Annotated in this window: 55 protein-coding genes (2 of these 55 only partly in view); 21 read left to right on the forward strand and 34 right to left on the reverse strand. The window is 33.8% G+C overall.

All coding sequences use genetic code 11. The annotated features are described in order from the left end of the window. The 3 genes from IRZ78_RS10185 to IRZ78_RS10195 form a co-directional block, all read right to left on the reverse strand. On the reverse strand, window positions 1–824 hold the 5' portion of the coding sequence (locus IRZ78_RS10185; protein ID WP_194616432.1) for an alpha/beta hydrolase. 1 nt of this gene lie to the left of the window's left edge; only the first 824 of its 825 coding nucleotides appear in the window; its start codon is at window positions 822–824; only part of the stop codon is in view: it crosses the left edge, with 2 bases visible at window positions 1–2. Between the two features lie 149 nt (window positions 825–973). Beyond that, complete coding sequence (locus IRZ78_RS10190; protein ID WP_017495419.1) at window positions 974–1342, reverse strand: PUR family DNA/RNA-binding protein; 369 nt, start codon at window positions 1340–1342, stop codon at window positions 974–976. Between the two features lie 68 nt (window positions 1343–1410). Continuing rightward, window positions 1411–3189, reverse strand: coding sequence for an ABC transporter ATP-binding protein (locus tag IRZ78_RS10195; protein ID WP_194616433.1), 1779 nt, complete (start codon window positions 3187–3189; stop codon window positions 1411–1413). A gap of 204 nt (window positions 3190–3393) precedes the next feature. On the opposite strand from IRZ78_RS10195, the gene IRZ78_RS10200 reads away from it, so the two are divergent. The 3 genes from IRZ78_RS10200 to yajC all read left to right on the forward strand — a co-directional run bounded on the left by IRZ78_RS10200 (window position 3394) and on the right by yajC (window position 6061). Then, a complete protein-coding gene (locus IRZ78_RS10200; protein WP_305038385.1) occupies window positions 3394–4503 on the forward strand; it encodes a Glu/Leu/Phe/Val dehydrogenase in 1110 nt (369 codons plus the stop codon). 271 nt (window positions 4504–4774) lie between these two features. Then, window positions 4775–5686 carry a transcription antitermination factor NusB gene (gene nusB / locus IRZ78_RS10205; RefSeq protein ID WP_194616434.1) on the forward strand — a complete coding sequence of 304 codons (912 nt, stop codon included), beginning with the start codon at window positions 4775–4777 and terminating at the stop codon, window positions 5684–5686. 99 nt (window positions 5687–5785) lie between these two features. Then, entirely contained in the window at window positions 5786–6061 is a 276-nt protein-coding gene (gene yajC / locus IRZ78_RS10210; RefSeq protein ID WP_055098477.1) for a preprotein translocase subunit YajC, read from the forward strand. A 437-nt stretch (window positions 6062–6498) separates the two neighbouring features. On the opposite strand, the gene pepT is transcribed toward yajC, so the two are convergent. The 3 genes from pepT to IRZ78_RS10225 form a co-directional block, all read right to left on the reverse strand. After that, window positions 6499–7776, reverse strand: coding sequence for a peptidase T (gene pepT, locus IRZ78_RS10215; RefSeq protein WP_194616435.1), 1278 nt, complete (start codon window positions 7774–7776; stop codon window positions 6499–6501). 231 nt (window positions 7777–8007) lie between these two features. After that, complete coding sequence (locus tag IRZ78_RS10220) at window positions 8008–9141, reverse strand: formylglycine-generating enzyme family protein (protein WP_194616436.1); 1134 nt, start codon at window positions 9139–9141, stop codon at window positions 8008–8010. A 671-nt stretch (window positions 9142–9812) separates the two neighbouring features. After that, window positions 9813–9953, reverse strand: a complete 141-nt coding sequence (locus IRZ78_RS10225) for a hypothetical protein (RefSeq protein ID WP_194616437.1) — start codon at window positions 9951–9953, stop codon at window positions 9813–9815. Window positions 9954–10312: 359 nt separating this feature from the next. Between IRZ78_RS10225 and IRZ78_RS10230 the strand changes: the two genes are divergently transcribed. Next, on the forward strand, window positions 10313–11347 hold the full coding sequence (locus IRZ78_RS10230; RefSeq protein WP_194616438.1) for a quinone-dependent dihydroorotate dehydrogenase: 1035 nt from the start codon (window positions 10313–10315) through the stop codon (window positions 11345–11347). Here IRZ78_RS10230 and IRZ78_RS10235 read toward each other — a convergent pair. Both IRZ78_RS10235 and IRZ78_RS10240 read right to left on the reverse strand, forming a co-directional pair. After that, window positions 11333–12049: a DUF3307 domain-containing protein gene (locus IRZ78_RS10235; RefSeq protein ID WP_194616439.1), complete on the reverse strand. Its 717-nt coding sequence runs from the start codon at window positions 12047–12049 to the stop codon at window positions 11333–11335. The genes IRZ78_RS10230 and IRZ78_RS10235 overlap by 15 nt on opposite strands. Then, window positions 12046–12660, reverse strand: coding sequence for a SatD family protein (locus tag IRZ78_RS10240; protein WP_194616440.1), 615 nt, complete (start codon window positions 12658–12660; stop codon window positions 12046–12048). Before IRZ78_RS10240 ends, IRZ78_RS10235 begins: the two co-directional genes overlap by 4 nt. Before the next feature lie 265 nt (window positions 12661–12925). Between IRZ78_RS10240 and IRZ78_RS10245 the strand changes: the two genes are divergently transcribed. From IRZ78_RS10245 to IRZ78_RS10265, 5 genes are all read left to right on the forward strand, one after another. Continuing rightward, a complete protein-coding gene (locus tag IRZ78_RS10245; protein WP_194616441.1) occupies window positions 12926–13792 on the forward strand; it encodes a hydroxymethylglutaryl-CoA lyase in 867 nt (288 codons plus the stop codon). 81 nt (window positions 13793–13873) lie between these two features. Continuing rightward, window positions 13874–14425, forward strand: coding sequence for a hypothetical protein (locus IRZ78_RS10250; protein WP_194616442.1), 552 nt, complete (start codon window positions 13874–13876; stop codon window positions 14423–14425). Further along, window positions 14422–15822: a DUF5723 family protein gene (locus tag IRZ78_RS10255; RefSeq protein WP_194616443.1), complete on the forward strand. Its 1401-nt coding sequence runs from the start codon at window positions 14422–14424 to the stop codon at window positions 15820–15822. Before IRZ78_RS10250 ends, IRZ78_RS10255 begins: the two co-directional genes overlap by 4 nt. Window positions 15823–16088: 266 nt before the next feature. Next, entirely contained in the window at window positions 16089–17561 is a 1473-nt protein-coding gene (gene guaB, locus IRZ78_RS10260; RefSeq protein WP_072956599.1) for an IMP dehydrogenase, read from the forward strand. 6 nt (window positions 17562–17567) lie between these two features. Next, window positions 17568–17960: a hypothetical protein gene (locus IRZ78_RS10265; protein ID WP_194616444.1), complete on the forward strand. Its 393-nt coding sequence runs from the start codon at window positions 17568–17570 to the stop codon at window positions 17958–17960. A gap of 355 nt (window positions 17961–18315) precedes the next feature. On the opposite strand, the gene IRZ78_RS10270 is transcribed toward IRZ78_RS10265, so the two are convergent. The 21 genes from IRZ78_RS10270 to IRZ78_RS10365 form a co-directional block, all read right to left on the reverse strand. Beyond that, the gene (locus tag IRZ78_RS10270) at window positions 18316–19461 is read right to left on the reverse strand and encodes an NAD(P)/FAD-dependent oxidoreductase (protein ID WP_194616445.1); all 1146 of its coding nucleotides are present in this window, start codon (window positions 19459–19461) and stop codon (window positions 18316–18318) included. A 109-nt stretch (window positions 19462–19570) separates the two neighbouring features. Beyond that, the gene (locus tag IRZ78_RS10275) at window positions 19571–20161 is read right to left on the reverse strand and encodes a TetR/AcrR family transcriptional regulator (protein ID WP_194616446.1); all 591 of its coding nucleotides are present in this window, start codon (window positions 20159–20161) and stop codon (window positions 19571–19573) included. 363 nt (window positions 20162–20524) lie between these two features. After that, window positions 20525–21406, reverse strand: coding sequence for a L,D-transpeptidase (locus IRZ78_RS10280; RefSeq protein ID WP_194616447.1), 882 nt, complete (start codon window positions 21404–21406; stop codon window positions 20525–20527). Between the two features lie 83 nt (window positions 21407–21489). Continuing rightward, window positions 21490–22431 carry an alpha/beta hydrolase gene (locus IRZ78_RS10285; RefSeq protein ID WP_194616448.1) on the reverse strand — a complete coding sequence of 314 codons (942 nt, stop codon included), beginning with the start codon at window positions 22429–22431 and terminating at the stop codon, window positions 21490–21492. Between the two features lies 1 nt (window position 22432). Continuing rightward, complete coding sequence (locus tag IRZ78_RS26135) at window positions 22433–22963, reverse strand: S41 family peptidase (protein WP_347349824.1); 531 nt, start codon at window positions 22961–22963, stop codon at window positions 22433–22435. Between the two features lie 30 nt (window positions 22964–22993). Further along, the gene (locus IRZ78_RS26140; RefSeq protein ID WP_228520430.1) at window positions 22994–23920 is read right to left on the reverse strand and encodes a hypothetical protein; all 927 of its coding nucleotides are present in this window, start codon (window positions 23918–23920) and stop codon (window positions 22994–22996) included. 39 nt (window positions 23921–23959) lie between these two features. Beyond that, a complete protein-coding gene (locus IRZ78_RS10295) occupies window positions 23960–24541 on the reverse strand; it encodes an NUDIX domain-containing protein (protein WP_194616449.1) in 582 nt (193 codons plus the stop codon). Window positions 24542–24597: 56 nt separating this feature from the next. Next, window positions 24598–25869, reverse strand: a complete 1272-nt coding sequence (locus tag IRZ78_RS10300) for an adenylosuccinate synthase (protein WP_194616450.1) — start codon at window positions 25867–25869, stop codon at window positions 24598–24600. 96 nt (window positions 25870–25965) lie between these two features. Next, window positions 25966–26424: a transcriptional repressor gene (locus tag IRZ78_RS10305; RefSeq protein WP_026981862.1), complete on the reverse strand. Its 459-nt coding sequence runs from the start codon at window positions 26422–26424 to the stop codon at window positions 25966–25968. 90 nt (window positions 26425–26514) lie between these two features. After that, window positions 26515–28737 carry a RelA/SpoT family protein gene (locus IRZ78_RS10310; protein ID WP_194616451.1) on the reverse strand — a complete coding sequence of 741 codons (2223 nt, stop codon included), beginning with the start codon at window positions 28735–28737 and terminating at the stop codon, window positions 26515–26517. Window positions 28738–28981: 244 nt separating this feature from the next. Next, window positions 28982–30520 (reverse strand): serine hydrolase, encoded by a 1539-nt coding sequence (locus IRZ78_RS10315; protein ID WP_194616452.1) that lies wholly within the window; start codon window positions 30518–30520, stop codon window positions 28982–28984. 16 nt (window positions 30521–30536) lie between these two features. Further along, on the reverse strand, window positions 30537–31328 hold the full coding sequence (locus IRZ78_RS10320; RefSeq protein ID WP_194616453.1) for an RNA methyltransferase: 792 nt from the start codon (window positions 31326–31328) through the stop codon (window positions 30537–30539). 283 nt (window positions 31329–31611) lie between these two features. Continuing rightward, a complete protein-coding gene (locus tag IRZ78_RS10325) occupies window positions 31612–32541 on the reverse strand; it encodes a DUF2167 domain-containing protein (protein ID WP_194616454.1) in 930 nt (309 codons plus the stop codon). A gap of 44 nt (window positions 32542–32585) precedes the next feature. Next, a complete protein-coding gene (locus IRZ78_RS10330) occupies window positions 32586–33671 on the reverse strand; it encodes a phosphoglyceromutase (RefSeq protein ID WP_194616455.1) in 1086 nt (361 codons plus the stop codon). Window positions 33672–33805: 134 nt separating this feature from the next. Continuing rightward, window positions 33806–35092, reverse strand: a complete 1287-nt coding sequence (locus IRZ78_RS10335; RefSeq protein WP_194616522.1) for a DUF58 domain-containing protein — start codon at window positions 35090–35092, stop codon at window positions 33806–33808. 76 nt (window positions 35093–35168) lie between these two features. Next, the gene (locus IRZ78_RS10340) at window positions 35169–35783 is read right to left on the reverse strand and encodes a hypothetical protein (RefSeq protein WP_194616456.1); all 615 of its coding nucleotides are present in this window, start codon (window positions 35781–35783) and stop codon (window positions 35169–35171) included. Between the two features lie 56 nt (window positions 35784–35839). Next, entirely contained in the window at window positions 35840–36853 is a 1014-nt protein-coding gene (locus IRZ78_RS10345) for a MoxR family ATPase (protein WP_194616523.1), read from the reverse strand. A 125-nt stretch (window positions 36854–36978) separates the two neighbouring features. Beyond that, window positions 36979–38181, reverse strand: coding sequence for a DUF4350 domain-containing protein (locus IRZ78_RS10350; protein ID WP_194616457.1), 1203 nt, complete (start codon window positions 38179–38181; stop codon window positions 36979–36981). After that, window positions 38174–38947 (reverse strand): DUF4129 domain-containing protein, encoded by a 774-nt coding sequence (locus IRZ78_RS10355; protein ID WP_194616458.1) that lies wholly within the window; start codon window positions 38945–38947, stop codon window positions 38174–38176. Before IRZ78_RS10355 ends, IRZ78_RS10350 begins: the two co-directional genes overlap by 8 nt. Continuing rightward, complete coding sequence (locus IRZ78_RS10360) at window positions 38940–39773, reverse strand: hypothetical protein (protein WP_228520431.1); 834 nt, start codon at window positions 39771–39773, stop codon at window positions 38940–38942. The genes IRZ78_RS10355 and IRZ78_RS10360 overlap by 8 nt, the downstream gene beginning before the upstream one ends. Before the next feature lie 113 nt (window positions 39774–39886). Then, a complete protein-coding gene (locus IRZ78_RS10365; RefSeq protein ID WP_194616460.1) occupies window positions 39887–40852 on the reverse strand; it encodes a stage II sporulation protein M in 966 nt (321 codons plus the stop codon). 20 nt (window positions 40853–40872) lie between these two features. Here IRZ78_RS10365 and IRZ78_RS10370 point away from each other — a divergent pair, with 20 nt between their 5' ends. Further along, window positions 40873–41616: an RDD family protein gene (locus tag IRZ78_RS10370; protein WP_194616461.1), complete on the forward strand. Its 744-nt coding sequence runs from the start codon at window positions 40873–40875 to the stop codon at window positions 41614–41616. Here the strand turns inward: IRZ78_RS10370 and IRZ78_RS10375 are convergent. Further along, a complete protein-coding gene (locus tag IRZ78_RS10375) occupies window positions 41598–41870 on the reverse strand; it encodes a hypothetical protein (protein WP_194616462.1) in 273 nt (90 codons plus the stop codon). The genes IRZ78_RS10370 and IRZ78_RS10375 overlap by 19 nt on opposite strands. A gap of 98 nt (window positions 41871–41968) precedes the next feature. Here IRZ78_RS10375 and IRZ78_RS10380 point away from each other — a divergent pair, with 98 nt between their 5' ends. From IRZ78_RS10380 to IRZ78_RS10405, 6 genes are all read left to right on the forward strand, one after another. Further along, a complete protein-coding gene (locus IRZ78_RS10380; protein WP_194616463.1) occupies window positions 41969–42811 on the forward strand; it encodes a hypothetical protein in 843 nt (280 codons plus the stop codon). Between the two features lie 7 nt (window positions 42812–42818). Further along, window positions 42819–43247 carry a PH domain-containing protein gene (locus IRZ78_RS10385; protein ID WP_194616464.1) on the forward strand — a complete coding sequence of 143 codons (429 nt, stop codon included), beginning with the start codon at window positions 42819–42821 and terminating at the stop codon, window positions 43245–43247. A 66-nt stretch (window positions 43248–43313) separates the two neighbouring features. Next, a complete protein-coding gene (locus IRZ78_RS10390; protein ID WP_194616465.1) occupies window positions 43314–43916 on the forward strand; it encodes a trimeric intracellular cation channel family protein in 603 nt (200 codons plus the stop codon). A gap of 130 nt (window positions 43917–44046) precedes the next feature. Continuing rightward, complete coding sequence (locus IRZ78_RS10395) at window positions 44047–44997, forward strand: FemAB family protein (RefSeq protein WP_194616466.1); 951 nt, start codon at window positions 44047–44049, stop codon at window positions 44995–44997. Beyond that, the gene (locus IRZ78_RS10400) at window positions 44994–46145 is read left to right on the forward strand and encodes a DegT/DnrJ/EryC1/StrS family aminotransferase (protein ID WP_194616467.1); all 1152 of its coding nucleotides are present in this window, start codon (window positions 44994–44996) and stop codon (window positions 46143–46145) included. The genes IRZ78_RS10395 and IRZ78_RS10400 overlap by 4 nt, the downstream gene beginning before the upstream one ends. 1 nt (window position 46146) lies before the next feature. Continuing rightward, window positions 46147–47421, forward strand: coding sequence for an O-antigen translocase (locus tag IRZ78_RS10405; protein WP_228520432.1), 1275 nt, complete (start codon window positions 46147–46149; stop codon window positions 47419–47421). 17 nt (window positions 47422–47438) lie between these two features. On the opposite strand, the gene IRZ78_RS10410 is transcribed toward IRZ78_RS10405, so the two are convergent. Continuing rightward, the gene (locus tag IRZ78_RS10410; protein ID WP_194616468.1) at window positions 47439–48323 is read right to left on the reverse strand and encodes a glycosyltransferase; all 885 of its coding nucleotides are present in this window, start codon (window positions 48321–48323) and stop codon (window positions 47439–47441) included. Window positions 48324–48475: 152 nt separating this feature from the next. Here IRZ78_RS10410 and IRZ78_RS10415 point away from each other — a divergent pair, with 152 nt between their 5' ends. Both IRZ78_RS10415 and IRZ78_RS10420 read left to right on the forward strand, forming a co-directional pair. Next, window positions 48476–49324, forward strand: a complete 849-nt coding sequence (locus tag IRZ78_RS10415) for a glycosyltransferase family A protein (protein ID WP_194616469.1) — start codon at window positions 48476–48478, stop codon at window positions 49322–49324. Continuing rightward, window positions 49308–49730: an FdtA/QdtA family cupin domain-containing protein gene (locus IRZ78_RS10420; RefSeq protein WP_194616470.1), complete on the forward strand. Its 423-nt coding sequence runs from the start codon at window positions 49308–49310 to the stop codon at window positions 49728–49730. Before IRZ78_RS10415 ends, IRZ78_RS10420 begins: the two co-directional genes overlap by 17 nt. Here IRZ78_RS10420 and IRZ78_RS10425 read toward each other — a convergent pair. Genes IRZ78_RS10425 through IRZ78_RS10435 form a run of 3 tightly spaced genes read right to left on the reverse strand, consistent with a single transcriptional unit; the run spans window position 49708 to window position 52220 of the window. After that, window positions 49708–50643 (reverse strand): glycosyltransferase family 2 protein, encoded by a 936-nt coding sequence (locus IRZ78_RS10425; RefSeq protein ID WP_194616471.1) that lies wholly within the window; start codon window positions 50641–50643, stop codon window positions 49708–49710. The two genes, IRZ78_RS10420 and IRZ78_RS10425, sit on opposite strands and share 23 nt — an antisense overlap. A gap of 6 nt (window positions 50644–50649) precedes the next feature. Further along, entirely contained in the window at window positions 50650–51537 is an 888-nt protein-coding gene (locus IRZ78_RS10430) for a glycosyltransferase (RefSeq protein WP_194616472.1), read from the reverse strand. Then, a complete protein-coding gene (locus tag IRZ78_RS10435; RefSeq protein ID WP_194616473.1) occupies window positions 51537–52220 on the reverse strand; it encodes an ATP-binding cassette domain-containing protein in 684 nt (227 codons plus the stop codon). The genes IRZ78_RS10430 and IRZ78_RS10435 overlap by 1 nt, the downstream gene beginning before the upstream one ends. A gap of 362 nt (window positions 52221–52582) precedes the next feature. On the opposite strand from IRZ78_RS10435, the gene IRZ78_RS10440 reads away from it, so the two are divergent. The 3 genes from IRZ78_RS10440 to IRZ78_RS10450 all read left to right on the forward strand — a co-directional run. After that, window positions 52583–55597, forward strand: a complete 3015-nt coding sequence (locus IRZ78_RS10440; RefSeq protein WP_194616474.1) for a tetratricopeptide repeat protein — start codon at window positions 52583–52585, stop codon at window positions 55595–55597. 100 nt (window positions 55598–55697) lie between these two features. Further along, a complete protein-coding gene (locus IRZ78_RS10445; protein ID WP_194616475.1) occupies window positions 55698–56561 on the forward strand; it encodes a PhzF family phenazine biosynthesis protein in 864 nt (287 codons plus the stop codon). Window positions 56562–56729: 168 nt separating this feature from the next. Next, window positions 56730–57671, forward strand: partial view of a TonB-dependent receptor gene (locus tag IRZ78_RS10450; RefSeq protein WP_194616476.1) — the 5' portion only. It continues 813 nt past the right edge of the window; 942 of the gene's 1755 nt are visible here — the first part of the coding sequence; it begins with the start codon at window positions 56730–56732; its stop codon lies beyond the right edge, outside the window.

The raw sequence follows: 57671 nt of genomic DNA on the forward strand, positions 1-57671 counted from the left end.
TATTTTTTCTTTTCTTTTACAATTCGGTTGATTTCATTTACAAGTAATGGAAATGCCGGTTCCGTCATTCCGTGGCCGTAACCGTCTAGTTCGTAAATTTTGGTTTGTTTATGACCAACCAGTTTCATCATTCTTGCCATATAAGCGTTTTCTTCATATCGCCCCAGCATTTCTAATTCGCGATCTCCGGTGATTAGTAAAAGTGGCGGAGCATCAGCGCGAACATAAAACAAAGGTGCAAAAGCATCTATAGTGGGAGTTGTTTCCGGAATTCCGTTTTCTCTTCTAATTTCAAAATGAGTAATACATTGCCCGCTAAACGGAATTAATCCTGCAATTTTATTGGCATCGATTCCTTCTTTCTTTAAGTATTCTTTATTTAAACCAATCATTGAAGCTAAATAACCTCCTGCCGAATGTCCGGAAACGAAAATTAAAGAAGTATCTCCCCCGTAATTGGCAATATTGTTAAATGCCCAGGCAACTGCCGCGGCTGCATCGTCGATTGCTTTTGCTGCTTTTGCTTTTGGCGATAATCTATAATTTACACCAATAATGGCAAAACCTTTATTTTTTAAAGCTTCCGGAATTTCTTTGCTTCCGCCTGTTAATCCTCCTCCGTGAAACCAGACAATCGTTGCGAAATTTTTAGTGTTCTTAGGATAATAAATATCCAAAACACATCTTTCATTAATATAACTGTCGGACTTATTGGTTGCTGCGTTGTGATATTGAATATTTGATTTGGTTTCGTATTCTAATTTCTGTGAGAAAGAAGTCGTATAGATAAAGAAGAAAGTAAGTAAAAGGATTAATTTTTTCATTTTAAAGATATTGAATTGTTGTTGAGTTGTAGTGAATTTAAGAAGTCTAAAATCTAAAAAACTAAACTCTAAAATAATAAATTAATATATAAAAAAAGTCCAAAATGCAGAACATGTTGGACTTGTACTTTTTAAAAAGTTATTTTCGACTAAATATCGTCAAAATCAATATCGGTAAAACTGGTTCTTTGCCCCTCAGGTTTATCAGAACCATATTCTTTCTTAAAATCTTTTTGGTGTCTCTCAGAAATTACTTCTTCGCCTTTGTGGTTCAAGACATACGAAGTCATTTCTTCTAGTATTTCGGCGAAAGCACTAAAATCTTCTTTGTACAAGTAGATTTTGTGTTTTTTAAAATGAAAAGAACCGTCTTCTTCGGTAAATTTTTTGCTTTCGGTAATAGTGATATAATAATCATCAGCTTTAGTAGCTCTCACATCAAAGAAATAAGTTCTTCTTCCTGCTCGTAATACTTTAGAAAAAATCTCTTCTTTTTCTAACATGTCATTTTCTCTCATAATACGTTCTATCATTTTTGGAATTAATAGTACTCAAAAATCATAAAAAATTATCTATTACGCAACATTTAAAGTAATTCTTTTTCCGAAAGTTGTTTTAAATATAACGATGCATAATATCCTTCCTGATTTATTAATTGATTATGAGAGCCTTGTTGAATGATCCTTCCGTCTTCTAAAATGATTATGTTGTCTGCATTCTTTGCTGAGGATACTCTGTGGCTTACAATTATTGTAGTTTTATCTTTACAGATTTCGAATAAATTATTCAAAATTGTTTCTTCTGTCTCGGTGTCTACTGCCGATAAACAATCATCAAAAAGCAGTATGGCCGGGTTTTTTATAATGGCACGCGCAATAGATACACGCTGCTTTTGTCCGCCCGAAAGTGTGATACCTCTTTCTCCTAAAATAGTATCATATTGTTTGTTGAAAGCTGCAATATTATCGTGAACTACAGCATTTTTGGCCGCTTCGATTACTTGCTCGTCTGTAGCGTTTTGATTACCAAATTTTATATTGTTTTTAATAGTGTCTGAGAATAGAAAAGCATCTTGAGGTACAATTCCGATATTATTTCTCAGATCATTTAAGTTCAAAGTGCTGATTTCGTTTCCGTCAATGGTGATTCTTCCTTCAGTAACATCATACAAACGGGAAATCAGAGATAAAATAGTCGATTTTCCAGACCCTGTTTTTCCTAAAATAGCCAGTGTTTCTCCTTTTTTTACTGTAAAAGTTACATTTTTCAACGCTTCGATATTTGTATCTTCATAAGTGTAGCTCACATTTTCGAAAGCAATCGAACCTTGAATATCGGATGAATTCTCATTTTTATTTTTAATTTCCGGCTCCAGTTTTAAAAACTCATTCAAACGTTTCTGAGAAGCTTCTGCTTCCTGTACCATAGAGGAAACCCATCCTAATGAAGCAACAGGCCAGGTAAGCATATTTACATATAAAATAAACTCAGCAATCGTACCAATATTGGGAATTGTCCCGTTGATGTACATAACACCTCCAAAATAAATCACTACTAAATTACTGATTCCGATTAAGGCAATCATTAAAGGACCAAATAGCGATTGCACTTTGGCTAAATCTAAACTTTTCTTTTTGCTTTCATCAGCAAGAGCCACCATATTATTCTGATGTTGGTTTTCTAACGAATTTGCTTTGATTACTCTGATTCCTGAAAAAATTTCCTGAGAGAAACTCGAAACTTTCGATAAATATTGCTGAAAAGTGGTGCTTCGTTTATTGATTTCAGAACTTAATTTAAAAATGCAATACGAAAGAATTGGTAAGGGCAAAATAGTATATAAGGTCAATAATGGTGAAACATTATACATATATATAATAACGATGGCAAAACGTATAAATGTATTGATGGTGTACATTACGGCCGGACCAACATACATACGTACTTTTGAAACATCTTCACTAATACGATTCATTAAATCTCCCGTACGATTTTGTTTGTAAAAATTTTGCGAAAGATTTTCATATTGTCTGAAAACCTCATTTTTTAAATCAAACTCAATATGGCGTGACATTACGATTAAAGTCTGGCGCATTAAAAAAGTAAGGAAACCTGCAACAATCGTAGTGGCTATGATTAGCAATACGTTATGAATTAGTCCATCGCGATAAGTATCAATGATTACTTGCGATGTCTGATCGGCTTCTGGCAGCTTATCAAACTTTTCGATAGCGTTTAAAGACTTACTAATAAGCTTAGGAGTGAATAAAGAGAATATTTGTGCGATTATAGTGATTAAAATTCCTAAAGAGAAACTATATTTATATTTTATGAAATATTTGTTTAAATAGCTTAATTCTTTCATTTTTTTATGATATTCAATGTTGAATTGTGTTGATTTTGTAAATTTTTATGAATTAAAATTAACGGAAAGTACAATTTAATCAAAACAAAACGATTGTTATATTGTTATTTTAAAGATAAAAAATTAGCACAAGTGTATTTTTTATATAAATTTGAGAAGTCTTTTTGACAAATTCATAATTTTAACTAATAAAATACTAGCGCTATGGATGCAACTTTCGCAACTGGAAAGGAACTTCAAAAAATGGATCCTGTTTTTGGTCAACTATCTTTTGATGATCACGAACAAATTGTTTTTTGCAATGACAAAGATACGGGTTTAAAAGCAATTATTGGTATTCATAATTCAGTTATGGGGCCAGCTTTAGGAGGGACCAGAATGTGGAACTATAATACCGAATGGGAAGCATTAAACGATGTTTTGCGTCTTTCAAGAGGTATGACATATAAATCTGCCATCACAGGATTAAACATTGGTGGAGGTAAAGCAGTAATTATTGGGGATGCTAAAACGCAAAAAACGCCTGAATTAATGCGCAAGTTTGGAGAGTTTGTACACTCTTTGGGCGGAAGATATATTACAGCAGAAGATGTTGGAATGGAAACTAAAGATATGGACACTGTAAGAGATGTAACGCCTTATGTTACGGGTATCTCGGAAGAAAGAGGTGGTTCAGGAAATCCTTCTCCAATAACAGCTTATGGTGTTTATTTAGGAATGAAAGCTGCTGCTAAAAGTCAGTTTGGTACTGATGTTTTAGACGGTAAAAAAGTTTTGGTTCAGGGAATTGGTCACGTTGGTGAAGCTTTGGTAGAGTATTTGACTAAAGAAGGAGCAATCGTTACAATTGCTGATATTAACGAAGAAAAATTATACGAAGTAGCTCAAAAATACAACGCAACAATATTTACAGGAGAAGATTTATATGCTGCTGATGTTGATATTTATGCGCCATGTGCAATGGGAGCAACTATTAATAACGATACCGTAAATAAAATCAAAGCTAAAGTTATTGCTGGTGCTGCCAACAATCAGTTAGCTGATGAAAATATTCACGGAGCAAGATTACAGGAAAGAGGTATTTTATATGCACCTGATTTCCTAATCAATGCTGGTGGAATTATCAATGTTTATGCTGAATTAGAGCACTACGGTAAAGCTGAAATCATGACAAAAACCGAAAATATCTATAACACTACTTTAGAAATTATCGATTATGCTGTGAAAAACGGAATGACAACTCATAAAGCTGCACTTACAATTGCTCAAAATCGTATCGATTTAAGAAAAATTGAAAACGCTGCTAAGAAGTAATTTTTAGTTTACGGTCTCGGTATACAGTCTCAGTCTCAGTTATCAGTTTTGAAAATTGAGACTGAGACTTTTTTTATACTTATGGCCTAAAATCGCGACTAAAAACAGGGATTTTTTAACCACTTTCTGCAATATTGAAAACCGCGACTGATAACTGTGACTAAAAATTGCGAATTAATTTTAATATAAGGATTGAAATCCTTAATTTTGCAGACTAATTTTTAAATGTTCTTACAAGGTGGTAAATAGAAGACACATACGCGTTAAAGTAATGCAATCCATTTATGCAATGCATCAAAGCGGTTCTGATAATCTGGAAAAAGAAGAAAAGTTTCTTTTTTACAGTATCGATAATATTCAGGATTTATATCTTATAATGCTTTCTTCACTGATTGAAATTTGCAAAAAAGAATCTGTTTTTTTACATCTTTCAAGCAAAAAACATCTTGCAACTGCTGCAGAACGTAATCCGAACGAAAAGTTTATCAACAACAAAATTTTCCAACTTCTTGCCGAAAGTAATTCTTTGAGTATTGCTTTAGAAAATCGTAAAATCAACAATTGGTCTTTGAATGATGATTATATCATTTTACTTTTAAATGATATTAAGTCAAGTGATTTGTATGCAAAATACATGAGCACTACAACTAATACTTTTGAGGAAGACAGACAATTTGTAATCGATTTATTTGCTGATGTAATTGTTCCTAACGAAAAATTATATGAGTATTTAGAAGATGATAAATTAACATGGGTTGATGATATTCCGGTTGTAAATACACATATCGTTAAGCAATTAAAAGCAATAAAAACTCAGGATTCTGATGATTTTAGAGTGCCAAAATTGTATAAAGATGTTGAAGATAAAGACTTCGCTAAAGATTTGTTCAGAAGAACAGTTTTGAACGAAACTATTTTTGCAAAAGAATACGACGATAAAACACCAAATTGGGACAGTGAAAGAATCGCCGAAATCGATACTATTATTTTGAAAATGGCAATTTGCGAATTTTTAAAATTTCCTTCGATCCCGGTAAAAGTAACTCTTAACGAATATTTAGAAATTGCAAAAGAGTATTCTACACCAAAAAGTAGTATTTTTATCAACGGAATTTTAGATAACCTTGTTAAAGAGCTTACGGCTAATAAAAAGATGGTTAAAGTTGGGCGTGGTTTAATGTAATTAAATTTCAATCTTTAAATTCCAAACTCCAATCCCGATACTATCAGGAATAAGAGCTAAAAACATAAATATTAATAACAAAAATAAAAACTGAATACTATGCAAGATTTAATGAAATTTGCTCCTTATTTACTAATGTTTGTAGTGTTGTATTTCTTCATGATAAGACCACAACAAAAAAGAGCAAAAAACGAAAAAGAATTTGAAAGCAGCCTAAAAGTAGGTGATAAAATAATTACAAAAAGTGGTTTTCACGGTAAAATTGTTGAGCTTGCTGAAACAAGTGCAGTAATCGAAACAATGTCAGGAAAATTAAAAATTGAGCGTTCAGCTATTTCTATGGAAATGAGCGCTGCTTTGGCTAAAAAAGCGTAAGTTTTTTTTATAAATTTCAATTTTAAAAAATCCCAAATTCCAATTTTACGATTGGAATTTGGGATTTTTTTTGTTCAACGCATTTTATGTCCTTTGCGAGGAATGACGTGTTAACTGGGAGAAGGTAATCTTAATTATATTTCCGTAAAAGTTTACACACGACCTAGCGGTAATCTTGTGATCTCGACGCAGGAGAGATCACACAAGAAACTCCACAAAGATTGGCGAATATCTGAACGGAAATAGGAGTATGATCTAATTGGTCTGTTTGCTATCGAGTCTCCCTTCCTTCGAGATGAGAAACTAGAGGAAAATTCCTCGCAAGGACAAACGTGCGTAAAAAAAAACCTTTGTCAAAGTTTTAAAACTTTGACAAAGGTCTATACAGATAATTGGAATTTGGAATTTGCGCCTTTCCCAATCTTCAAAATTAGAATTTATCTTTTTCTTTTAGTTTTTTCAGCTACATCAAAAGCGCCCGGAATTGCAGTTAATTCGGCAATCTTTACAATTACATCTGTTGCTTTTTGGATACTTTCTGCGGGAACATATTCGTATTTACCGTGAAAGTTATGTCCGCCTGCAAATATATTTGGGCAAGGTAGTCCCATAAATGATAATTGCGATCCGTCAGTTCCGCCACGAATAGGTTTAATGATCGGTTTGATATTTAATTCGCGCATTGCTTTTTCAGCAATATCAACGATATGTTTTACTGGAAGCACTTTTTCTTTCATATTGTAATACTGATCTTTAACTTGGGCAGTTACAATATCTTCACCAAATTGTTTGGCGAATTTTTTATTGATTTTCTTGGCAATTTTACCAATTAAATCTTTTCGTTTTTCGAATTTCAATTTGTTATGATCACGAATAATCAATTCTAAAACTGTTTCTTCGATACTTCCTGTAATGTGATGTATGTGAAAAAATCCTTCGTAACCTTTAGTTTCCTGAGGTGTTTCTCCTTTAGGCAGTTCGTTGATGAAATCATTAGCGATCAACATCGAATTGATCATTTTTCCTTTGGCATAGCCCGGGTGAACACTTTTTCCTTTGAAAGTGATTTTGGCTCCGGCAGCATTGAAATTTTCATATTCTAATTCACCAATCTGGCTTCCGTCCATCGTATACGCCCATTGTGCGCCAAATTTCTCCACATCAAAATGATGAGCGCCACGGCCAATTTCTTCATCGGGGGTAAAACCAATTCTGATTTTTCCGTGTTTAATTTCAGGATGCTGAATCAGGTATTCCATTGCCGAAACAATCTCGGTAATTCCAGCTTTATCATCGGCACCTAACAAAGTAGTTCCGTCGGTTGTGATGATTGTTTGTCCTTTATATTGTAGTAGATCTTTAAAGTAATTTGGAGATAAAACAATGTTTTTCTCAGCGTTTAAGATGATATCTTTTCCGTCGTAATTCTCAATAATTTGAGGTTTTACATTAGCTCCGCTAAAATCAGGAGAAGTATCAAAATGCGAAACAAAACCAATCGTTGGTACGTCATGAGCTACATTACTTGGTAAAGTGGCCATGATATAAGCTTTGTCATCAATAGTAACATCTTCAAGGCCAATTGTTTTTAGTTCTTCGACTAATTTATTGGCAAGATTCCATTGTTTTTCTGTACTTGGAGTGGTATTTGAATTTGGGTCTGACTCAGTATCAATAGTTACGTAACTGATAAAACGATCTATAATATGTTGCATTTGTTTAATTTTTAGCAAATATAAGCAAATAATTAGGCGTTGTGAAGCTCTAAATTATGAAAAATGAAAAAACGAGTTGAAAAGGGTTTGCCACGAATTTCACGAATTAGCACTAATATTAACTGTTTGGTTAAAACTTTAAAAATCCAATTTCACGTATCTTAATTGGTGAAATTGGATGATTATATTAAATTGATTCGTGCAAATTGGCGGCAAACTTTTTTCAAAAAATTATTGCACACATCTAAAACCAATATGGTTTGCCGGTGATTTGTAGTCACCTTTTCCTCTTGTTCCAACCATATAGCGCGTACAATATTGATCGGTACATAAAAATGATCCTCCGCGCTGTACTTTTTTAGGTAAATTTGGTTCTCCCGGGTCGTATGATGACTCAGGGCCCTGCGGATTTTTGGCTACTTTTCCACTTTGTTTTAAAACATCATAATAATCTGCGGTATACCAGTCATTTGTCCATTCCCATACATTTCCTCCAATGTCATAAAGACCATACGGATTTGGTTCAAATTGAGCAGTTGGTGCAATACCAATATACCCATCTTCTCCAGTATCGCCTTTTTCTATAGGAAAGTGTCCCTGATAAATATTAGCCTGAAATTTTCCTTTAGGTTTTAATGTATTTCCCCAGGCATATAATTGTCCTGATTTTCCGCCTCGTGCAGCAAATTCCCATTCGGCTTCTGTTGGTAATCTTTTACCTGCCCATTTGGCGTAAGCCGCCGCATCATCGTATGAAATTTGAACAACAGGATAATTGCCTCTTCCTTTTATAGAACTTCCGGCGCCTTCAGGATGTCTCCAGTCTGCTCCCTTAGCATAAGACCACCATTGCATATAATTACCCAAATTTACCTTAGCAGCAGTAGGAGTAAAAACGGCAGATCCGGCAACTAAATTTTCCAGTGGTGCATCCGGATATTCTTCGTGAGTTGGTTTTATTTCGGCTAAGGTAACATAACCCGTAGCTTTAACAAAAGCTTCAAATTGATCGTTGGTTACTTCGGTTTGATCCATATAAAAACCATCTACATAAACCTGATGTATGGGTGCAGCATCTTTTGTAACGCCTTTTATGCTGCATAAACTTTCATCTTCGACATTGCTTCCCATCGAAAATTCTCCGCCTGGAATCCATACCATACCTTTAGGCGCTTTATTTAAAGGAGGCTTGTTTTTATTTTCGATGGTGGGTTTAAATAAAGATGTATCAGAAGTATTTGGAGTTTCGGCACAATCCATTGCAGCTAATTTTTGCTTGGGAACAATAATTTTGGTGTAGCCGTAAGCAATGGAAATGATGGAGATGGTGAGAATTGCTAAAATCCAATAAGTTTTATTTTTCATTATGGTGGTATTTTATTTGTGTCAGTTAAAATAGAGGATAAAGTTAAAAAAATAACATTAAATCATAGTAATCCTATGGAGTTAATTCTGTTTATTCTTCACTGAAAATAATCTTGTAGTATAATACTATCAAGTTAAGTTAAGAGCTTTTGGTTGAGTATATTTTGCTTTGTTTTGTAAGTTGCTTTTTTATGTTTTTCATTTATAGTATTTTAAGCTCATTAAAATTATAAAAAAATAAGAATAATTATAAAAAAGTAACATTATTTAGTTTGAAATCTATTAAATTAAAATGCACTTTTACGTTCTTCAAAACCTATTTTCCTCCAAAGTTTTTTACAATTCCTAATCCAATTCCCCAGCTATCGTAGGCATTCCATTTAAGATCATAACTAAATGTGCCGAATATTTCCCAGTTTTTTGGGAGTTCATAACCGTATTCAGCACCAACCCGGGTTAGAAAGTAGTTTTCTTCTTTGGCAAATTCGCCCCCAAATCCTAAAAGAAAACTCCAGGATTCGCTTGGTTTATAAATTCCTATCAGAGCCGGAGCAATAGGGTAACTTCATTTCTAGGGTTTCATTATCTTGATCGTTTGCATGCACTTTTTCGACTTTAAATTTTTCAATTGCAAAATCGGTATGCAGGCCTATAGGCCAGTTTTTATGAAACTAAAAAGTATAATCAACTCCACATGCCGGAAGGCTTAAAACTTCACGATTTCCTTCGCCGTCTCTTCCTTCAAAAACATGAATATAATTGATTGAAATCCCAATTTGATGATGGGGTTTGAAAAACTTCTTTATCCTCATTTTCCTGAGCTATAGATTTATTAGTAAGGATGCTAATGAGGCTAAAAAGAAGTGCAAAAAGCAAAGTTTTTTTAAATAACCACTCATTCTGTGTAGCATTTTGTTGTTTATTAAATCAGACTTTAGTTTAGAAGTTTTAAAATTAAAGAATAAAAAGTCTAGTAAGTTTACCGAAAAGCCTTAAGGTGTTTCATTTTATAACTTGCAACATTAAAAGATGAATTTTTGTCTGGAGTTTAAGGGGTCAATTTGCCTGAGAAACCCTTTAAAATCACTTACTAATTTGTTTCTGTAAAAAAGAAGTCATTTTCAAGTATTATAATTAAATTTGCAATCGAAAAAAACACACAACAACTCTTATGTATAAATTGATAATTCGCCCGATACTTTTTTGGTTTGATCCGGAAGAAGTGCATTACTTTACTTTTTCATTTGTTAAATTTATTTCGAAAATTCCAGGAGTTTCATCAATTATCAGATCAATATACGAAGTAAAAGATACCCGTTTAGAACGTGAAGTTTTCGGAATTAAATTCAAAAATCCGGTAGGACTTGCAGCGGGATTCGACAAAGATGCCAAGCTATACAAGGAATTATCTGATTTTGGTTTTGGTTTTATCGAAATAGGAACTGTAACACCGGTTGGTCAGGAAGGAAATCCTAAGAAACGTTTGTTTAGGCTAAAAGCGGATCAGGCCATTATTAACCGAATGGGTTTTAATAACGGAGGAGTTCTTGAAGCCGTAGAGCGTTTGAAAAAGAATTCAGGAGTTTTGATTGGTGGAAACATCGGTAAAAATAAAGTGACGCCAAACGAAAATGCCGTAGAGGATTATATCATTTGTTTTGATGCGCTGTTTGATCATGTCGATTATTTTGTGGTAAATGTAAGTTCTCCAAATACACCCAATTTAAGAGCTTTACAAGACAAAGAACCTTTGACAGCTTTATTGCAAACGCTACAAAACAGAAATGTTGAAAAGCAAAAAACAAGCACTCAAAAAATAAAACCGATACTTTTAAAAATCGCTCCCGATCTTACAGACGAGCAATTATTAGATATTATTGATATTGTAAAAACCACTCAAATTGCGGGCGTAATTGCTACCAATACGACAATTTCAAGAGAAGGTTTGCAATCTGAAAATCAAACCGAAATGGGAGGTTTATCCGGAAAACCATTAACGAAACGTTCGACAGAAGTAATTCGTTTTCTTTCTGAAAAAAGCAATAAAGCATTCCCGATCATTGGAGTAGGAGGAATACATTCTGCAGATGATGCCATCGAAAAACTAAATGCTGGAGCAAGTCTGGTACAATTGTACACCGGATTTATTTACGAAGGCCCTGCTTTGGTAAAAGCGATCAATAAAAAGGTTTTAGAGCAATTGTAAAAGCAACGTCTGAACAATTAATCCTGTAATAATAGAGATTCCAAAACTCATCAAAGTACCAATCATAACGTACTCGGTGAGTTTTCTGTCTTTGGCTTCTTTTAAATCCCCAAATCTAAAAATAGATTTAGCAGCCAAAAGAAAGCCAATCGCTTCAAAATGTCCTGTTACGATAAAACAGAACACAAATAATCTTTCCAGTATTCCAATATAATTTCCTGCGGTAGCCAGCGAATTGTCGTTGTGACTATTCTGGCTTTCCGGAGTCCAGATCGAAATAATAGTTTTAATGAAAATAGAAGTGGGTTTGGTAATCAATAAAACACCAGTAATTAAAACCCAAAACTGATTGTTAAACCATTGAAATTGTATTGGTTCGCCTTTGTAAAGTAATACAACTCCAATCAAAATTAAAACATGCGCAATTTGGTCGAGAACAAACCAGGTACGCTTTGTTTTTTTCTTCTGAAAATTGAGTTTGATCAAATCGATAATGCCGTGCGTAACAGCAATTAAAACAGCATAAGGTATAAACTGAATTTCCCCAACCAAAATTGCAGCCAGGATTCCGTGTAAAAGAATATGAAGGTATAAATAAATACTTTTATGTTTTTTGGCTTCTTTATCCGCTACCCATGAGTTGGGCTGCCATATAAAATCGCCTAATAAATGTGCTAAAAGTAGTTTTATAAATAAAATCATGGCGTTGTAAGTTGTTTTATTTGGGTTCTAAAATAACGATCTAATTGTTGTATCAAATCAAATTGGGCGCGCTTTTGTCTACGGCTCACTGCAGCTTGATTAATGCCCAATTTTTGTCCTAATTCTTCTTGCGACAACGCAGGATTTTCTATTGCAGCGGCTACAAATTCAGCTTGTTGTGCGAGCCAGTTATCCATAAAGGTTAAAGCCAGTTGAATCATCAGGTTTATCTTTTCATCAAAAATAGCATCACCGGTTCTCATTGCTAAAGTTAGTTTTTGTTTTTTTAAAGTTTCAAAAAGTTCTCCTGAATGTATAAAAGCAATGCCATTACTTTCGGATATTTTCTCTGCTTCATGCGTTTTGTCGCCAAAACCAATACTCATTCGGGCATCTAATTTTATAGTTCTTAAATGCGCCTTTATCAAAATTGCAGACCATAACGCTTCTTCGGGATTTTTAATTTCGATTTGAAATTCATCACCCCTGTAGACTTCCCATTGACTTGGCGTTTCTCCAAACGGAGACAGGATTTTTTTTAAATCCTCCACCCAATGTTTAGACGTTTGTTGTCTTGAACCAATGATATCTCCGGTAATTACGCTTGTCATATTCAAATATAATTAAAAATAAATTAATCTCTATATTACAAATATACGTAATAAATAAATATATTACATTTATGTGTAATATTTATGTTTATTACTTTTTTAAGTAATAAGAAATATTTAAAAACTTAAATGATTTTTATCACTAGCATTCATACAATTATTTTAAAATGAACTTATATAAATTATATGATAAAAAATAACACCAAGAGTTTTTTTTTATTTCTTTAAAAAAGAAACTAACTTAGCCTTCACTAAAGAATAAGCTTTGAATAAAGAAATCAAGATTATCGAATGTCCACGTGATGCTATGCAAGGTATCAAAACTTTTATACCCACTAAAAACAAGGTTTCTTATATACAAGCTTTGCTTAGAGTAGGATTTGATACGATTGATTTTGGGAGTTTTGTATCGCCAAAGGCCATCCCACAAATGCAGGATACGGCTGAGGTTCTGGCACAACTTGATTTGTCGCAGACTACTAGCAAATTGCTGGCTATAATTGCCAATACGCAAGGCGCAGCAGCAGCGGCAGAACATGAACCTATTCAATATTTGGGATTTCCTTTTTCGATATCCGAGAATTTTCAGATGAGAAATACGCATAAAACCATTGCTGAATCTTTAGTAACACTAGAAGAAATTCTTGAAATTGCAGACAAGAAAAACAAAGAAGTCGTAACCTATCTTTCAATGGGCTTCGGGAATCCGTACGGAGATCCCTGGAATGTTGAAATCGTGGGCGAATGGACAGAAAAGCTAGCCGGAATGGGTGTGAAAATTTTATCACTTTCAGATACCGTTGGCAGCTCTACGCCGGAAGTGATCACTTATCTTTTTTCAAATCTGATTCCTAAGTATCCTCAAATAGAGTTTGGGGCACATTTACATACCACGCCTACTACTTGGTTCGAAAAAATCGATGCCGCATCAAAAGCAGGCTGTACCCGTTTTGATGGTGCAATTCAGGGATTTGGCGGATGCCCGATGGCAACAGATAAACTAACGGGAAATATGCCTACAGAAAAACTGATTTCTTATTTTACATCCAACAAAAAAGCTACCGGTTTAAACTCTTTAAGTTTTGAAAGTGCTTATAATGAAGCTTCGAAATTATTTGGTAAATTCCATTAGGAAATTTACTATATTTACTTATAGCAGATAATAAGTAATAACAGAATAACGTTGTGTGTTATTTAGATATATAACCTACCCATGAAAGCAACTTTTGTAAAGAGAATCTCTACGATATTATTTTTATCAGGCTTGTTTCTTTCATGTTCAAGCGACCTCGATTTTGATCAGACCAAAGACCTGAAATTAGAACCTGTTTTTGTGGCCAATCTGGCTTATTTCAATGTTCCCGCAACTCAACTTGTAAATGACGGAAGTTTAGCGCTCTATCCTGATGTAACTGAATTTGATGCTTTTAAAGAAAAATTCTTCAGGGATAATTTGGTCAAAACAGAACTTGACTTCGAAATTGAAAACACCATAATTAGAGCCTTTAGAATTGATCTTTTGCTTCTCGATGCTAATAATGAGGTACTTGAAACAGATTCGTATAATGTTCCGGCATATTCAGGAACCTCAAATATTATTAAATTCCCAACAGAAGTATTTGAAGGCCAAAGGTTAGATCTCCTAAAAAGAACTACTAAGTTAGGTTTCCTTGTAACAATGGCGCCCGGACCTCCATTAGATCAAAATAGTACAGGTAATTTAAAATTCAAATCAGGCGCAACCGTTTATATGGTAATAGAATGAGAAAATTATACCTGATTTTAATCGTCGCTTTACAACTTTCCGGTTTTGCCCAAAACAAAGAAGTGTTGTATAATTTTACTTCTATTCCGCAATCATCGCTCGTAAATCCAGGAGCCGATGTTTCGTATAAATTCTATTTTGGCATTCCCGTTTTGTCCGGAGTATCAGCCAATTTAGGTTCCAGCAGTTTCTCTGCCTATGATTTATTCGCTAACAACGGAGTCGATTTTAATGATAAAGTGCGAAATGTGATCAATAATTCTTCGAGTAAAGATAAAACACAGGTCAATCAGCAACTCGAATTATTTTCCGGAGGATTTAGAGTAGGAGGAAGAGACAGCCAGTCTTATATTTCGTTTGGCGCCTATCAGGAATTCGATTTCTTAATGTATGTTCCTAAAGATCTCGCCATATTAGCCTTAGACGGAAATCGCGATCATATTGGCAGAGCATTCAATCTGGCTGATTTAAATGTAAGGGCTGAAGTACTTTCTGTATTTCACGTAGGATTTCATAAAAAGCTAAGTGAGAAACTAGTTTTAGGAGGTCGTGCAAAATTGTATTCAAGTGGTGCAAATGCAACTTCTACCAAAAATTCAGGATTTATTTATACAGGTCAAAGTGTGGGAACGCCCAATATGTACGAGCAGATAATAGCCTCGAATTTAGAATTGAAAACCTCAGGTATTGCTACTTTTACCAAAGATGAATACGAAGGAAGTATTCCTAAAGATATTGCTCATAACACCTTTTTTAACGGTAGTTTAGGATTTGGTATCGATGCTGGACTTACCTATTATTTCAAAGATAATCTTCAGTTTACGGCGAGCATTGTTGATCTTGGTTTTATAAATCACACTAAAGATATCGAAACATTAACCTACAAAGGAACTTATAATTATAAAGGTGCAAATCCTAGTTTTGATCCTACAAACGAACCGGAAGATATTTTTGATGAATTCGATAAAGCCATACCACGAGATACGCTTTATAGTAAGTATACCACCTGGCGGCCAACCAAATTTTATTCTTCGATTCAGTATTCATTTGGTGAATCACGTTCTAATGCCGATTGTAATTGCAAAGGAAAAGTAACCACAAGTTATGCCAATGCAGTCGGTGGACAATTGTTTATCATGTCAATGCCAGTCGAACCTTTTGTAGCACTAACCGCTTTTTATAAACGCAATATTTTCGAGAAGCTAGATGTCAAAGCCACTTACACCTTCGATCCTTATTCGAACAAAAACATCGGTTTAGGAATTTCGGGAACACTAGGGAAACTCAATATGTATCTTCTCGTCGACAATGTTCTGGAATTTAAAGATGTCTCGAAGGCCAATAGTATTGCATTTCAGTTTGGTTTCAATTTTGTTTTCCATGATTCGGAAGAATAGAACAAATTCCAATACTTTAAAATTCCAAATTCCAAGTGAGCCGTAAGAGTTGTATTGGCGTTTGGAATTTAATCGAAAATTGGCATTTAGAATTTTTTTATTGGATTTTAAACCCGCAATTGGAATTTAAAATTTAAAAATTATTGGAATTTAACGTCAAGTTATTTGTAAGATCTTTCGTGTAAAGCTAAATTTATGAATAAGTTAGTAATCAAGTTTCCAATTTATTCACTATATTTGCACGCAATTCAACTAGAAATTGCAACATGATAGCACACAACTCCAAGATTATCGGCGAAGGTTTAACTTACGACGATGTATTATTAGTACCTAACTACTCGAATGTGCTTCCTCGCGAAGTGAGCATCAAATCAAAATTTTCACGAAATATAACACTAAACGTTCCAATAGTATCAGCTGCTATGGATACAGTTACCGAAAGTTCTATGGCAATCGCTATGGCACAAGAAGGCGGAATAGGTGTTTTGCATAAAAACATGACAATCGAGCAACAAGCTGCGAAAGTTAGAAGAGTAAAACGTGCTGAATCAGGAATGATTATCGATCCGGTAACTTTACCAACAAATTCTACCATTGCAGATGCAAAAAATGCGATGAAAGAATTCGGAATTGGCGGAATCCCAATTGTTGACGAAAACAAAATTCTAAAAGGAATCGTTACTAACCGTGATTTACGTTTCGAAAAAAACGGAGCAAGACCAATCGCTGAGGTAATGACAAGTACCAATTTAGTTACTGTTGCCGAAGGAACTTCACTAGAACAAGCCGAAGTAGTTTTACAAGGACATAAAATCGAAAAATTACCAGTAGTAAATGCTAACTATGAATTGGTTGGTTTAATTACTTTTAGAGATATTACAAAACTGACTCAAAAACCAATCGCTAACAAAGATGTTTTTGGTCGTTTAAGAGTAGCTGCAGCCATTGGTGTTACCGGTGACGCAGTTCAAAGAGCAGAAGCATTAGTTGCTGCCGGAGTAGATGCGATCATTATCGATACCGCTCACGGACATACTGAAGGTGTAGTAAATACATTGAAAGAAATAAAATCAAAATTCCCAAATATTGATGTAATTGTAGGGAACATTGCAACTCCTGAAGCGGCTAAATATTTAGTAGCAAACGGAGCAGACGGAGTAAAAGTAGGAATCGGACCTGGTTCTATCTGTACAACCCGTATCGTTGCTGGTGTTGGTTTTCCTCAATTCTCAGCAGTTCTTGAAGTAGCTGCGGCTATTAAAGGAACCGGAGTTCCGGTTATTGCAGATGGAGGAATTCGTTATACAGGAGATATTCCTAAAGCAATTGCTGCCGGTGCTGACTGTGTAATGTTAGGATCTTTATTAGCAGGAACAAAAGAATCTCCAGGTGAAACTATTATCTTCGAAGGAAGAAAATTCAAATCTTACCGCGGAATGGGTTCTGTTGAGGCAATGCAAACAGGTTCTAAAGATCGTTACTTTCAGGATGTTGAAGACGATGTTAAAAAATTAGTTCCGGAAGGAATCGTTGGTCGTGTTCCTTACAAAGGAGAATTAAACGAAAGTATGCTTCAATTCGTTGGAGGTCTTCGTGCCGGAATGGGATACTGCGGTTCAAAAGACATTCCTACTTTGCAGGAAACAGGACGTTTTGTTAGAATCACATCAAGCGGAATCACAGAAAGTCATCCACACAACGTAACGATTACAAAAGAAGCTCCAAATTATTCAAGATAATCCAATATGAATTTACAGTTCAAGTTGAAAGACACTCTTGAAGTTGATTTGTATTATGGTTTTTATGATATTTTTGTTTTGGGTGGTTTTGATGTTCAGGTAAATGATGACTTTTTTATCGAAATTCTGGATTTAAAAACTAATGAAGCAATACTTTTAAGAGAAAAAAACTTAAAAGTAAGGGATTATAAAAATGGAAAAAGAGCAGTGAAATTTTTTAGTTTTCAGGTCACTGATAAATCAAAATATAAAATTTCAGTTCATAATTATGAAGATCTGACTGTGTTTTATTCCATGATTGGTCCTAATCCATTTAGTATTTTCAATTTATTAAAAAAACTATACGGAGTAAAACGGAAGCAAATTCAATTAGATGAAGTTGAAATACTGATTAGTTGAAAATGATATAAATAATAAAACAAAAGGCATAAGATTTAGTTTCTTATGCCTTTTGTTTGTTTTACTCATTTTTTTTCGGAAGCTAATCCCGCTATTCGCTACAATCTTTTGTGTCTCCCGATAGCTATCGGGACCGCCACAAAAGGATTTCCACTTCTATCGGGGCTAGAATCAGTTTTTACAATATATTTGTTATTTGGTTGATATTTAAAATAGTAATCGCAATCTTGTCATCCTGAGGAACGAAGGATCATAATCGGAAATCACTAAAGATTGGCGACATTCGACTAACTTTTGAGCAATATTCGATTCAGATTAAATGAACTTATATACTTTATGGTAAAAGAAAAAAACATTAAACACCACCGCGGCTATTGAGTATCTTCTCAGTTGTAACATCAGAATGCAGTAATACCTCCATTTGATAAGTGGTGCGTTGCGCTTCAAGAGCATAACCAAACATTTTTTGTTCATAATCGTCAATTGCATCCTGGGTAGTTGAGAATTCTCCGTTCGTCAAATTTTCAGTTAGTTGATAAGCATCCATTAAGCCCATATTTACACCTTCGCCAGCAAATGGTGGCATTAAGTGTGCCGCATCGCCTATAAGTGTAATGTTGGAATGTTTTTTCCAGGATTCTTCTAAAGAGAACAAACGTAATGGCAATCCTGAAAAATCTGTAGCAGCGGCAAAGAATTTTTTATAATCTTCGTTCCAGTTCTCAAATTTTTTATTCAGAAAAGCAATTACAGAAGCATTGTCTTCAAAGTCAATTCCGTTGTTTAAAACCCATTCTTCATTTGTTTTAAAAGAAACTCCAAAATGTACAGAACCATCGCGTAAGGTGTGCGTATAAAACATTTTTTGTTCCCCCATTGCCATTACATTTCCGTCACCGTATTTAGGTTTAAATTCAGGATAATCACGATCCGGATGTTCAATTTCTCCTTGAATAATATAAGTACCGGAAAGCTGAGGTTCTTTATCGGTAACAAATTTTCTGGCATTCGATCTTCCGCCATTCGCCACAATAACAAAATCAGCAATTGTTTTAGTACCGTTTTTAAATTCTAAATGATATTGTTCGTCGATTTTCTGAATTTCAGTCAACTGGCTATCCCAAACTACAGTATTTTCCTTTAAGTTTTCCAGCATGATTTTTCTCAAATCATTCCTGTCAATTTCAGGTCTAGAATAAGCATTCTCTTCAGTAGGCATTTCCTCCGAAGTAATATTGCCGTGCATATCAGCCATTTTCTCTCCGGTTGGTCTGGCGTAGCGATAAAATTCATCCATTAAATCAGCTTTTTGAATCGCTTTTTGTCCTGAATCAGAGTGGATGTCTAATGTTCCTCCCGAAGTTCTGGCCTGAGCATTTACATCTCTTTCGTAAAGCGTTACATCAGCCCCGTTAATTTGTAAAATTCTTGCTGTTGTTAATCCAACAGGTCCACCGCCAATAATGGCGATTTTTTTATTTTTTATAAGTGAAGTATTCATTTGATTTTTTATTTAATTGATATTGTATTGATTAAATTTTCAGTTTGAGTTAGCCATTGAATTTACCATTGCCATTGATGTTGCCATTGATATTGATATTGATTTTTATCTAAGGAGTCAAAGCTTTAATAACTACATTAAAAGCCTCATCTCTAATTTTCTGAGTAAAAACAAAAGGCTTTCCCGACATTGATTTACCTTCTCTGTGAAGTTCTAAGAGAGAATAAAGCGATCCATAAGCAATGCTCCAAAAAACCTCGAAAGTAATGGGTAGAAGTTCTTTCTTTTCAATAGCTTTTGTGATGAATTTTGTCATTTGTTCCTTGAAGTCTGTTGTAATTTCTGCTAAAATAGCATCGCCATAAGTCGAATGTTTTAGAAGTTCTAAACAAGTAGTTTGCAAAGAAAAGTTGATCGCAAACTTAGAACGGTTATCCCATTGCTTGCGTAAACCATCTATAAAAGACATTTCAGGCGAAAATCCGACTAACATTTCTTCAAAGAAATTTTTACCAATTTCGATTCCAATTTTCCTGATAAGATCTTCTTTATCCGAATAATAAATATAAAGTGTTGCCACAGAAACTCCGCATTCTTTCGCCAGTCGGTTCATCCCAAAACCTTCTACGCCTTGTGAAACCAGCATTTCAATAGCTTTTTGTTTTACGATTTCTTCTTTATTTATATCTCTTGTTCTCATGATTTTAAGTGATTATGGTACAAATATATAAATAATAAATGAACGTTCGCTTATTTATTGATGAAAAGGTTCAAGGGTCCATAGATCCATAGGTTCAAAGGGACAAAGGAGCAAAGTTTAGGTAGAAACGCACTGCTGTGCGTCTATTTTGAGGTTTTAATTGAATAGTCCCCAGCTTTAGCTGGAGGATGAAAGGGTGGGATAGAGAAATAGGCTTTAGCCGAATTTTATTGATGATAAATTCTAAAAAAAAACTTTGTGTCTTAGCGCCTTCGTGGCATAAAAAACATAAAGCAAAAAAAAAAACTACTACTACAATTCGTCAAAATTATAATAGCAGCTTTTCCTTGGATAACAATATTTTTACGGAGTAGCGGTTGGTTCGGCTTCTCTAACTTTTTGATTTTCTAAAATCTTTTGTATAAAAGGTTTCGTTTGATTTTCCACTTCAGCTTCAGAGATATCCAATGCTTTTGGATCTTTCACTAATTCGAACCAGGGTTTTGGCCCATCAAAATTGTAACTTCCAAAAACGATTACCGGGGTTCCTTTTACTTTTACATTTTCTTTATCCTGTAAAATCCATTCATCGGCAAATTTGTATAGAAATTTGGCATCATTTTCTTGTAATCTTAAACAAGAATGAGAGGCAGGATAACCTGGCAATGCATATTCGTGAAAACCAACACCTAATTTATTTTCGATATTAAAATTCCATTTTAAGTCCCATTCGTCGTTAAAAGTACTCGTTGTTTTTTCGGCTTTCCAGTTGGTGAAAAATAATCCCGTTGGAGTTTGATCTTTCTTTCTACCCATATTGGTAGGACCTGTATGTACTAATTCACCATTTTCATAAGCGGCAAATGTTTGAGTAGGATAAGAGAAGATAATTACTTTTGAAACTTCTTCAAGTGCTTTTACATGAAAAGGAAACGGAAGATAATACACAATATCTCCAGTAAAATCTGCAGGAAGTACCACTGAATCTAATTTTGCAAAATTAGCTTTATCCGTTCTGTTTATAGCATAAGCTATACGAAGTTTGGTGCTGTCAGATCCGTTTGTTTTAAGCCATTCTTTTGTTTTCTCAAATTGATAAGAAATAGTTTTGGGTTTAGTATGCTCAATTGATTTTTTTGGTTTTGCTTTTTCTTTAGTATCAGTTGATTCATTTTTTTTACATGAACCTAATAAGACTAAGATTAATACAAGCAGGATATTGGATGTGTAATATAACTTTTTCATAAACTGGTTTTTTTAGTACTGTAAAGTTATTTTAATCATCCCGAAAAAGACTTACACAATTTTTTGAATTGTTTACTGGATTTTCATTTTGTTAAAAAAGCAGAAATGTTTTTAATCCATTCTGTTTTATTTTTTATCAAGTAGTTCTCGTGTCCTGTTCCTTTGTAGGTATTTAGTCTTTTAGGACCTTTTAAGTTGGAATAAATTCCGTCAATTTCTTTACGACTTACGCTTTTATCTTTTTCTCCGTAAAGAAGCAGAGTAGGACAATCTATATTTTTTGCATATTCTGTTGGATTATGGTTGAATCCCCAAAAACCATTTTGAATACCTCCCCAAAAAACTAAAATTCCTGCCATAGGAATGGTAGGTGCGTTCATTTTTTTAAACCTTGCGCAAACTGTTTCATACATAGAGCCAAATGGACATTCAATGATTATCCCTTTTGGTTTGATTTTATTATCGTTAATACATTTCATAATGGCTACAGCTCCCATAGAAGTGCCAAATAAATAGATGTTTTTTTCTCCTGATTGAATTAAATAATCAAATGATGTTTTTACTTGTGCAGCTTCTTTATATCCAATTGTGGTTTGATTTCCTTCTGAATTTCCACTACCCATAAAATCAACAAGCATTGTATTAAAGCCGAGTTTTATAAATTCATTTGATTTATCGATCATTGAAGATTTCGCGGCACCATAGCCATGGAACAAAATAATTGTTCCTTTTGAATTTTGACTTTTAATTAACCAACATTCAATTTCTTTATTACTTTTTAGTTTTAGAGTTTGATATTTCTGAAGAGGATACTTTTTATTTTCAGGTTTAGGGTTATTCACGCCAAAAATTAAAGTTTTTACTTTTTCGAATGTTGATAATTTTTCAGGGTTTTTGGTCTTTATTGATCCATTTTCTGCAAAATGTGTGAATTTATATGCATGTACAAAAGCTACGATGTTAATGATTAAAAAAAGAATGAATACTATTCGGATAAATTTTTTATAATTTTTAAATATGCTCATTTTACTTTTTCTCAATTAATTTCAAAACATACTCCATTTGAGCATCTTTATTTTGCATAAAATCATCAAAACTCTGTTTAACTTCAACGTCCGGAATTACACCACGACCAAAAATCTGATTTGGTTTTTTAGGAACGTCCTGTTCTAAATTTACGATAGAGAACTGTGTTTTTATTTTTGTATTGGGCAATTCGTACTCGATAGGAGTATGGCCATTATGTCCGTAATAACCTCCCATAGTCTCTTCGCCAATAATAATTGCATTTGTTTTTGCTGTAACTAACGATGCGAAAAGCGATCCCGCCGAAGCTACTCTTGGACTGATTAATAAGTAAACCTGACCTTTAAAGGTATTTTTATCCGGCTGTAATAAACGATTGAATTTTGGATCCTGAGGATATATTTTGCCTTTTAAGATTGGGTATTCTTCTTTTAACTCCGCTTCAAAATCATTTTTTTCTTCCAGCTTTTTTTCGGTCTTAGTTTCTTCGTAAACAAAATAAGGAAGAAATGGAATTTTCTGAAAATTGATGTAGGCACTTTTATTTTCGCGATAGTTTTTTTAAGTTAGGTACGAAAAAGTTACCAAATCGTTGGGGTCTGATCCGCCACCATTATTTCTAACGTCTACAATTAGATTCTTTATTTCAGGATGTACAGAAAGCATCTGAAAACAGCTATCCAGATATTTTTTATACACTATATGTTCCTTATCTTCTGCATTTCCTCCAATGGCAAAAGTATGAACGGCAAGTAAGGCGGTATTTTTGGAAATAATCTTAAATGAATATTTGTCTTTGATATTGGTGTAGAATAAACTGTCAGAAGGAAAAGAGTGGCGCTTTTTAAAGTTCTCCTTTCTTTGTTCATTAGAAATACCGGCAATAGTTTTAGAAAGCTTTTCAGTTTGTTTTGGAAGAGAGTATTCGACTGAAAATGCTTCTTTTGGTCCATATTCCATTTCAAAGTATCTTGGAAAGGCAGCATTAATTCCGATTGATTTTCCGGATATATTAAAACCATCTGTGGTGTAATATTTATAAAAAGAGCGTACTATTTTATTTATTTCAATTCCGTTAATGCTATGAATTTGTGAACCTAACGCAATCTCATCGTTTTTTAAATTGACGATTGTTTTGTTGCCTATCAATTTTACAGGAAAAGGAAAAAAAACTTTTCCTGATGTATTTTTATATACGTCAGGAAGAGTGGTATTGTTATGTACACTGCCTTCGAAGTTAGTTATTTGTAGAATTATTTTGTAGAAATCCACTACTTTCCTGGGATTTTTTAATTGCAAAAATGCCCAATTGTAAATACTGTCAATTTGTTTTTTAGTTCGGTATTTGTAAATGCCCGAGTTTGCTTTTTCTCTAATTTGTCTAAAAGTAGTAAGGTCTTGTTTTAATTTTTCTGCCGGAAATTTTTCATTTTGAGAAAACAGGACAAAAGGGAAAATTAGAAAAAACGCAATTTTAAATTTGATCATATAAAGGTCTTTTTACAAACCTAAAAATAGTCAAAAAATCTAAATCAAATTTTTTATTTTGGCGTGTTGTAATAACAAAATGGTTTTAGCATCTGTAATCTCACCAGATTCAATCATGTTGTAAGCTTCTTCAAAAGTGTATTCCAACACTTCGATATTTTCCTGTTCAGCATCCAATCCTCCGCCATCATTTACCTTCATGGTTTCGTCGTACTCTCCAACAAATAAGTATAAAATCTCTGTAACAGAACCTGGAGACATATAGGTTTCTATTACTTTTTGAACCTTTTTTAAGCGATAGCCTGTTTCTTCTTCGGTTTCGCGAATAACCGCTTGTTCTGCATTGTCCTGATCAAGAAGTCCTGCACAAACTTCGATCATCATTCCGGTTTTGTTTCCGTTAAGATAAGTTGGTAAACGAAACTGACGCGTTAAGATTACTGTTTTTTTAGCTGAATTATACAATAAAATGGCGGCTCCGTTTCCTCGGTCATAAACTTCACGAATATGAGATTCTACTTTACCGTCCTTTTTTTGGTAGTCAAAAGTTACTTTGTTTAGTATGTACCAATTGTCTGATAGTAAGTTTGTTTCGGTAACTTTAATTTCTGGATTTTTCATAATAAGAAATCTTTTGTATAAAAAAAACGCTCTGGTTATCAGAGCGTTTAGATGTATTATTTTGTTATTGTTTGCTTTCTGTCTGGTCCAACAGATACAATCTTAATTGGCACTCCAACTTCTTCTTCAATAAACTCGATATATTCTTTTAGCTCAATTGGTAATTGATCGTAAGTCGTCAATCCTGTTAAGTCAGCTTTCCATCCTTTAAATTCCTTATAAACAGGAGTTACGTTTTCCGGCTCGATGTTGTAAGGAAAGTGAGAAATGTTTTGTCCTTTATAGTTGTATTCTGTACAAACTTTCAAAGTTTCGAATCCTGAAAGAACATCGCCTTTCATCATCATTAACTGAGTAACTCCGTTTACCTGAACAGCATACTTTAAAGCTACAAGGTCTAACCATCCGCAACGTCTTTGTCTTCCTGTAACAGATCCAAATTCGTTACCCACTTTTGCCATAGTAGCACCAACTTCATCAAAAAGTTCCGTTGGGAAAGGTCCACTACCAACACGCGTTACATAAGCTTTAAAAATTCCGTAAACCTCTTTGATTTTGTTAGGAGCAATTCCTAAACCAGTACAAGCTCCGGCAGCAGTAGTATTTGATGAAGTTACGAAAGGATAAGTTCCGAAATCTACATCTAATAAAGATCCTTGAGCTCCTTCGCATAAAATAGATTTACCTGCTTTTTGAGCTTGGTACATATATTCTTCACTGTCGATAAAGTCTAATTTTTTTAATTCTTCGATAGCTTCAAAAAACTCTTTTTCAAGTTCAGCTAAGTTGTATTGAATTGCTACATCATAAAAAGCAATCATTGCCTCATGTTTGTCAGCCAATGCTCTGTAACGTTCTTTAAAGTCTTCTAATTCAATATCTCCAACACGTAATCCGTTTCTTCCGGTTTTGTCCATATAAGTTGGTCCAATTCCTTTAAGGGTAGAACCAATTTTAGCTTTTCCTTTAGAAGCTTCAGATGCTGCATCAAGCAAACGGTGTGTTGGTAAAATTAAATGTGCTTTTCTTGAAATGATCAATTTGCTTTTGATATCAAGGTTAAATTTCTCTAAACCTTCGATTTCTTTTTGAAAAACTACCGGATCTATTACAACACCATTACCAATGATGTTTATTGAATTTTTATGAAAAATTCCAGAAGGAATGGTTCTAAGTACATGTTTAATTCCGTCAAATTCTAATGTATGTCCTGCATTTGGTCCTCCTTGAAAACGTGCAATAATATCATAATTAGAGGTAAGAACGTCAACAATTTTCCCTTTACCTTCATCTCCCCATTGTAATCCTAGTAATAAATCTACGGTCATTCTGTTTTAATTTGCGTTGAGGCAACCCAAGTTGCCCTACTGATTAATGTAGTTAATTTTCTTTTTTTTTATTTCTTTAAATAATGCGTTTCCGGACTATTGTTTTTGCTTTTTGTTTCCGTAGAAATACAATGAATGATTTGTAATTTCGATATCAAATATTTCTTCGATTGTTTTTTTGATGGTTTGAATTCTTGGATCGCAAAATTCGATTACTTCACCAGAATCAGTCATGATAATGTGATCATGCTGTTTATCAAAGTATGATTTTTCGTAGTAAGCCTGATTTTGCCCAAATTGATGTTTTCTAACCAAAGCGCAGTCTAACAATAACTCGATCGTGTTGTATAATGTAGCCCTACTCACACGATAGTTCTTGTTTTTCATTTTGATATATAAGTTTTCTATGTCAAAATGCTCTTCGCTATCGTAAATTTCCTGAAGTATAGCATAACGCTCAGGAGTTTTGCGATGCCCTTTTTGTTCAAGATACATTGTAAATACATTTTTTACAATTTCTTGATTCTTAGTGTTGTCAGTTGAAATGAGTGTCATATCCGGCAAAGATAATTTTTTATTTTTAATGAATAAAAGTTTCGGGTTTAAAGTTTAGTTATAAATCCCTTATAGATAGGTTAAAAAAGTTTAAGTTCTGTACTCTCTTGTAACTTTGTCAACACCATCAATTTTTTTAATCGCATTAATCATTTTCTTTAAAATGGTATTATTCTGAACAATAACGGCAATCTGGCCGTGAAAAATTCCTGCATCAGTACTCAAAGAAATACTCTGAATGTTCACGCTCATATTATTCGAAATTACCCTTGTTAACTGGTTTGTAAGTCCTAAAACATCCATTCCGGTAATGTTGATAATGGCTTTGAATTCTTCTTGGGATGAATCAATCCATTTGGCACTCATAATTCTGTAGGCGTAGTTAGATTGCATTCCAATCGCGTTCGGGCAGTCTTTTTTATGTACTTTGATTCCTTCGTTTATGGTTACAAATCCAAAAACATCATCACCGGGAATCGGGTTACAGCATGGAGAAAGTTTATAATCTAATTTATCATGTTCAGTTCCAAAAACCAGCATATCATAATTACTGCTAATTACTGGTTTGTGTATATCATCAGCGGCGGTTGTATCTTTATTTCTCTTAATTTTATTTTTAAAGAAATTGATAAACGTATTGCTTTTTTGAGCTGCGTAATCTTTTAGCTGTTGATTTTCGATCGCTCCAATTCCAACTCTGTAAAATAAATCTAAACTTGTTTTTAGTTTAAAAAAGTTGACCAGTTCGTTGATAACTTGCTCGTTGATCGTTATTTTTAAATGTCTCAGTTTTCGGGTAAGCAATTCCTTTCCTTCTTCGGCAATTTTTTTAGTATTCTCGTTAAGAACGTTTTTGATCTTGTTTTTGGCTCTCGAGGTAGTTACATATTCTAACCAGTTTACCGTTGGTTTTTGGTTTGCCGAGGTAATAACTTCGACCTGGTCACCACTTTTTAATTCATGATTTAAAGGAACCAAACGACCATTTACGCGCGTTCCTCTGGTTTTAATTCCAATTTCGGAGTGAATACTAAAGGCAAAATCCAGTGAAGTAGCACCTTTTGGCAACGATTTGATTTCTCCTTTTGGCGTAAAGACAAAGATTTCTTTTGAATATAAATTCATTTTAAAATCCTCTACAAAATCAACCGCATTGGTTTCCTGATTTTCCAGCGCTTCGCGAAGTAAATTCAGCCAAACATCAAGACCGCTTTCTTCTGTAGCTCCGTTTTTGTATTTGTAATGTGCTGCATAACCTTTCTCTGCAATTTCATCCATACGCTCGCTTCGAACCTGCACTTCTACCCAGCGACCTTTTGGTCCCATCACGGTAATGTGCAGAGCTTCGTAACCGGTCGATTTTGGAGATGAAATCCAGTCGCGCAAACGACTTGGGCTGGGTCTGTAATGATCTGTTACGATTGAATAGATTTTCCAGGCTACAAATTTCTCGTCATGTTGATCTGATTTATAGACAATTCTAAGGGCAAATTTGTCGTATACTTCATCAAAACTCACATTTTGAGCGCGCATTTTACGACGAATCGAATAAATAGATTTCGGACGTCCTTTAATTACATAATCAATTCCCTCATTGTCCAGAGATTTCTTCAAAACATCCGAGATATCTTTGATGTAAGCATCCTGTTCTTCTTTGGTTTCCCTGATTTTGCTTACAATATCATTGTAAACAGCAGGTTCAGTATATTTTAAACCTAAATCTTCTAGTTTAGTTTTAATGTTATAAAGTCCTAAACGATGGGCGAGAGGGGCGTAAATATAAAGCGTTTCCGAAGCAATTTTGGTTTGCTTGTATTCCGCCATCGAATCCATGGTTTGCATATTATGCAAACGATCGGCGAGTTTTATCAAAATTACACGAACGTCATCGTTCAGTGTAAGGATCATTTTTCTGAAATTTTCTGCCTGCATCGACGCATTCAGATCTTTTTGAACTAACGAAATCTTGGTTAAACCTTCTACTAATTGCGCCACTTTTGGGTTAAATAAACGCTCAATATCCTCGACAGTTATGGGAGTATCTTCGACAACATCGTGCAATAAGGCCGCAGCAATAGAGGTCGCTCCTAAACCAATTTCAGAAGCCACAATTTTTGCAACTGCAATAGGATGAAAGATATACGCTTCGCCAGATTTACGTCTTTGTTCTTTATGTGCATCTACTGCGACATCAAATGCTTTTCGGATTAATTTTTTGTCGGTTGGACTTAAAGTCTGATAACTGATTCGAAGTAATTCTTTATACTCTTGGGCAATTGCTTTATTTTCTTTCTCAATATCTATTTCTATCATAACGGCATAGTTCAAGTACTAAAAATAAGAATAAGTTTGAATATACGCAAGGGAATGAAGGGTTGATTTTAGATTTTAGATTTCTGATTTTAGAGGGTAGATTTTGGCTTGTCAAATCGAGCGGAGTCGAGATTCTTTTGTAGTAAAAAGGACTTCGACTCCGCTCAATCTGACAATAGAATATGTCATTCGTGATGTTAAAATAAAAATTGATTTATCAATTTTTATTTTTAGAAATCTAAAACTACTCTTTCGTGAAATCCAAATCCTGAAAATCATAACTAAAATCAGTTAATTCAGAGATTGGAAGCATTTTTAAGTTGACGACTTTTCCGGTTTCATCGTATTTAAAAAGCAAATGCGCATCGGCATGAAAAAAGGCATTGTTCCATTTTACGACATAGTTTCCATCTTTGTAGAAAAACACTTCACCAACGAGTTGTGGCGAACGTTTTGAAGCGAAATATAGTTTTCCTTTTTTCTCTGTTATGGTAACTTCTCCAAACCAATTGTCTTTGTAAGTTCCGGTAATTTTAGAGAAATCAATTTTTAGTTTGTCTTTTTTATTTTTGGCAACGGTTGCCCAAACTTCATCCGTAACTTTATCTGCAGATGCTTCGCTGGCTTTTACGCGGTTGCTGTAAGTTGTTACGTAATCTTCGGGTTTAATGCCTAGATAACTATCTTTTATTGTGTTTGTAATGGCGCTAAATGCAGCTCCGGATTGCTGATTGGTCAGGACAATAATTCCTAAACCTATTTCGGGAATTAAAGTAGTTTGCGTTACATTTCCTTCTAAACCACCGGTGTGCGAAACTTGTTTGTATCCTTTTACATCACTTAAAAACCATCCTAAACCGTATCCTGAAAAATGGGTATTGTAAGGCGGTCTTGTTTTAGTTGGAATAATGGTTTGCAATTGCCACATTTCGTCGTGTTCTTTTTCAGAAAATAACTGTTTATTATCGCCGTATTTTCCGCAATTGATTTGCAGAATTGCCCATTTGCTCAAATCATTTACACTCGAATAAATTCCTGCTGCTCCGTCAAAAAGTTGATTTTCATAACGTTTTATGGTTTTTAGTTTTCCGTCAAGCGGAACATGGGGCGTAATAACGTTTGTAGTATCTTTTAAACGTTTTACAGAGGCCACACTATTGTTCATTTCCAGAGGTTTCATAATGCGTTCTTCGACAAAATCTGCCCATGTTTTTCCGCTTACCACGTGTATAATTTCTCCGGCGATTATGTACATCAAATTGTCATAATCGTATTTGGTTCTAAAACTCGAAACCGGTTTTAAATATCTTAAATTATGAACAATATCCTGCGCTTTAAAATCGCTTCCGTCAGGCCAGATCATCAAATCTCCAGCACCAAGTCCAAGTCCGCTTCTGTGTGTTAAAAGATCACGAATCGTAAATTCACGCGTTACAAAATCGTCGTACATTTTAAAATCCGGAAGATATTGTACGACTTTATCATCCCATTTTACTTTACCTTCATCTACCAGCATAGCAAGTGCGGCTGATGTAAAAGCTTTACTATTTGAGGCAATCCCAAAAAGGGTATTCGCATCAACTTTTTGTTGGCTCAAAACCGATTTTACTCCATATCCTTTTGCCAGCACTACTTTTCCGTCTTTTACAATCGCAACCGCAATTCCGGGAACATCAAAAGCTTTTATCGTACGATTGACCAACTCATCTACTTCCTGATTCGAAATTTGTGCCGATACCGAAAAACTAAATAATAAGGCTAAAAGTGATAATTTATAACTCATAATTTCGAATTTATAATTAATTAAATCCTCTTTGACGTTTGGCTTCAAAAATTAAAATTGCCGCAGCAACCGAGACATTCATACTGTCGATTTCGCCCTGCATGGGGATTATAATATTTTGGGTGGCAGCATCACGCCAATCTTGCGTTAAGCCTGTAGCTTCTGTGCCCACAACCAAAGCAGTTGGAGTAGTGAAGTCTTGTGTATGATATGAAGTTGAATTTTGTAAGGTAGCACAATAAAAATCGATCTTTTTTTCTTTCAAAAATGCGATGATTTCGCCTGTTGTTCCTGTTGCTATTTGGTTCGTAAACAAGCAGCCAACGCTCGAACGAACAATATTTGGGTTGTATAAGTCACTTTTAGGATTTGCGATCAAAACTGCATCAAGATTTGCAGCATCGGCAGTACGTAAAAGCGCGCCTATATTTCCTGGTTTTTCTGGCGCTTCCGCAACAATAATCAACGGATTATCGGATAGTTTTAAATCAGATAAAAGCATCGATTTGGTTTTGGCTATAGCCAAAATGCCTTCGGTCGTATCTCGATACGCTAATTTTTGATAGACTTCTTTGTTGATTTCGATTAATGAAACTGGTGTATTGACCAATTTATTAATCTGATTTTCAGTTACTAATTCCGGTAAAAACAAAACAGTTTCTATTTCGTAACCGCCTTTTATGGCTAATGAAATTTCGCGTAATCCTTCAATCAAAAATGTTCCGGTTTGTTTTCGGGCTTTTGCCTTTTCTTGTAGTAAAACGAGCGATTTTATAAACGGATTTTGTATTGAAGTGATTTGTTTCATTCTGAAAGTTACTGAGTTTCTAAGGTGCTAAGATACTGAGTTTTTTTGTAAAGTTACAAAGGTTCATAGTTGCAAAGGTTCAGAGGTTTAAAACGAAGTAAAAAAAGTTTGCCAATAATTTATTCCCCCTGTTCGTTATCGCTCAAGTTAAGAATCTTTACGAATTCTTTTTTTTTGCTTTGCGAAAAAAGCGGCTTAAAAAAGTTTAGCCACAGATTAAAAGATTAAAATGATTTCTGATTTTTGAATCATCTTTAATCCTTTAATCTGTGGCAAAAAAAAATTATTCCTCAGTAGAATTATTTTCCTCTAATAAAGCGGTTTCTTCTTGAGGTCTTGATACAACCTGATCTTTTTTACCGAAGATAAATTTCTTAAGAGCCGCAAATGCTGCAATAATTCCGATTACGATAATTTTTCCAAATTTAGCCAAAATAGCAAAAAAGCCAACTTTTGCCAGTACTTTTCCGGCAACTAAACCTCCAATTGTCCAGGCGGCAACAGTATCTGTATCGGCATCAAAGTCCAGATATTTATGTCCCTGATTGAATTCTACACTTTTTAAAATTCCCGGAATACTTGCTTTTACTTCTGCCAGTTCATTCATTCCTGCTACGGCCGAAATATTGTACATTCCTTTTCTTCCTAAAACTCTTAAATCATAGTTTAAAGTATTGGCTTTGTCTGTGCCGAATTTTAATTCTTTAGCCCAATGTAATACTTTTAAATTGGTGTCATAGTAAGGCTTTGATGCCCAGCCTACTAATTGCACTTCTGGATAACCGCCTTTTTTACGTTCTTCATTTTCTGCCTGAACATCTTCTTTCATGGTTTTTAGCAAGTCGTCATAATCGATATCTCCGGCATCATCATCTTTTACAAAACCATCTCCCTGATAGCTAATGACGAACATCCAGCTATTGCTGTGCGTTACGCCTTTTCCGTCAGGAACAAGCGATCCTAAAACGCTTTTGTCTTCAGGATTGCCCCATAAATTAGTCAAGATTCCCTGAGTTTGTTCTGCATTGAGGAACTTAAATCCTTTAGGAACATTAAGAGTTCCTTCTCCTTCAGATAAAGTAATTTTTCCGGATTCATATTTGAAAGATTTTTCAATCTTATCATAATATGCTCCAAGGGTATCGTTTTCTTGCGCTAGTAATTTTGGACTCAAGACAGTCATTAAAAAAAGAAATAATAAAGTTTTTTTCATTTGAATAAATTGGTTTTGGTTGGTTGTTATTTTGGTTTGATTGATTATTGCTGAAATATTTCTTTAATTTCATCGGCCACCGGATGCGAAGTTGTAAAAGTGTATCCCATAACTTTGGCGATGGTTTGGGCCGTTTGTTTTTGATACAATTGCGATTGGGTTTTAAGTTCGCCTTTTGGTGCAATTTCCGGTCCCATTGCAGCAAACCAAATCTCAGATGCTCCTGCAACGTCAGATCCGTGATCTGTCCATTCTTTCTTCTTTTTATCACCGCGGCCGTGATCGACAGTGATCAGTAAAGTCGTTTTGTTTTTGTATTGTGGATCATTTTGTACAAATTCCCAGATTTCCTTAATCCATTTATCTACCTGATTGGCAGCATCAAGATAAGATCTGTATTGTCCTGAATGTGCCCATTCATCAGTTTCTCCATAAGCAATATAAAGTACTTTTGGTTTGTTTGTTTTAAGTTCATTTAGCGCTTGATAATGGGTAAAAACATCCAGACATTCATCTTCATGAAAAGGCTTGTAAGAGTTATCACGCATTGCATTGAGCAATTTTTGAGTTTCGGTTGGATTATTTCCTCCAATGCTGTCAAAGGCCGAAATTACAGGAAAGCCGCTTCTTTTTTCGTTTAAGATTCTATCAAATGCATTCCATGCACCAAAAGCTTTTACTTTACCCTTTAGATTAGGCTGCTGGTTCAAAAACTCCAGCACATTTACATTTGGATTGTCTTTATAATGATTAGAATTTACTGCATTATCAGCGTTTCCGGTCATCATTTCGCTATATCCGGGATAACTTATCCAGTATTTATTGGTAACATCTACTTTGTTGCCCAAATCACGATTACCATAAATTTGTCCTTTCGAAGCAATTTCAGACCATAAAAAAGGCATTATTTTTTGGCGGGCTTCTGCAATATCAGCACTTCCATATTTTTTGTAAATGTAAGTTCGGTCTCCCTGATTGAATCTTTTATTGTCAGCTATCTCTTTGTCCATTCCCTTAAAAACTTCCTGCCATCTAAAACCGTCTGTGGTGATAATAATGATGTTTTCTGTTTTTTGTGCGTGAGACAAAAGACTTGTAAAGGCGAATATAAATGCGGTTATTTTTTTCATATTTAGTTAATTATATTAAAAATGATTAATTGGATTGTATAAATCGATATTTCAAAACTAACTAAATAATGCTGTAGCGATAAATTTATTGTTAGTTCATATCTTAAATATAACCATAAATTAACAAATATCTTCTACAAAATTCCCCTCGCTTTAATCTCTAAATATTTATTAATTGTATCCAAAGTCAGATTCTCAGGTTGGGTAAGAACCGAATGTATTCCGTATTTTTTGAGTTCGTTTGCAATTAATCGTTTTTCGAACATGAATTTTTCGGCGATTACTTTATCATACACTTCCTGAATGGTATCTGTTTTTTTGTTGATGATCGAATTCAGTTCTGTATTACTAAAAAAGACAACAACTAATAAATGGCTTTTTGCAATTCCTTTTAAATAAGGTAATTGGCGATTTAAACCATCCATGGTTTCAAAGTTAGTGTAGAGAATAATCAAACTCCTCTGATTAATGTTTTTCTTGATGTCGACGTATAAACGGCTATAATCACTTTCGAAAAAATCAGTTTTAATATTGTATAAGGTTTCGAGGATTTTTTGCATCTGCGAAGCTCTCTTCTCGGCAAATACTCTGTTTTCTACCTTTTTAGAGAAAGCAAAAATTCCGGCTTTATCCTGCTTTTTCAGAATTACATTGGCTAAAACCAAAGTCGAATTAATGGCATAATCCAGTAAACTCAATCCGTCAAATGGCATTTGCATGACGCGGCCTTTATCGATCGCCATATAAACCGATTGTGATTTTTCGTCCTGAAACTGGTTGACCATTAATGCGTTTTTCTTTGCCGTGGCTTTCCAGTTTAACGTTCTTAAATCGTCGCCCTGAACATATTCCTTGATTTGTTCAAATTCCATCGTGTGGCCAATGCGTCGGATTTTCTTGATTCCATATTGATACAAATTATTCGAAAAAGCCAGTAAATCGTATTTTCTTAATTGAATATAGGAAGGATAGGTGGGTACCATTTTATCCTTATCGAAAGAAAATCTTCTGGAAACTAATTTCAAAGGAGAAGAGACGTAGATATTCAGATATCCAAAATAATATTCACCACGTTCAGTGGGGCGAAGATCGTAACCAAATTCTTTTTGCTCAGAGGCTTTAATCGTTTTTACAATTTTGAAATCACGTACCTGAAACTGAAACGGAATCTCGTCTATGATCTTAACTGAAATTTTAAAAGTATAACGGTTTTTGATACTGAGGGTTATAGGATTTAAATCACCGTTAGAAAGCTTTTCTGGTGTTATTCTTTCGGCTTGGATTCCTGTTTTGGTGATGTATAAAATTAAAATATCAAGCCCTAAAAAAGTGACTAAAACCAAAACCACAAACCAAACCGCATTGTATAAGTTTGGAAAAATAAAAGCACAAACAAATAATCCAATAATGCCCAAAAGCATATAGAAGAAGAAGTTATTGAGGTAAAGGCTTTTTATGAATTTCAATTTTTATAAAATTAGGGTTAAAGGTTTTTTACTATATTTTAGTAAAGCTTTTATAATCAAAGCCATCTAAAACGGCAATTTTCCAGATTCCATTTTCTTTAATTGCAGTTACTTTATATTTAGGAGTTTCTTTCCATTCTCTCCAGGTCCAGTAAAAAGTAGCTTTGTTATTTTGAATCTTTAAGTCGTTTACTTTTAGTGTTTTCCAATACGATTCCGGATTGTCCTGACAATCGCACCAAGGATTACTATCAGAGCCATATGGAGGTAATTCTCCAACAAAATATTCGATCTTATTGGTTTTAAGATTCTCTCCAATTTTCAGTGCAATTTTGTTATAATTGTCAATGAATTGTTGTGCAAAAAAATTAGAGTTTTTAAGTTCTGCCAATATTTTATTGTGCGTTTTTACATTTAGTGCAACATATTTATCTCCTTTTTTATTTTCGACAACATCAAAATCAACTTTTGTTTTCTTGGTTTCGATCCATTCATAGGTTTTTCTGATCAATGTTTCGATTTGTTGCTTATCGCTGGCAAAATAAATTGATGTGTTGGTCATATTCGCCTGTTTGATATTCATTGGTTTAAAACTCATCAAGGTAATACCAAAAAGAAACAGAAAAAATAGTTTAGAATATTTCATTAAAAAAAAGGTTTGTTATTAATCATAGCGCTGAAAACTGTCACTGCGACTGAAAACTATCTAGGAATCTCGACTGTTTCTATAATCTGCCTGATAATTTCAGAACTTGTAATTCCTTCCATTTCACGTTCAGGTGCTACAATTACACGATGTTGTAAAACCGGAATTGTGGCTTCTTTAATATCTTCGGGAGTTACAAAATCACGTCCGCGAATGGCGGCGAAACCTTTTGCAGCGTTTAGAATAGCGATCGAAGCACGAGGCGAAGCTCCCAGATATAAAAAGGCATTTTCGCGCGTGTTTACTACTATTCTTGCAATGTATTCCAATAGATTTTGTTCTACCCTTATTTGTTTTACCAGCGCCTGATATTCTTTTATCTCAGCGGCAGAAAGTATGGTTTTTATAGCTTCCAGTTTTCCGTGATCCTGCAATAAATGTTCTCTTTGAATGATCAGGATTTCTTCGTTTAATTTTGGGTAATCAATGGTGATTTTAAACAAGAAACGGTCTAATTGTGCTTCCGGCAAACGATAAGTTCCTTCCTGCTCGATTGGGTTTTGTGTTGCAATAACCAAGAAAGGTGTTTCAAGCTGATAGGCAGATCCGTCAATAGTGATCTGGCGTTCTTCCATCACTTCAAAAAGTGCAGCCTGTGTTTTGGCAGGGGCACGGTTTATCTCATCAATTAAAATTAAATTAGAGAAAATTGGCCCTTTTTTAAACTCAAATTCAGAAGTTTTTAAATTGAAAATCGAAGTTCCTAAAATATCAGACGGCATTAAATCCGGCGTAAACTGAATGCGGCTAAAGCCAATATTCAAGGTTTTCGATAATAATTTGGCTGTAATGGTTTTAGCAACTCCGGGAACACCTTCGAGCAAAACGTGACCGTTTGATAAAATGGCCACCAAAAGCTCATCGATCATTTTGTGCTGCCCTACAATTACGGTTTCCAGTTCTTTTTTGATACTGTTTACGTGATCTAAAAGCGGCGTTAGATTTATTCTGGTTTCAAAATTCACATTTTCGTTTGTGATTTTATTTTCTGTTGTATTGATATTATCCATGTTTGGTCTGTTTTCTGGGTTGTTTTTTGCCACACATTAAAAAGATTAAAGAGGATTTTTTATTAAAATTGATTAATTTTTTCTAATCTGTGTAATCCTTTTAATCGGTGGCAATTTTTTTTTATCTAATGTATAATCTTTTCTATTGCATTATTAATTCTAATTAAATCTTCTTCAAGACTTCCGTGATAACTATTTCGATGTTCGTTGATCAAAAATACAAGTTCCTGAATATCTGTTTCACTTTTTCCTGTTTTGTGATGCAATTTTTGAATAAAAACATCGTCCAGTTTTGTGGTATCGATCAAATATTCGGTTCGCATTTTTTCTAAAAAATAAATAATCTTTTTATCGATGATATTGCGGTGATCGCCTTCCTGATAATATAAATTCCCTATAGTTTTGGTGAAATCAACTGTTGAATTGGCCAAAGGTTTAAGTATAGGCACCACACGTTGCTTACGTTTGGCATTAAAAATAATAAAAATCAACATTCCGAATAAAAAGAAATACCAGGCCCATTTTAGTCCGGGCTGAGCCAGGATATAACGCAGGGGTGATTGAGAAATATTTTCATTATTCTGACCTTTGGTATACCAGAAAATATCGCCTTTTGGTAAATAAGATAAAACACTCTCGGCGTATTGATAATGATCTGCTTTTAATAAATTAAAGTTCGTAAAAGCGACAGGCTGCGTATGCAAATAAAAATAGCCTTGTCTGTAAGAAACTTTGATATAATTGATGTGTTTTTTTTGATTTGATTTTGTGCTCTGATATCCCAGAACGGTTGTATTTAAGGTGTCAATTTTAGAAAAATAATCTTGTAATTGATGTTCAAAAGTATATTTTTTAGTCTTTTTGTTGGCCAGCCATATTTGAGTTGTATTGGCATTGAGATAATCTGAATTAACTTCCAGTTTAAGGGTGTCTAGTAAATATTTAGGGAAACTCTTCATGCTTAAAAAAGCATTGTTTCCGTGCGAGACAAAATAAAAAATCTCCTTAATTGATTGTTCGTCAATTGTATTGGATTCTGATATATTGATGAAAGTTCCTTTTATTTTATAATTTTCTACCAGCGTATCTTCATCATATTTTGAATCTAAAAATTCATATGGCGTTACATTTGGAATTCTTTCTACTTTATGATTTTTAAAAAATCCATTAATTTCCTTATCAAAAACATATAATCCGTAGGGGATTTTGTCATTGACAGCATAGGTTGGTCGCCAATCGATGGGTTTTGGCTGGTCACGATCTATTATTAAAATCAAGGTTAAAATAAAAACCAGAACAGCAATGTAAATTTTGATGCTTTTATCCATTACTAAAGGTTTTTATGGCGTTCTTAAATCGGTTTTCGGCTTTTATAAACGAGATTTCATCAATGGCAAATTCGCCATACCAGATATAATTATACAAGTAAGACAAATAGGTGAATTCTTCTTTATGAGCAGGTCGCTGCAGTTCGTATAAATAATCAGAATTGGTTTTTTCGATATCCCATTCGATATAATGATTTTGTGCCATTACTTTTAGCAGCCATAGATAATAATAACGAATCGCGATTCTTTTCTCTCCCGTTTCAAGACTTTCTTTTATTAATTTTTCGAAATCCACAAGGTGAATATTCTTTTCGATATCAGAGTAATAAACATTTCTTTTATTCGAGTTTTTACCAAAAATCCATTGACCTTCTTTATTAATTACTGCTTTTGCTATTAAGTAGATTACAAAAACAATAATTAAAACCGCTATTACTCTTAAAAAGATCGTGACAAAATCCAGAGAGGCTTTGGTATCTGACTCGCTAAAAATGCTTCGGTAAATACGGGCAAGCCATTCAATAAAGCTTTGCCATAAACCTTTTTCAGGAGCTTTTTGTTTGTATACGAAATCAGAATCAGTATATTTTTTTTTGAAATTCTTAGAGAAGGTTTTGACTTCTACAGTACTGCTGTCAATTTGAATATCTTTCTCGGTATATTTTACGGTACTTATTTTTGGAGGCTCGGCTCTAGCCAAAGAATCCTGGGCATGCGAAATACCGGAAAAAAAGAGAAAAGATAAAAAGAGGAGGAGTTTATTCATTATTGCTTCCAATTGATTCAATTTCAGTTGCCGAAATTCTATCTTCTGCTCCCAAACTATAATAGATAATTCCCTGATTGATTACCAAAACGTTACTAAAAATGTTACTCAATGCCATAATTAAAACAAATGCTACAGTAATCAGGATTAAAAAAACTGGCGAAGGTTCAAAAGGCATTTTGTCGAAATCAGGATTGGCTATTGCAAAGAAAATAAAGGCAAATATTCCAACAAAATAAAAAAACATAGTGATGGATGCCTGTACCATCTGAAGCATAATCATGACAATAAAACTGGCCCCAATTGTAGACCAGAAATCTTCTTTTAGCAAAAGATGTGCATGGTTTAAAGATTCAAAAAAGCTTTTATCCTCTGTTAAATAGGTATAAAAACTCAAATTTACCCAGGTAAATAAAGTAGGTATTGCCACTATTAATAATGGTATGCCTACTAAGACAAAGCAGAGAAAAAATAAAGCGATTATAAGGATAAATAAAATTGGAAATATAATGAATACAACGCCCAGACCGAACTTAATTATTTTCCAAAGGTTTTTTCTAAAGCCGGCTAATATATCCTGTGTGGTAAAATCGTTGGTATTTTTTTCGGCTATTAATTTTAAATATAAAATTGGATAGGAGGAATTAAAAAGGGATAAAAATATAATTACCACTAAAAAGAGTATGGCAAATCCTCCAAGAAGAGGATAACTGTCAAAGTAATTGAAAAGTTCATCGGGAGTAGTTTTTTCTAAATTATTACCTGCCAGAGACTTAAAATTAGTTTCTAAAAATAAGTACATTAACGCCCCCATAATGAGCAGCATACCAACGTTTATGGCGAAAAAAATCTTAAAAAAGTGTTTGCCAAAATTTTTAAAGAAGGTAAACGAATCTACTATATAGTCGCCGAGTTGTCGTTTTTTGTAAAGTTCAAACATTATAATGAAGTTATTTTTTTGTGAACAATGAAAGGATAAACCAAATAATAAAATGAGATGATTGCTAATGTAAATAAGATGATAAAACTACTGAGCCAATTGGGCATATCGATCGAATATCGGGTTATAAAACCTTCGAGAAATCCGGCGCTTATGGTAAAAGGAAAGGTGCTCAGGAATATTTTGAAACTGTTTTTGAATCCTATTTTAAGTGAATTTAATCTCGAGAAAGTTTTAGGAAACAGGATCGAAGCGCCCAGAATAAATCCGGCCGCACTTTCGATTACGATGGCGAAAATCTCCATAGAACCGTGAATCCAGATACCGCGAACACTTTTCCAGAAAACACCCTGATCGTAGAAAAAGTACTGAAATGATCCTAACATCAATGAGTTTTGAAGAAAAATATAAAATGTTCCCAAACCGCCAAATATGCCGTAAATGTAACATCTCGCCCCCACATAAAGGTTGTTCAGGGTAATACCTATAAAACTTCCCCAGTTGCTTCCGGAGCCGTAAACCGCCATTGGATTTCCTTTTTTGATGTTGTCAAGAGTCATGTTTACATAATAGTCGCCTAGAATTAAGCGAACAAAGTTTTGATCGTATCTAGCCGAAACGACGCCCATGGCAACGGTGACAAAAAATAAAATAAAGGCATACAAAAGATATCTCCTGTATTCGTAAAGCAGTAAAGGAACCTCGGTTTTAAAAAATTCAAGGAATCTGTTTTTTTCGGTTCTTTTGGTTTTGTAAATTTTTTGATAAATCTGTGAGGCGAGGTGATTGAGATACACAACTGTCTTGCTTTTTGGGTAATAGGTTTGCGCATACGATAAGTCATTCATCATTTGAATGTACAAATTAGCTAACTCATCAGGATTTTTTTTAGCTTTACCAAAAATAGCGAGCTCAAACTCCAGCCATTTTTCTTTATTTTGTTTTATGAAGGCAACTTCTCTCATTGTAGGCTAAAATATAAAATATGTCAGAATTATCTATTAATACAACCCAAAATGTTAAAATAAATTTCATTGCCGCTTCACCAGGCGAGCGAATAGGTTCTTATTTCATCGATTTGGCTATTAAACTGGCCTATATAACCGTGGTTTCTATTGTATTTTTTTATTGGTTAAATCTCGGTAAATTATTCGATAGATTAGACAATTGGTCGAAAATTTCGATTGTTTTAATTCTTTATTTTCCGTTTTTTATTTATTCGCTCACTTTAGAAAGTATTTTTGAAGGTCAGACTATCGGGAAAAAACTAGTAAAAATAAAAGTGGTTAAAATTGATGGCTATCAGGCAGGATTTGGAGACTACTTAATGCGCTGGTTTTTTAGGTTAGTTGATATTACACTTTTGTATGGCATTGTGGCTATAGTAAGTGTGGTGTCGAGTAAAAAAGCCCAACGATTGGGTGATATGGTGGCGGGAACTGCCGTTATTACTTTAAAAAATAAAATAGACATTAGTCATACCATTCTTGAGGAAATAGGCGAGGCTTACGTTCCTACTTATCCTTTGGTTATTAAATTGTCTGACAATGATATGCGTATCATTAAGGAGACTTTTAAGAACGCCGAAGCCCGAAATGATCATGAAGTTATTTACAAATTGGTCGCTAAGATCGAAAGTGTAACAGGAATTAAAAACCAATCCGGTAACAGCAGCGATTTTTTGAGGGTTATTTTGAAAGATTACAATTTCTACACCCAGAATATGTAAAGGTGTTTTACGGCAGAAATATTCTTTGTTTTTTGCTGTTTCTTATAAAAACTATATCCTAGACCCAATAGTAGTGGAAATCTTTTAGCTTTTTCCTTTAAAAAGCTAAAGATTACTTCACTTAATTTTATTTTATTTCGGAGTTCAATGAACTTCGTTTGAAACGGATTGCTTTGCCAGTTCTCACTTTCAGGCTCGGGTGCGGGAATAGCTCCTAAAAAAAAACATTTACGAGTGAAATAAGATGATTTCATGACTTTATTTTTAATTTAATTTTATAAATTTAACAAGCCTTTTTTTTATAAAAGAGAAGCTGAAAAATTTAGTAGTAAGAAAATTAAATTTAAATACCATGAAATCTAAACAAATCATTACCGCAATATTGATGTTTATTACTGTTTTTTCTTTTGCTCAGGGAGGGAAAAAGCTCGATAAAATAATAAAACGAGATTATCAGATTATTGAATGTACGATTGCAAAAATGTCTGATAAAACGGTTGAATATTCGTTGCCGGGAGAAACAATGCAAATTTCGCTTGATGTATCGCAAATTGCGAGAATTGATTTTGCCAGCGGGCGTTCGCAAACTTTTGATGTTTCTGAGAATAATGCGCCATCTGGTAATTCGGTGCAGGTTACTTCTTCAGAAATGAAACCCAATACAATTGCTGTACTGCCGGTTCCGTATGTGAATTCAGGTACTATGGAAGAGTCTGGGGAAATGGCAAAATTTGCTCAAAATGACCTTTATAACAAATTGCTGGACAAATCTGCGAATCTTTTTCCGTTGACGGTTCAGGATTTAAGGGTTACAAATAGTTTGCTGCATAAGGCCGGAATTGATTATAAAAATATTGATGAAACCCCAATAGAAGATCTTCAAAAAATTCTGGGAGTGGATAATATTATTGCCGCAAAAGTTTCGTTTACCCTTACCGAAGGCTCAACGGCTTCGACTTACAGCAGCGGAAGCGCCAAAGTGAGCGATAATAACAAGAAGGTAAAAACGAGCGATGTATCGACTACCAATGCCAGTAATCTTACTTATTACAATTACATGGTTTATTTTGACATGTACAAAAACGGCACAAAAATTTACTCGCAAAGTCGTAAACCGTTCCTGAATATCAAAGACAGCTGGATGGATTCTATTACTTATTTGCTGAAAAGAAGTCCAATTTATGTAAAAAAATAAGCAGTAAATGGAAAAATTTGAATCTAAAATTGACCTGTGGCTTATACTTTTTTTGGTTTTAGTTTTTGGAGGAATCCTTGTAAGATCAGCTTATGATCAAAACTGGATTAGTTTTTCCTTTATACTTTTGGTAGTGATTTTTATTGCCTATATGTTTTCGACGACCTTTTATATAATCGAAAATAAAAAATTAGTCATAAAATGCGGGGTTTTTTATAATTTATCAATTGAAATTGAAAAGATTAAACGAATTTCTGAAAGCTATAATATTATTAGTTCTCCTGCGCTTTCTTTTAACAGGCTTGAAATTTTATACCATAAATTCGATATAGTTCTGATTTCACCAAAAGATAAAAGAAGGTTTATCGAAGCTATTGAAAAAATTAATCCTCAGGTAGAAATAAAAATTAAAGAAAAAAGTTACAAAATAAATTAAAATAATTGGCTTTTTTGAGTCTTTGTACCTTCGCACCTTTGTACCTTTGCACCTAAAAAAAATAAAATGTTTCATTTATTAGACCTTATTGGTACAATGGCTTTTGCAATGTCCGGCGCATTAACGGCAATGCACAAAAAACTAGATCCGTTTGGTGTTTTTATCATTGCTTTTGTAACGGCGGTAGGTGGCGGAACGCTTCGTGATGTTTTAATAGGCAGAACTCCGGTGGGCTGGATGCAGGATTTAAAATATGTTTACGTTATTATTTTAGGTTTTGGATTGGCAATTCTCTTTAGAAAAAAGTTTGACAAATTAAGAACTTCTTTGTTTTTGTTTGACACAATTGGGTTAGGTGTTTTTACTTTAATAGGCCTTGAGAGAGGTATCATGACGGGTTTGCATCCGGTAATTTGTATTGCTTTAGGCACTATGACGGCTTGTTTTGGCGGTGTAACCCGTGATATTTTGTGTACCGAGATCCCAACGATCTTTAGAAGGGAGATTTATGCTACGATTTGTATTTTTGGCGGAATTGTATTTTTTGCGCTAAAAAAACTCAATCTTGAAGATGACGTTTTGTATTTAGTTACCTCGGTTGTCATTATTACTGCTCGATTACTGGCGGTAAAATTCAAATGGTATTTACCGGCATTTGACCACAAATAAGATTTATTTGCTACCAATTTCACGAATCATGTCCACTGCAAAAAATGTGCGCATATTTGTTTTGTATTTTATGCAGAGAAAAATTAGTGTAAATTCGTGCGATTCGTGGCAAAAAAAGCAACTATAATAAATGACAAAATATACCGTAAAAAAATACGATCAGAGCGATTGTAAAATCTGGAATGAGTTTATTGCTCAGGCCAAAAACGCTACATTTTTATTTCATCGTGATTTTATGGAATATCATAAAGATCGTTTTGAAGATTTTTCGCTTTTGGTTTATCAGGACGAAAAGCTCATAAGTATTTTGCCTGCCAATAAAGTGGGAAATTCTGTTTATTCGCATCAGGGACTTACCTACGGCGGATTGGTATATGCCAGTAAATTGAAAGGTGAAAAAGTAGAAGCTGTCTTAGACGCCGTTTTACTTTTTTTGAAAGAGAATGCATTTGATACCTTTTATTACAAACCCATTCCAAACTTTTATTTTCCTGAAGGCAATAACGAAGTTGACTTTTTCTTGTTTAAAAGAGGAGCAGTGATAGAGCGAAAAGAAATGAATCTGGCTGTTAATCTTGAATTGCCTTTGCAAATTTCTAAAAGTAAGCTGAAACATTTTAGAAAAATTGAAGATCTTGATTTGGATATAATTGAAGAAGAAGATTTTAATCCTTTTTGGGATGAAATTTTAGCGCCGAGATTATTGGAGAAATTCAATGTAAAACCGGTTCATTCAAAAGAAGAAATCTCACTTTTGAAACAGAAATTCCCCGAAAATATCAGGCAATATTCTGTTTGTCGAAACGATGAAATCATTGCCGGAATTACGATTTTTGAAACCGAAAATGTTATAAAATCGCAATACGGGGCCACATCAAAAAAAGGACAGGGAGTAAGAGCACTTGATTTTTTATTCATTAATTTGATCGAAAAGTACAAAGGAAAAGGCAAACGCTTTTTTGATATGGGAATTGTAAATGAAGAGAATGAAAGCGGCTATCATTCCGGACTTTTAAAACAAAAAGAAGAATTAGGCTGTAGCGTTTACAATCAGGATTTTTATAAAATTGATATAAAATGATACCATTTCTGGACCTAAAAAAAATAAACCAACCTTATGAAACTGCTTTTCAGGAAAAACTGAAATTGGTTTTAGATAATGGCTGGTATATTTTAGGAAAAGAAGTAGAAACATTCGAAAAGGCTTTCGCCGAATATTGCCAAACCAAATATTGCATAGGAGTAGGGAATGGTTTTGATGCTTTGGTCCTGATTTTTAAAGGTTATATTCAACTTGGAAAATTGCAGAAAGGAGATGAAGTTATTGTTCCTGCAAATACTTACATCGCCAGTATTCTGGCTATTTTGCAGGCAGATTTGATTCCGGTTTTAGTTGAGCCAAAATTGGAAACCTACAATATCAACCCGGATTTAATCGAGGAAAAAATTACGTCAAAAACTAAGGCAATTTTAGTGGTTCATCTATACGGTCAGTTGGCTGAAATGGATAAAATAAATGAAATAGCAAATCGAAATAATTTACTAGTTGTTGAAGATGCTGCGCAATCGCATGGAGCTTTTGGGAATTCCAAAAAAAACAAATTCCAAATTCCAAATACGGATGTGCTGGAAAATAATCTAAAATCTAAAATCAGCAATCTAAAATCAGCTACGGCGTATAGTTTTTATCCCGGTAAAAATTTAGGCTGTTTGGGCGATGGCGGAGCCATAAATACAAACGATCCCGAATTGGCAAAAGTGCTTTTTTCGCTTCGTAATTATGGTTCTGATAAAAAGTATTTCAATGAATATATTGGTGTAAATTCAAGATTAGATGAACTTCAGGCGGCGTTTTTGAATGCGAAATTGCCTAATTTAAATAGTGATAACGATAAACGCCAGATTATTGCAAAACGTTATTTAGCAGAGATTAAAAACGATAAAATAACGCTGCCGTTTTGGGATTTATCCAATAATCATGTTTTCCATTTGTTTGTGATCAGAACTTCAAAAAGGGAAGATTTACAGGCTTATTTATCTGAAAATAATATTCAGACGGTGATTCATTATCCGGTTCCTGCGCACAAACAGCAAGCACTTAAGGACTGGAATAATTTATCTTATCCAATAACAGAGAAAATTCATAATGAGGTTTTGAGTCTGCCTATTAGTCCTGTTTTGACAGATGAAGAAGTGAGTTTTATTGTTGATGTTTTAAATCGATATTAGATTGTATTTCCTGAAAAAAATAACGCAAACGACTCTGTTTAAAATCACTTCTTTAAACAGTCTGAGTATTGCAATTAAAATTGGTATAGGTTTAATAACCTCTAAAATATTAGCCATTTTTGTTGGTCCCGGCGGAATGGCTTTGGTGGGGAATTTGCGCAATTTTTTGACTTCATTAGAGAGTATTTCAACTCTTGGTTTTCAAAGCGGAATAATAAAATATGTAGCCGAAAATCAGAAAAACAAAGAAGTTCTAAAAAAAATATTAGCTACGGTTTTTATAAGTTTAGTTTTTATCGCTCTTATATTAAGTGGCATTTTGTATTTTTTTGCTTCTTTCTGGAACAATACTATTTTAAATTCAACTTTCGATTATGGTCTGGTTTTTAAGATCTTGGCGTTGGCTTTGCCCTGGTATGCGGTATCGGTTTTTTTATTGGCGGTTCTGAACGGTTTAAGTCAGTTCAAGAAGGTAATTTGGGTAAATATCATCGGGAATACTTTTGGATTATTGGTTTCTCTTTTCATGATTTTAAAGTTTCAAACATTAGGAGCATTGCTGGCAATTGTTATTACACCTTCTTTACTGTTTTTGGTTACCTTTTATTTTGTACAAAAAGAAATCAATTTTTTAGAGGCCATAAAGTGGCATTTGTATGATTTTAAAATTATAAAAGATTTGTTGCCTTTCTCTTTAATGGCAATAGTTTCATCCGTTTTAGGGCCAATGGTTTATTTGGCTATGAGAAATAGTGTTATTGAAAAATTAGGTATCTATCAGGCAGGTTTTTGGGAAAGTATGACCCGAATTTCAACGTATTATATGCTCTTTGTAAGCACTATATTGTCTGTTTATTTTTTACCGAAATTAGCAATAGCAGAGGGGAATAAAGAAACAAAAAGTATTTTTTGGCAATATTATAAATTTATTTTACCCGTTTTTATACTCGGTGTAGTAGTCGTTTATTTTGCCCGGTTTTTTATCGTTCAGGTATTGTTTACTAAAGAATTTTTACCAGTTGCTTCACTTTTCTTCTGGCAGCTTATAGGTGATGTTTTTAAAGTCGCTTTCCTTATTTTAGGCTATGAGTTTTTTGCTAAAAAATTAACCAAAGCTTTTATTATTGCCGAAGTATCTTCTCTAGCGCTCTTGTATTTTTCGAATTTGGTTTTTATGGAATGCTTTGGAATACAAGGCGTTGTAATGGCTCAGGCTTTTGATAATTTTATTTATCTAGTGGTTTTATGTGTGTATTTTAGAAAAAGTTTATTTTAAAAAACACACCATTTATATCAAAACCTCAATTTCAATTCCAACGGAATATATTTGATAAACAACCCAATATCGTACGTTTTTTGCGCTTTTACCATTTCCTGATGCACTCGTTTTAGAATTGCTTTGTTTTCGGCTTTTGTTTTATTTAATGCAATTGCTTTTTTAATAATAAGATAAGTCGAATGATTTATTTTTCGGGTTCGGGAACTGAATTTTTTATAAAACTGACTTCCCAATGAATTCTCCAGTTCTCTTTTTTGGATCAAAACCGCATCAATAAATTCAAAGTTATAGTTTCGGGCTGTTCTGATCCAAAGGTCTAAATCCTCGTACGCCAGATTTTCATCGTAACCGTTTAGTTCTTCTAAAACTTTCCGTTTTACCATCGAAGAAACAGAACAAATCATGCTGCTTTGGCCTAATATAGACGAATAAATATCTCCAGTAGCTGTTTTTTTTAGTACTTTTTTCTCAGGATTTACTTCGTAATAATAACTGAGATGCGTATTATTCTCTGATATTATTTCGGCATTTCCATAAACTATAGCTAGTTTTTTCTGATCCGAATTTAAAAAAGCACCGATTTGTTTTTCGACACAATTTAGCAATAAAACATCATCGGCCGCAAGATCAATTACATAATCTCCTTTTGCAATCTTCAATGCTTTATTGAACGTTTTGGTATTTCCTAAGTTGGTTTGGTTGCAAATAAATTGTATCTCAGGATGGTTTTGGAGCCAGTTTTTAATGGTTTTTTTAGAAGAATCCGTACTGCAATCGTCCGCAATAATGAGCTCAATATTTTTATAGGTTTGATTTAAAACTGAATTCAATGATTCAACTACAAATTGCTCATGGTTGTAACACAAACAAATAATGGTAACTAATGGAGTTTTTTGCATAAAAGTTGAATATCAAAACGCTTCTTGAAGCATTCAAAAATAAGAAATATTATGCCTGATTGCGTTAAGATTTGCTGAATAGAAAAACAAAACTAAAGAGCAGGTTTTAAATTGTATTCTTTTCGTTTAGTATTTTTTACATTTGCTCTAAGATGGAAGATAAACTAGAAAACTTTTTTACGGAAAATGATGTTGAAATTTTGATTGCTACCATGAATCAGGATTCATTAGATTTTTTAGTTCCAATTTTTCCCTTTCTTCATTTTTCTAATTTCCGAATCTTAATTGTTAATCAAACTCAAGTCGGAAAAAAATTAGAATCAGAATATGCTAAGATCAGAGTTGTAAATTCTTTCGAAAAAGGTTTATCCAAAAGCAGGAATTTGGCACTTGAAAATGCTGTTGGAAAAATCCTTGTAATTGCTGATGATGATGTAGTATATCAGCAAGGATTTATTGCTAAAATAATCAACGTTTATAATCAATTTCCGGATGTAGCCGCAATCAATTTTTGTGCTGTAAAGTCAGATGGAAGTTTGATGAAAAAGTATCCTGATCGTTCTAAAACGAATTTGAATGCCTTTGATATTTTTAATACAAGTTCGATAGAAATGACGCTGAACCGAACAATTTTGGATAAAACTAAAATTAAGTTTGACGAAGATTTCGGGTTAGGAGCAGTCTTTGAAATGGGAGAAGAAGCCATTTTTTTATTTGATATAAAGAACAAAAAACAACAGCTTGTTTTTGAACCTGAGATTATTGTGAAACATCGAGAACCTACATCTTCGGACAAAAAAAGTATCACAGAAAAATATTATATACAAGGTGCATTGTTTAGTAGAATTTTCAAAAGCAATTATATTTATTGGATATTTGTGAAGTTCTTTTTCGATTTAAAACAACAAAAAATAAGATTTCGTGAGCTTAAATCAGCATTTAAAAGTTCAAAAGAAGGACATCAAAAATTGGAAAAACTACAGTATGGCAATAAAAAATAATGGAATACAAATTTTATCCATCCCAAAGATAGAGGACCCGAGAGGTAATCTTTCTGTGATCGAAAATGATATTGTTCCTTTTGGTATTAAGCGCGTTTATTATTTGTACGATGTGCCAAGCGGTTCGGAACGTGGCGGACATGCGCACAAAGAGCTTAAGGAATTTTTGGTTGCTTTAAGCGGTAGTTTTGATGTGGTGCTCAAAGATGGAGAAGAGGAAGAAATCGTGACTTTAAACAAGCCTTATGAAGGTTTATTGATCAATCCGGGAATTTGGCGTGAACTTCAAAATTTTTCTTCGGGATCTGTTTGTTTGGTAGTGGCTTCAGAAGTTTATATCGAAGAAGATTATATCAGGGATTTTGATGAGTTTTTGGAATATTCTAGTGATAAACAGAAAAATTAATTCCCCATTTTTTTAAAAGACGATTTGATTTAAAGAGAAAGCGTAAACAAAAAGGAGGCATATTCAATAAAAAACGAATCTTTAAACTGATATTTTGTTTATCGAGATCTTTTAAATAAAAAGAGCTTTTGTCTTGATATCCAAAAATATAATATTTAAATCCATATTCTATTCGGTACAAATCCAGAAACTTTTTTAGAGAAGGATTTTCCTGTTCAGCGCTTTTAAATGGCGTAAAATCCATTAAGTTCATCGAATTAATATTTTTCTTAGCGAGGCTTTCGGGGATATCATTATTGTAAATGGCCGTAATATTATTGGTTATCGCAATGGGAAATTGTATTCCAATTTTGGTCCACAATTCCAAGTCCTGGCCATTTGTTACACCCGGCGTAAATCCTCTAAAAGTTTCAAGAATTTGTTTGGGTATCGCCAAAGACGAAGTCCAGGTAATTCTAAAAGGAATATTTGAGGCAAAATAATCTTTTACAACTCCGCGAAAAGATTCCTCTACACCAAAATAATACGGAGTTTGAAAGTGGTTTTTGGACGTTTTAATTTTATAGCGTGAACAGTAAATTCCACAATCAGGAAAATGATGATATAAGTGAGCTAATTCTTCGAGATGATTTGAAAACCAATAATCATCAGCATCCAGAAAAGCGATCAGTTTTCCTTTTGATTTTTCTATTCCAAGGTTTCGGGCAACGGAAACACCTTGATTTTTTTGATTAAAGATCTGAATTCTCTCGTCATTCAATTTACGAACCAGAGCTTCGCTTTCATCAGTAGATTCATCATTAATTATAATGATTTCATAATCTGTAAAGGTTTGATTGAGAACACTTTTTATAGTGTTTTCAATATAGCGGGCTTTATTGTATAATGGAATGACAACGGAAAAAAATACCATAATCGATTATTTTTTTAGATTACAATAATAGCCTAATTTATAAAAATCCAGTAGATATAAATCCGGATTTTCTGAAGTTAAATTAGTTAGGATTCGTTTCTTTGTTTTTAGATATATTGCCTTTACAATTCCGGTAAGATATAGTTTATTTAAAATGACATAAAGTTTGCTCAATCTGATTTTTTTAGGATCAATTTTATGAAAGTAAACTAAGTGATGTAAGTTTTTGACCGCTCTTTCGGATTTCTTTATAAAATCGATACTCTCTTCGTTGTTATGGTGAATTAAGGTATTTTCGATATGAGTAACAGCAACTGAATTGAAACGTAGGTTTTCTAGAAAAATAAAATCTTCATATCCGTATTGCTTTATAAATTCCGGAAAAGGGAATTGAAGAAGAATCTCTTTTTTTAAAAGTAAATTCCAGGTAAAAACAAAATCGTACTGATTTTTAAGCCGGTGTTGTAAAGATTTCGTTTCCCTGTTTATACCGTATTTCCATCGCAGTAATTTTTCTTTAGAAGGAATAGTTTCAGGGTATTTAACTCCGCCAAAAATCACATCAGGATTCCATTTCGATAGTATTTCGGTATAATTCTTAAGATAGGATTCATTCTCAGCCAAGGCATCAGCTTCCATAATCAACACATAATCATATCTTGATTTAGCGCATAATACATTGATGTTCTTTCCTCTGCCTAAATTTTCTGCATTAAGGGAGAAAGAACAATTTTCTAATAAATTGATCTTAGAATTTTCAGCAATAAATTCCTTACTGAGATCATCTTGTACAAGGATTTCATATTGAATTCCTAAATTATCGGCTTGTTTTTTAAGCTCTAAAACAAGCGGAAAAACATTATAATTATAAGTAGGAATTAATATAGAAAGCATTACACGCTGCGTTGCACCACTTCAAAAATTCTTTCGTCTTCACATTTTAATGTTTTAGACGGGAATTTTAGCAATAAAGCATAATCGTGAGTCGCCATGATAACCGTTTTACCATTAGCATTGATTTTTTTCAATACTTCAAGAACTTCAGAACTTGTTTGAGGATCAAGGTTTCCGGTTGGTTCATCGGCCAGGATAAATTCAGGGTCGTTAAGCAAAGCTCTTGCAATGGCAACACGTTGCTGCTCACCACCAGAGAGCTGATGCGGCATTTTGTTAACGTATTCTTTCATACCTACTTTGTCCAGAACTTCATCAATTTTACGTTCCATTCCTTCTTTGTCAACCCAACCTGTTGCTCTTAAAACAAAAAGCATATTGTCTTTTATAGAACGGTCCGGAAGTAGTTTGAAATCCTGAAATACGATCCCAATCTTACGTCTCAAATACGGAATATCTTTTTCTTTTAAAGTAGCCAAATCAAACTCAACTATGTGACCTTCACCTTCAGATAAGGGTAAATCTGCATATAAAGTTTTTAAGAAACTACTTTTTCCGGATCCTGTTTTTCCAATGATGTAGATAAATTCACCGTGGTTAACATCCAGATTAATATGAGATAAAATTTTTCTTCCTTCCTGATATATAGTGACTTCTTTAAGAGATAGTACGGTTTGTGACATAATAAATTGATTTGATTGGTAAAAGTAATAAGATAACGCTTCGATTCAAAATAAATTTGAATCATTTCAGTAAGAAAATTTTAAAAGTTGCCACAGATTAAAAGCATTAGAATGATTTTGCTGTTTTTTTAAAGAAAAATTGAATTTAATTTTTGAGAATCTTTGAGATCTGTGACAATAAAAATAAACAGAATTTTAATATTGGTAAAACAATTATAGCTCAGAAAGTTTGAGAACCAATATTTTGGAGTCTAATAAGCTGTTTTATAACAACCATTAAAATATTTGTTCATAATAAAAGGCTGAAACGTTTCGTTATAAACGGTATAAAATGATACATTTGAATACTAAATATAATTAAAATGCGTAAACTTTCCTGGTTCTTTTTATTACCAATTATCCTTTTTTCGACCATAGTTTCGGCACAAAAATCAGCTATTTACACTTACGATTTAAAGGAATTTGACAAAGCACTGGCTTTATATAATGACAAACAATATGCCTCGGCACAACTTATTTTCGAACATGTAAAAAACAACGCTACGACCGAAGAAGTTCAGTCAGATTGTGCTTATTATATCGCCAATTGTGCCATTAGAACCAATAAAGCAAATGCTGATGCTTTGATGGAAAAATTCGTAACCGATTATCCGACAAGCACCAAACAAAATCAGGCTTATATCGAGGTTGCACAGTATTTCTTCGAGCAGGGAAATTACCCAAAAGCGCTCCAATGGTTTGATAAAGTAGATGAAAGTTACATGAGCAAATCAGACTCGGATAAATTTAATTTCCAGAAAGGTTATGCTTATTTCAATGCCAAAAAGAAAAAAGAAGCGACAACTTATTTTAATAAAGTGGTGAATTCTTCTGAATTTGGTTCTCAGGCCAAATATTATTTAGGTTTCATGGCCTATGAAGGTGATGATTACAAAGAAGCAACCAAATATTTTGATGAAGTTTCGGGCGAAGAAAAATACAAAGAGAAGCTCTCGTATTATCAGGCTGATATGAATTTCAAGTTAGGAAATTTCCAAAAAGCAATTGATTTGGGACAAAAAGCAATGTCTAAATCGAATGAACTTGAAAAATCAGAACTAAATAAAATCATCGGCGAAAGTTATTTCAATTTAAAACAATACGACAAAGCAATTCCGTTTTTAGAGCAATATGCAGGTAAAAAAGGAAAATGGAATAATACCGATTTCTACCAGTTAGGTTATGCCTATTATGAGCAAAAAGAGTATGAAAAAGCGATTTCCCAGTTCAATAAAATCATTGAAGGAAAAGATTTCGTAGCTCAAAATGCCTATTACCACTTAGGTTTGGCTTATTTGAATACGGGCAAAAAACAAGAAGCTTTAAACGCTTTTAAAAATGCATCTGAAATGGATTTTAATGCACAAATTCAGGAAGATGCGGCTTTGAATTATGCCAAAGTGAGTTATGATATTGGTAATGCGTATCAGACTGTTCCGGCAATTTTACTTGATTTCCTGAAAAAATATCCAAACAATTCAAGCAGATCTGAAGTAGAAAAATTATTGGTTGATTCTTATATCTCGACTAAAAACTACAAAGAAGCTTTGACTTTATTGGAAAAAAACAGATCGGCAGAAAATAAAGCTGCGTATCAAAAAGTACTTTTCTATAGAGGACTAGAATTGTATAATGAATCGAATTATCAGGAAGCGGGAAAAATGTTTAAAAGCGCGATCAGCGAACAAAAAACTCCTGAGTTTACAGCCCGCGCCACTTTCTGGAAAGCAGAAACAGAATATGTTACTGCCGATTTTCAAAATGCATTATTGAGCTACAAACAGTTTGCTGGATTGGCTGCAGCCAAATCAACTGATGAATATAAAAACATCAATTACAATATTGGATACACCTATTTTAAACTAAAAGAATACGATCAAGCAGGAAATTCATTTCAGGCACAAATCGACAATTCAAAAGAAGATAAAGTTCGTCTGAATGATTCGTATTTGCGTTTGGGAGATTGCCGTTTTGTAAATTCAAAATATACTGCTGCCAATGAAGCTTACGCCAAAGCCATCGAAGCAAGAGGCGTTGATGCTGATTATGCTCAGTTTCAAAAAGCGATTTCTTATGGATTCATGTCTAAAAATGATAAGAAAATTGATGAGCTGAACAATTTCCTTTTGATGTATAAAAAATCAGAATATCGCGACGATGCATTGTATGAATTAGGAAATACGTATGCCGCAGAGAAAAAGAACGATCAGGCGCTTAAAACCTATGATCAGTTAATTTCTGAATATAAAAACGGAGCTTTTACTTCAAAATCAATTTTAAAACAAGGTTTGATTTATTACAACTCAGATCGTGATGCTCTGGCTTTGACTAAATTCAAAAAAGTAGCTGCTGAATTCCCAAAAACTCCCGAAGCTTTAGAAGCAGTTTCTACAGCGAGATTGATTTATGTAGATTCAGGAAAAGTAGATGAATATGCAACCTGGGTTCGTACATTAGATTTCGTTGCTGTTACAGATGCTGAATTGGATAATGATACTTATGATGCCGCTTTTAAACAATACAGCCAAAATAACAGCAAACTGGCTATTACTGGTTTTACAGGTTATATCAATAAATTTCAATCAGGACTTCATTCATTAGAGGCTAATTTCTACTTGGCACAATTGTATTATACGGAAGGTTCAGAGACGAAATCGGTAGCCAATTACCAATATGTAATCGATCAGCCAAGAAGCGAATTCACAGAGCAATCCTTAATGAAGTTAGCACAGATATATTTAAAAGCAAAAGATTGCGATAAATCGATTCCGGTCTTAAAACGCTTAGATGACGAAGCTGATTCAGCTCAAAATAAAAGTTTTGCGCAAGCGAACTTAATGAAATGTTACTACGACAAGAAAGATTATGATAACTCGGTTACCTATGCAGATAAGGTATTGCAAAATGCAAAAGCAGATACAAACGTAAAAGCCGACGCACAAATTATCGTAGCACGTGCTGCAATGCAAACAGGAGATGAAGACAAAGCGAAAGCAGCTTACGCAAAATTATCAACAACATCAAAAGGAGAATTAGCAGCAGAAGCGTTGTATTACGATGCTTATTTTAAAACGAAAGAAAGCAAGTTTGATGCTTCGAACGTTTCAGTTCAAAAATTGGCTAAAAATTATTCGGCTTATAAATATTACGGAGCGAAAAGTTTGGTGTTGATGGCGAAAAACTTCTACGGACTAAAAGACAGTTATCAGGCAACTTATATTTTAGATAACGTAATCAACAATTTCACTGATTATCCGGATGTTGTCGAAGAAGCTAAAAAAGAGTTGGCAGCTATAAAAGCAGAAGAGTCTAAGACAAATTCTTCGATTAATAAATAAGAATAAAGAGCATAGAATGCAGAAAATAGAAAAAAAGAGGCAAGAAGAAAGATTGCTGAAAAGTCTTTTCTCTATTTTCTAAGAAAAAAAAAGAAAAATAATGAGTTTACCTTTTTACATAGTTGATGTTTTTGCGGATAAAAAATATGCCGGTAATCAATTGGCTGTTTTTATGGATGCAGGGAATTTAAGTTCGGCAGAAATGCAGCAAATTGCGCGTGAAATTAATTTCGCCGAAAGCACTTTTATCACCAAACTTGATAAAGAAAATAATAAAGCCGAGATAAAAATATTTACACCATCTCAGGAGATGCAATTTGCGGGACATCCGATAATTGGAACTTCATGGGTTTTGATAAATAAAATATTTGATAATTCGCCGGAGAATATAAAATTAAACGTTCCAATTGGACCCATTGCAATTCATCAATCGGAAGGTTTGATTTGGTTAAAAGCTGCTCAGCCGAAATTTTGGGATATTTTTTCGAAAGAAGATATTACAGTATTTAGTAATCTAAAAAATCACGATTTTGAAAATCAGTTTCCTATTCAGGAAGTAACGACCGGAAGCGCTTTTGTAATGGTTGGATTAAGCAGTAAAAGAGCGTTGGAAAATTTAGTCTTAGACAAAGATAAAACCGACAAATGGCTTAAAAAGAATTGCAAAACAGCACACAGAGGTTTATACTTTTATTATTTGGAGGGTTCGAAATTGTTTAGCAGAATGTTGTGTGTCGAACACAATCAATTGGTAGAAGATGCAGCAACAGGAAGCGCGAGTACTTGTTTGCAGGCTTTTCTATTAAAATATCATAAACCTGAATTTGAACTGATCAATTATCAGGGAGATTATATGGGTCGTCCCTCTCAGATTTATTTTAAAGGGAAATTAACCGACAATGATTTTGATATTCAAATAGGAGGAAAGGCTCAGTTTGTAGCCAAAGGCGAGTGGGAAGCTTAATTGAAAGATAATAGAATAAAGAATAAAGAATAAAGAAAATAGAACAAAGAATAAAGAGAATAGAATATAGATTTTAGAATAAAGAACAAAGAGTTTGAGTAGAATAAAAAGGATTTAGCATAGTCTATTTTCTATATTCTTTACTCTATACTCTTAAAAAGAAGAAATATGAAAATTAATTGCCATAATAAAATCATCATTTTACTAGTATTGTTTGTTGTTCAGCTTTCGTTTGCTCAAAAGAAAAAAGAGGAAACTATAGGAACAGAAACGGTAAATGTGGTAAAACCTTATTCGCCAACAATTTCGGATGCATTTAAAGTGAAAGAAACTCCTTCGCTTGACGATACCGGAAATCAGCCGAAAGAAACTATCAAGTATAGTATTCTCTCGGTTCCTGTGGCATCTACATTTACGCCGTCAAAAGGAAAAGCGGAAGGTGTTGAGAAATCAAAAAGAGAAAAACTGTTTAATAATTATGCCACTTTAGGAGTTGGGAATTACGGAACTCTAAATGCTGAATTATTCGTGAATCAGGATTTAGGAAACAATGATTACGTGGCAGGAATGTTTCGTCACCACTCTTCGCAAGGCGGAATCAAAGATGTAGATTTAAATGATGAGTTTTATGATACGGCATTAAATGTAGGTTACGGTGTAAACAATCGCGATATGTCATGGAATGTTGATTTGGGTTATCAAAACCAGGTGTATAACTGGTACGGTTTACCAGCTGATTTTGGTTCGACTTTGGCAGGACAAACTCGTGATGATTTAATTCGGGGGATTAGTCCAAATCATTCTTATAATACGATTTCATTGGGTGGAAATGTCGAATTTAATGAAGGAATCTTTAGTAAAATATCCACTAAATTCACACATTTTTCAGATAGTTTCTCTTCTTCAGAAAATCGCTTTTATGTAAAGCCTTCTTTCAAGGTAGAAGTAATGGATCAATCCATTAATACTAATATTATTGTGGATCACGTAAGCGGATCTTTCGAGCATAATTATGCGCGTGATAATACAAGTCCTTTAAAATACAGTTTAACTAATTTTGGTATTGAGCCAAGTTTTGTAATTCTTGAAAACGACTGGACATTAGAACTA

Origin of the sequence: Flavobacterium sp. CSZ (assembly GCF_015350725.1) — a bacterium.
Taxonomy (GTDB): Bacteria; Bacteroidota; Bacteroidia; order Flavobacteriales; family Flavobacteriaceae; genus Flavobacterium.

Excerpts from the sequence above, each read along its gene's own strand:
- IRZ78_RS10435 (WP_194616473.1), bottom strand. The coding sequence starts at position 52,220 with ATGTCACAAACCGTACTATCTCTTAAAGAAGTCACTATATATCAGGAA.
- IRZ78_RS10350 (WP_194616457.1), bottom strand. The coding sequence starts at position 38,181 with ATGGATAAAAGCATCAAAATTTACATTGCTGTTCTGGTTTTTATTTTA.
- IRZ78_RS10310 (WP_194616451.1), bottom strand. The coding sequence starts at position 28,737 with ATGATAGAAATAGATATTGAGAAAGAAAATAAAGCAATTGCCCAAGAG.
- nusB (WP_194616434.1), top strand. The coding sequence starts at position 4,775 with ATGCAATCCATTTATGCAATGCATCAAAGCGGTTCTGATAATCTGGAA.
- IRZ78_RS10385 (WP_194616464.1), top strand. The coding sequence starts at position 42,819 with ATGGAAAAATTTGAATCTAAAATTGACCTGTGGCTTATACTTTTTTTG.
- IRZ78_RS10265 (WP_194616444.1), top strand. The coding sequence starts at position 17,568 with ATGAATTTACAGTTCAAGTTGAAAGACACTCTTGAAGTTGATTTGTAT.
- IRZ78_RS10195 (WP_194616433.1), bottom strand. The coding sequence starts at position 3,189 with ATGAAAGAATTAAGCTATTTAAACAAATATTTCATAAAATATAAATAT.
- IRZ78_RS10430 (WP_194616472.1), bottom strand. The coding sequence starts at position 51,537 with ATGCTTTCTATATTAATTCCTACTTATAATTATAATGTTTTTCCGCTT.
- IRZ78_RS10270 (WP_194616445.1), bottom strand. The coding sequence starts at position 19,461 with ATGAATACTTCACTTATAAAAAATAAAAAAATCGCCATTATTGGCGGT.
- IRZ78_RS10240 (WP_194616440.1), bottom strand. The coding sequence starts at position 12,660 with ATGACAAGCGTAATTACCGGAGATATCATTGGTTCAAGACAACAAACG.
- IRZ78_RS10420 (WP_194616470.1), top strand. The coding sequence starts at position 49,308 with ATGGCAATAAAAAATAATGGAATACAAATTTTATCCATCCCAAAGATA.
- IRZ78_RS10395 (WP_194616466.1), top strand. The coding sequence starts at position 44,047 with ATGACAAAATATACCGTAAAAAAATACGATCAGAGCGATTGTAAAATC.
- IRZ78_RS10220 (WP_194616436.1), bottom strand. The coding sequence starts at position 9,141 with ATGAAAAATAAAACTTATTGGATTTTAGCAATTCTCACCATCTCCATC.
- IRZ78_RS10425 (WP_194616471.1), bottom strand. The coding sequence starts at position 50,643 with ATGGTATTTTTTTCCGTTGTCATTCCATTATACAATAAAGCCCGCTAT.
- IRZ78_RS10370 (WP_194616461.1), top strand. The coding sequence starts at position 40,873 with ATGTCAGAATTATCTATTAATACAACCCAAAATGTTAAAATAAATTTC.
- IRZ78_RS10380 (WP_194616463.1), top strand. The coding sequence starts at position 41,969 with ATGAAATCTAAACAAATCATTACCGCAATATTGATGTTTATTACTGTT.
- IRZ78_RS10440 (WP_194616474.1), top strand. The coding sequence starts at position 52,583 with ATGCGTAAACTTTCCTGGTTCTTTTTATTACCAATTATCCTTTTTTCG.
- pepT (WP_194616435.1), bottom strand. The coding sequence starts at position 7,776 with ATGCAACATATTATAGATCGTTTTATCAGTTACGTAACTATTGATACT.
- guaB (WP_072956599.1), top strand. The coding sequence starts at position 16,089 with ATGATAGCACACAACTCCAAGATTATCGGCGAAGGTTTAACTTACGAC.
- IRZ78_RS10410 (WP_194616468.1), bottom strand. The coding sequence starts at position 48,323 with ATGCAAAAAACTCCATTAGTTACCATTATTTGTTTGTGTTACAACCAT.
- IRZ78_RS10285 (WP_194616448.1), bottom strand. The coding sequence starts at position 22,431 with ATGAGCATATTTAAAAATTATAAAAAATTTATCCGAATAGTATTCATT.
- IRZ78_RS10390 (WP_194616465.1), top strand. The coding sequence starts at position 43,314 with ATGTTTCATTTATTAGACCTTATTGGTACAATGGCTTTTGCAATGTCC.
- IRZ78_RS10225 (WP_194616437.1), bottom strand. The coding sequence starts at position 9,953 with ATGAGGATAAAGAAGTTTTTCAAACCCCATCATCAAATTGGGATTTCA.
- IRZ78_RS10325 (WP_194616454.1), bottom strand. The coding sequence starts at position 32,541 with ATGAAAAAAACTTTATTATTTCTTTTTTTAATGACTGTCTTGAGTCCA.
- IRZ78_RS26140 (WP_228520430.1), bottom strand. The coding sequence starts at position 23,920 with ATGATCAAATTTAAAATTGCGTTTTTTCTAATTTTCCCTTTTGTCCTG.
- IRZ78_RS10200 (WP_305038385.1), top strand. The coding sequence starts at position 3,394 with ATGGATGCAACTTTCGCAACTGGAAAGGAACTTCAAAAAATGGATCCT.
- IRZ78_RS10375 (WP_194616462.1), bottom strand. The coding sequence starts at position 41,870 with ATGAAATCATCTTATTTCACTCGTAAATGTTTTTTTTTAGGAGCTATT.
- IRZ78_RS10315 (WP_194616452.1), bottom strand. The coding sequence starts at position 30,520 with ATGAGTTATAAATTATCACTTTTAGCCTTATTATTTAGTTTTTCGGTA.
- IRZ78_RS10415 (WP_194616469.1), top strand. The coding sequence starts at position 48,476 with ATGGAAGATAAACTAGAAAACTTTTTTACGGAAAATGATGTTGAAATT.
- IRZ78_RS10355 (WP_194616458.1), bottom strand. The coding sequence starts at position 38,947 with ATGAATAAACTCCTCCTCTTTTTATCTTTTCTCTTTTTTTCCGGTATT.
- IRZ78_RS10400 (WP_194616467.1), top strand. The coding sequence starts at position 44,994 with ATGATACCATTTCTGGACCTAAAAAAAATAAACCAACCTTATGAAACT.
- IRZ78_RS10230 (WP_194616438.1), top strand. The coding sequence starts at position 10,313 with ATGTATAAATTGATAATTCGCCCGATACTTTTTTGGTTTGATCCGGAA.
- IRZ78_RS10255 (WP_194616443.1), top strand. The coding sequence starts at position 14,422 with ATGAGAAAATTATACCTGATTTTAATCGTCGCTTTACAACTTTCCGGT.
- IRZ78_RS10275 (WP_194616446.1), bottom strand. The coding sequence starts at position 20,161 with ATGAGAACAAGAGATATAAATAAAGAAGAAATCGTAAAACAAAAAGCT.
- IRZ78_RS10330 (WP_194616455.1), bottom strand. The coding sequence starts at position 33,671 with ATGAAAAAAATAACCGCATTTATATTCGCCTTTACAAGTCTTTTGTCT.
- IRZ78_RS10300 (WP_194616450.1), bottom strand. The coding sequence starts at position 25,869 with ATGACCGTAGATTTATTACTAGGATTACAATGGGGAGATGAAGGTAAA.
- IRZ78_RS10445 (WP_194616475.1), top strand. The coding sequence starts at position 55,698 with ATGAGTTTACCTTTTTACATAGTTGATGTTTTTGCGGATAAAAAATAT.
- IRZ78_RS10280 (WP_194616447.1), bottom strand. The coding sequence starts at position 21,406 with ATGAAAAAGTTATATTACACATCCAATATCCTGCTTGTATTAATCTTA.
- IRZ78_RS10295 (WP_194616449.1), bottom strand. The coding sequence starts at position 24,541 with ATGAAAAATCCAGAAATTAAAGTTACCGAAACAAACTTACTATCAGAC.
- IRZ78_RS10305 (WP_026981862.1), bottom strand. The coding sequence starts at position 26,424 with ATGACACTCATTTCAACTGACAACACTAAGAATCAAGAAATTGTAAAA.
- IRZ78_RS10235 (WP_194616439.1), bottom strand. The coding sequence starts at position 12,049 with ATGATTTTATTTATAAAACTACTTTTAGCACATTTATTAGGCGATTTT.
- IRZ78_RS10320 (WP_194616453.1), bottom strand. The coding sequence starts at position 31,328 with ATGAAACAAATCACTTCAATACAAAATCCGTTTATAAAATCGCTCGTT.
- IRZ78_RS10335 (WP_194616522.1), bottom strand. The coding sequence starts at position 35,092 with ATGCTTTTGGGCATTATTGGATTATTTGTTTGTGCTTTTATTTTTCCA.
- IRZ78_RS10340 (WP_194616456.1), bottom strand. The coding sequence starts at position 35,783 with ATGAAATATTCTAAACTATTTTTTCTGTTTCTTTTTGGTATTACCTTG.
- IRZ78_RS10250 (WP_194616442.1), top strand. The coding sequence starts at position 13,874 with ATGAAAGCAACTTTTGTAAAGAGAATCTCTACGATATTATTTTTATCA.
- IRZ78_RS10365 (WP_194616460.1), bottom strand. The coding sequence starts at position 40,852 with ATGAGAGAAGTTGCCTTCATAAAACAAAATAAAGAAAAATGGCTGGAG.
- IRZ78_RS10345 (WP_194616523.1), bottom strand. The coding sequence starts at position 36,853 with ATGGATAATATCAATACAACAGAAAATAAAATCACAAACGAAAATGTG.
- IRZ78_RS10190 (WP_017495419.1), bottom strand. The coding sequence starts at position 1,342 with ATGAGAGAAAATGACATGTTAGAAAAAGAAGAGATTTTTTCTAAAGTA.
- yajC (WP_055098477.1), top strand. The coding sequence starts at position 5,786 with ATGCAAGATTTAATGAAATTTGCTCCTTATTTACTAATGTTTGTAGTG.
- IRZ78_RS10360 (WP_228520431.1), bottom strand. The coding sequence starts at position 39,773 with ATGCTGCTCATTATGGGGGCGTTAATGTACTTATTTTTAGAAACTAAT.